This is a genomic window from Streptomyces atroolivaceus, from assembly GCF_000717025.1.
GTDB lineage: Bacteria > Actinomycetota > Actinomycetes > Streptomycetales > Streptomycetaceae > Streptomyces > Streptomyces atroolivaceus.
Genome location: NZ_JNXG01000005.1, coordinates 287,167 through 328,815 on the forward strand (window position 1 = coordinate 287,167; position 41,649 = coordinate 328,815).

The 41,649-nt window shown below is 70.8% G+C and carries 38 protein-coding genes and 1 pseudogene (1 of these 39 only partly in view); 24 read left to right on the top strand and 15 right to left on the bottom strand.

Annotated features, from left to right (window positions below):
• Nucleotides 1-1,195 carry the 3' portion of an alpha/beta hydrolase gene (locus tag OO67_RS14525; protein WP_157841669.1) on the top strand. 158 nt of this gene lie to the left of the window's left edge, so 1,195 of the gene's 1,353 nt are visible here — the last part of the coding sequence; its start codon lies off the left edge, out of view; its stop codon occupies nucleotides 1,193-1,195.
• A 194-nt stretch (nucleotides 1,196-1,389) separates the two neighbouring features.
• Here OO67_RS14525 and OO67_RS14530 read toward each other — a convergent pair whose 3' ends face one another.
• Together OO67_RS14530 and OO67_RS14535 are read right to left on the bottom strand one after the other, a co-directional pair.
• Nucleotides 1,390-2,052 (bottom strand): lysophospholipid acyltransferase family protein, encoded by a 663-nt coding sequence (locus OO67_RS14530; RefSeq protein WP_033300361.1) that lies wholly within the window; start codon nucleotides 2,050-2,052, stop codon nucleotides 1,390-1,392.
• Nucleotides 2,053-2,448: 396 nt separating this feature from the next.
• Nucleotides 2,449-3,207 carry a DeoR/GlpR family DNA-binding transcription regulator gene (locus OO67_RS14535; RefSeq protein ID WP_033300363.1) on the bottom strand — a complete coding sequence of 253 codons (759 nt, stop codon included), beginning with the start codon at nucleotides 3,205-3,207 and terminating at the stop codon, nucleotides 2,449-2,451.
• A 48-nt stretch (nucleotides 3,208-3,255) separates the two neighbouring features.
• Here OO67_RS14535 and OO67_RS14540 point away from each other — a divergent pair, with 48 nt between their 5' ends.
• Nucleotides 3,256-3,639 (top strand): NUDIX hydrolase, encoded by a 384-nt coding sequence (locus OO67_RS14540; RefSeq protein ID WP_033300364.1) that lies wholly within the window; start codon nucleotides 3,256-3,258, stop codon nucleotides 3,637-3,639.
• Nucleotides 3,636-4,313, top strand: coding sequence for an NUDIX domain-containing protein (locus tag OO67_RS14545; protein WP_033300365.1), 678 nt, complete (start codon nucleotides 3,636-3,638; stop codon nucleotides 4,311-4,313). The genes OO67_RS14540 and OO67_RS14545 overlap by 4 nt, the downstream gene beginning before the upstream one ends.
• A gap of 39 nt (nucleotides 4,314-4,352) precedes the next feature.
• On the opposite strand, the gene OO67_RS14550 is transcribed toward OO67_RS14545, so the two are convergent.
• Nucleotides 4,353-5,072, bottom strand: coding sequence for a DinB family protein (locus OO67_RS14550; protein WP_033300367.1), 720 nt, complete (start codon nucleotides 5,070-5,072; stop codon nucleotides 4,353-4,355).
• Nucleotides 5,073-5,293: 221 nt separating this feature from the next.
• Between OO67_RS14550 and OO67_RS14555 the strand changes: the two genes are divergently transcribed.
• On the top strand, nucleotides 5,294-5,647 hold the full coding sequence (locus OO67_RS14555; RefSeq protein ID WP_033300368.1) for a hypothetical protein: 354 nt from the start codon (nucleotides 5,294-5,296) through the stop codon (nucleotides 5,645-5,647).
• 211 nt (nucleotides 5,648-5,858) lie between these two features.
• Here OO67_RS14555 and OO67_RS14560 read toward each other — a convergent pair whose 3' ends face one another.
• The 3 genes from OO67_RS14560 to OO67_RS14570 all read right to left on the bottom strand — a co-directional run bounded on the left by OO67_RS14560 (nucleotide 5,859) and on the right by OO67_RS14570 (nucleotide 10,476).
• The gene (locus OO67_RS14560; RefSeq protein ID WP_033300370.1) at nucleotides 5,859-7,601 is read right to left on the bottom strand and encodes an endo-1,4-beta-xylanase; all 1,743 of its coding nucleotides are present in this window, start codon (nucleotides 7,599-7,601) and stop codon (nucleotides 5,859-5,861) included.
• 391 nt (nucleotides 7,602-7,992) lie between these two features.
• A complete protein-coding gene (gene aceB, locus OO67_RS14565) occupies nucleotides 7,993-9,612 on the bottom strand; it encodes a malate synthase A (RefSeq protein WP_033300372.1) in 1,620 nt (539 codons plus the stop codon).
• Between the two features lie 255 nt (nucleotides 9,613-9,867).
• The gene (locus OO67_RS14570) at nucleotides 9,868-10,476 is read right to left on the bottom strand and encodes a nucleotidyltransferase family protein (protein ID WP_051709381.1); all 609 of its coding nucleotides are present in this window, start codon (nucleotides 10,474-10,476) and stop codon (nucleotides 9,868-9,870) included.
• A 203-nt stretch (nucleotides 10,477-10,679) separates the two neighbouring features.
• Here OO67_RS14570 and OO67_RS14575 point away from each other — a divergent pair, with 203 nt between their 5' ends.
• Entirely contained in the window at nucleotides 10,680-10,982 is a 303-nt protein-coding gene (locus OO67_RS14575; RefSeq protein WP_208861017.1) for a DUF5955 family protein, read from the top strand.
• A gap of 55 nt (nucleotides 10,983-11,037) precedes the next feature.
• On the opposite strand, the gene OO67_RS40455 is transcribed toward OO67_RS14575, so the two are convergent.
• The gene (locus OO67_RS40455) at nucleotides 11,038-11,166 is read right to left on the bottom strand and encodes a hypothetical protein (RefSeq protein WP_279626896.1); all 129 of its coding nucleotides are present in this window, start codon (nucleotides 11,164-11,166) and stop codon (nucleotides 11,038-11,040) included.
• Nucleotides 11,167-11,283: 117 nt separating this feature from the next.
• The gene (locus tag OO67_RS14580; protein ID WP_033300377.1) at nucleotides 11,284-12,087 is read right to left on the bottom strand and encodes an IclR family transcriptional regulator; all 804 of its coding nucleotides are present in this window, start codon (nucleotides 12,085-12,087) and stop codon (nucleotides 11,284-11,286) included.
• A 332-nt stretch (nucleotides 12,088-12,419) separates the two neighbouring features.
• On the opposite strand from OO67_RS14580, the gene allB reads away from it, so the two are divergent.
• The 4 genes from allB (at nucleotide 12,420) to OO67_RS14600 (ending at nucleotide 16,057) form a co-directional block, all read left to right on the top strand.
• A complete protein-coding gene (gene allB / locus OO67_RS14585) occupies nucleotides 12,420-13,763 on the top strand; it encodes an allantoinase AllB (protein WP_033300378.1) in 1,344 nt (447 codons plus the stop codon).
• A gap of 2 nt (nucleotides 13,764-13,765) precedes the next feature.
• Nucleotides 13,766-14,884 carry an allantoicase gene (gene alc, locus OO67_RS14590; RefSeq protein ID WP_033300380.1) on the top strand — a complete coding sequence of 373 codons (1,119 nt, stop codon included), beginning with the start codon at nucleotides 13,766-13,768 and terminating at the stop codon, nucleotides 14,882-14,884.
• Nucleotides 14,885-14,979: 95 nt separating this feature from the next.
• The gene (locus OO67_RS14595) at nucleotides 14,980-15,507 is read left to right on the top strand and encodes a DinB family protein (RefSeq protein ID WP_033300447.1); all 528 of its coding nucleotides are present in this window, start codon (nucleotides 14,980-14,982) and stop codon (nucleotides 15,505-15,507) included.
• 220 nt (nucleotides 15,508-15,727) lie between these two features.
• Entirely contained in the window at nucleotides 15,728-16,057 is a 330-nt protein-coding gene (locus tag OO67_RS14600) for a putative quinol monooxygenase (protein ID WP_033300382.1), read from the top strand.
• A 24-nt stretch (nucleotides 16,058-16,081) separates the two neighbouring features.
• On the opposite strand, the gene OO67_RS14605 is transcribed toward OO67_RS14600, so the two are convergent.
• Complete coding sequence (locus OO67_RS14605) at nucleotides 16,082-16,918, bottom strand: aldo/keto reductase (protein WP_033300384.1); 837 nt, start codon at nucleotides 16,916-16,918, stop codon at nucleotides 16,082-16,084.
• Between the two features lie 192 nt (nucleotides 16,919-17,110).
• Between OO67_RS14605 and OO67_RS14610 the strand changes: the two genes are divergently transcribed.
• Together OO67_RS14610 and OO67_RS14615 are read left to right on the top strand one after the other, a co-directional pair.
• Nucleotides 17,111-17,734 (top strand): dihydrofolate reductase family protein, encoded by a 624-nt coding sequence (locus OO67_RS14610; RefSeq protein ID WP_033300386.1) that lies wholly within the window; start codon nucleotides 17,111-17,113, stop codon nucleotides 17,732-17,734.
• A gap of 91 nt (nucleotides 17,735-17,825) precedes the next feature.
• Entirely contained in the window at nucleotides 17,826-18,887 is a 1,062-nt protein-coding gene (locus OO67_RS14615; RefSeq protein ID WP_033300387.1) for a YihY/virulence factor BrkB family protein, read from the top strand.
• Between the two features lie 35 nt (nucleotides 18,888-18,922).
• Here OO67_RS14615 and OO67_RS14620 read toward each other — a convergent pair whose 3' ends face one another.
• Nucleotides 18,923-19,567: a TetR/AcrR family transcriptional regulator gene (locus OO67_RS14620; protein WP_033300388.1), complete on the bottom strand. Its 645-nt coding sequence runs from the start codon at nucleotides 19,565-19,567 to the stop codon at nucleotides 18,923-18,925.
• A gap of 219 nt (nucleotides 19,568-19,786) precedes the next feature.
• On the opposite strand from OO67_RS14620, the gene OO67_RS14625 reads away from it, so the two are divergent.
• The 5 genes and pseudogenes from OO67_RS14625 to OO67_RS14645 all read left to right on the top strand — a co-directional run bounded on the left by OO67_RS14625 (nucleotide 19,787) and on the right by OO67_RS14645 (nucleotide 24,116).
• Entirely contained in the window at nucleotides 19,787-20,707 is a 921-nt protein-coding gene (locus OO67_RS14625; protein WP_033300389.1) for a DMT family transporter, read from the top strand.
• A gap of 449 nt (nucleotides 20,708-21,156) precedes the next feature.
• Nucleotides 21,157-21,264 (top strand): annotated as a pseudogene (locus OO67_RS39700) (DNA-binding response regulator); the annotation flags it as partial.
• 36 nt (nucleotides 21,265-21,300) lie between these two features.
• Nucleotides 21,301-22,473, top strand: a complete 1,173-nt coding sequence (locus OO67_RS14635; RefSeq protein ID WP_033300390.1) for a cytochrome P450 family protein — start codon at nucleotides 21,301-21,303, stop codon at nucleotides 22,471-22,473.
• A gap of 15 nt (nucleotides 22,474-22,488) precedes the next feature.
• Nucleotides 22,489-22,908 (top strand): PaaI family thioesterase, encoded by a 420-nt coding sequence (locus OO67_RS14640; RefSeq protein ID WP_033300448.1) that lies wholly within the window; start codon nucleotides 22,489-22,491, stop codon nucleotides 22,906-22,908.
• Nucleotides 22,909-22,919: 11 nt separating this feature from the next.
• A complete protein-coding gene (locus tag OO67_RS14645; RefSeq protein ID WP_033300391.1) occupies nucleotides 22,920-24,116 on the top strand; it encodes a cytochrome P450 family protein in 1,197 nt (398 codons plus the stop codon).
• A 6-nt stretch (nucleotides 24,117-24,122) separates the two neighbouring features.
• Here the strand turns inward: OO67_RS14645 and OO67_RS14650 are convergent, their stop codons facing one another.
• Complete coding sequence (locus OO67_RS14650; protein WP_033300392.1) at nucleotides 24,123-25,127, bottom strand: Gfo/Idh/MocA family protein; 1,005 nt, start codon at nucleotides 25,125-25,127, stop codon at nucleotides 24,123-24,125.
• A 93-nt stretch (nucleotides 25,128-25,220) separates the two neighbouring features.
• Between OO67_RS14650 and OO67_RS14655 the strand changes: the two genes are divergently transcribed.
• The 8 genes from OO67_RS14655 (at nucleotide 25,221) to OO67_RS14690 (ending at nucleotide 34,271) form a co-directional block, all read left to right on the top strand.
• The gene (locus tag OO67_RS14655) at nucleotides 25,221-25,982 is read left to right on the top strand and encodes a GntR family transcriptional regulator (protein WP_033300394.1); all 762 of its coding nucleotides are present in this window, start codon (nucleotides 25,221-25,223) and stop codon (nucleotides 25,980-25,982) included.
• 212 nt (nucleotides 25,983-26,194) lie between these two features.
• Nucleotides 26,195-27,205 (top strand): substrate-binding domain-containing protein, encoded by a 1,011-nt coding sequence (locus OO67_RS14660; protein ID WP_449479676.1) that lies wholly within the window; start codon nucleotides 26,195-26,197, stop codon nucleotides 27,203-27,205.
• Nucleotides 27,202-28,251, top strand: a complete 1,050-nt coding sequence (locus OO67_RS14665) for an ABC transporter permease (protein WP_033300398.1) — start codon at nucleotides 27,202-27,204, stop codon at nucleotides 28,249-28,251. Before OO67_RS14660 ends, OO67_RS14665 begins: the two co-directional genes overlap by 4 nt.
• Nucleotides 28,248-29,108 (top strand): ATP-binding cassette domain-containing protein, encoded by an 861-nt coding sequence (locus OO67_RS14670; protein WP_033300400.1) that lies wholly within the window; start codon nucleotides 28,248-28,250, stop codon nucleotides 29,106-29,108. Before OO67_RS14665 ends, OO67_RS14670 begins: the two co-directional genes overlap by 4 nt.
• Before the next feature lie 132 nt (nucleotides 29,109-29,240).
• Entirely contained in the window at nucleotides 29,241-30,407 is a 1,167-nt protein-coding gene (locus OO67_RS14675; RefSeq protein WP_033300401.1) for an ROK family glucokinase, read from the top strand.
• Nucleotides 30,408-30,480: 73 nt separating this feature from the next.
• The gene (locus OO67_RS14680) at nucleotides 30,481-31,152 is read left to right on the top strand and encodes a hypothetical protein (protein ID WP_208861013.1); all 672 of its coding nucleotides are present in this window, start codon (nucleotides 30,481-30,483) and stop codon (nucleotides 31,150-31,152) included.
• A gap of 568 nt (nucleotides 31,153-31,720) precedes the next feature.
• Nucleotides 31,721-32,278 carry a hypothetical protein gene (locus OO67_RS14685; protein ID WP_157841670.1) on the top strand — a complete coding sequence of 186 codons (558 nt, stop codon included), beginning with the start codon at nucleotides 31,721-31,723 and terminating at the stop codon, nucleotides 32,276-32,278.
• A 316-nt stretch (nucleotides 32,279-32,594) separates the two neighbouring features.
• Nucleotides 32,595-34,271, top strand: coding sequence for a long-chain fatty acid--CoA ligase (locus OO67_RS14690; RefSeq protein WP_033300403.1), 1,677 nt, complete (start codon nucleotides 32,595-32,597; stop codon nucleotides 34,269-34,271).
• A 117-nt stretch (nucleotides 34,272-34,388) separates the two neighbouring features.
• Here the strand turns inward: OO67_RS14690 and OO67_RS14695 are convergent, their stop codons facing one another.
• From OO67_RS14695 to OO67_RS35670, 4 genes are all read right to left on the bottom strand, one after another.
• The gene (locus tag OO67_RS14695) at nucleotides 34,389-34,832 is read right to left on the bottom strand and encodes a hypothetical protein (protein WP_033300405.1); all 444 of its coding nucleotides are present in this window, start codon (nucleotides 34,830-34,832) and stop codon (nucleotides 34,389-34,391) included.
• Nucleotides 34,829-35,908, bottom strand: a complete 1,080-nt coding sequence (locus OO67_RS14700) for a flavin-containing monooxygenase (RefSeq protein ID WP_033300406.1) — start codon at nucleotides 35,906-35,908, stop codon at nucleotides 34,829-34,831. Before OO67_RS14700 ends, OO67_RS14695 begins: the two co-directional genes overlap by 4 nt.
• Nucleotides 35,905-36,027, bottom strand: coding sequence for a hypothetical protein (locus tag OO67_RS40460; protein WP_279626897.1), 123 nt, complete (start codon nucleotides 36,025-36,027; stop codon nucleotides 35,905-35,907). Before OO67_RS40460 ends, OO67_RS14700 begins: the two co-directional genes overlap by 4 nt.
• Before the next feature lie 107 nt (nucleotides 36,028-36,134).
• Nucleotides 36,135-41,649: non-ribosomal peptide synthetase (locus OO67_RS35670; protein WP_157841671.1), on the bottom strand; the 5,515-nt coding region annotated here is incomplete at its 5' end.

Genomic DNA, 41,649 nt, shown 5'->3' on the forward strand with positions numbered 1-41,649 from the left:
GGGATCGGCCCAGCAGTGGCAGTCCCAGGCCAAGCGGTTCTCCAGCAACGGCTACCGCGACGAACTGCTGTACGTCCACGAGTACGACACCTCCGTCGCGACCGACGACCACGCGATCGCCGGGCTGGAGCAACTGGTCGACTCCGTCCGCGCACGCACGGGTTCGGAGAAGGTCGACATCCTCGCCCACTCACGTGGCACGCGCGTGCTGCACGCGTACCTCGCCGTGCCGGAGCGTGCGGCGGAAGTCGCCAAGTACGTGAACCTGGACGGCCGTACGGCGACCGCGCCGCCCGGCGGGGTGCCCACCCTCGCCATCTGGAGCAGCCTGCAGCCGAACGGGGCGATCGGAGGTGCGCTCAACGTCCACGAGCCGCAGGCGGGACACACGGAGAGCGCGACGTCCGCCGAGAGCTTCGCCCACATCTACGCGTTCCTGCGCGGCAGGGCCCCGCTCACCACCCGGGTGCTGCCCGAGGCGTCCCTCTCCGTGGAGATCGCCGGCCGAGCCGTGCACTTCCCGCAGAACAGAGGGCTCGCGGGCCGCCTCGAGGTATGGAGACTGGACCCCGGCACCGGCGCCCGGGCCGGCCTGCTCCCGCAGCACGTCGTCCGGGTCGGCGCGGACGGTGCCTTCGGCCCGCTCGGGGTGAGCGGACGCGGCCACTACGAGCTGGCGTTCGTCCGCTCGGGAGAGCGAACCAACCACTTCTACTTCGAACCGTTCGAGCGCAGCGACCGCTTCGTGCGGCTGCTCGTCTCCCCTCCGGGAGGCGTGGCGGACTCCATAGACGCCTGCACCGGGCACACGGCGCTCACCATTGTCCGCGCACGCGAGTGGCGGGCCGGCACAGCGGACGACGACCGGCTCCGTATCGGCGGAACCGACGTCCTCAACCCTGCGGTCTCTCCTCAACTCCGGCAGATTCTCGGTCTGTTCGCCTTCGACAAGGGATGTGACGGAGTCAGCCACCTCGACGCGGCGCTACCACCCTTCGACCGTGTCCCGTTCCTGACGGCAACCGACCTCTCCCTCCCGGCCGGCGATCCGGCCCGCGGGACGATCCCCGTCACGCAGACGATGCGCGGGACCGGAGGGGTGGAAGAAACCATCGCGGTGGCGAACTGGCCCTCCGACCGCCACACCGTGTCCCTGCTCTTCAAGGACTACGTGGACATCCCGTCCGGAGGCTGAGCCGGAGGCCGTACGACGGTGCGCTGTTCCCGGACCGCACGGCCCGGGGACGGTGCACCGCACGGGGCTCGGACGCGTACCGTCGCGACCCATCGGGGATCCGCCGGGGCGAGGACCCGAAGAGGGCGGTCGCGAGCCGGCGCGGCGGGGCTCCCGCTGTGCCGCGGCTCTGCCCCTGCCAGGCGGAACGCTCCTCAGGCGGCGAGTGCGGCGGGTTCTCCGAGCTGTGCGGCGGCCGTACGCCAGGCGGCCGTCACCGCTGTGCGGGCCTGCTCGGTCAGTTCGGCACCGTCTGCTGTCGGCCGGAGTGGTTCTCCCACGTGCACGTGAAGTCCAGGGCGGCGCAGCGGTGCTGTGGCCAGGCCCGCGAGCTGCTTGGTCACGCTTCCCGAGGTGACCCGACGGGCGCCGGCCTGCCCGACGGGCACCACCGGAGCCCCGGTTCGCCGGACGAGCCGGGACAAGCCGCTGCGAAAGGCCCCGGGTGCTGCTTCTGCGGCGTCCGGCCGGTACGCAATGCCGCCCTCGGCGTATATGAGGACCAGGCGTCCGCACTCGAGCGCTTCGGCGGCCCGGTCCAGGGAGTCCGCCGCACGCCGGTCGCCCCGGTGGACGGGGATGTGCCCTTCGCGGGTGAGCGCGCGGCCGAGCACCGGGACGCGCCACAGCCCGGCGGCCGCCATGACGACCGGGTGAACTCCCAGGCGGTGCAGGGCGGCGAGCACGATGGCGGGGTCCGCGAGGGAGGTGTGGTTCGCGACGACGACGCTGCCGGGGGCGAGTTCGACGCCCGCGTCGGCCGTGACCGTGAGGCGGCCGACGGCGGGCACCAGGACGTCGGCGAAACGGCTGAGCATGTCCGGTCTCCTGAGCTCGAGGATGCTGATCCCCATCGTCGGCGGTGGGGAGACCCCGAGCCTGAGTAGGCGCACTCATCTTTCGTGGCCCGGTGCCCACGAGCGGACAGGGCCCGCCCACTCGGGCAGGGGCAAGGCCCTTGTCCGTACGCGAGGACGCGAGGGCGCGTCGGCGGACGCCGCTGCGGGAGGGTGGTGGACCCAGCCGACCCGGCATGCACCTCGCGCTCGTGGAACACCGCCGGGCAGCTGACGAAGAGGGCGTGCCCGAAGACCGTTCGTACGGATCATCAGGCTGTCCAGGGAGCCGGTGGGCCAGCCATGCCGTTCTGCGGGTGTCGGCGACGGCACGGACGAGGATGTCCGGCGGACACCCCCTTGGCCGTCAGACCGTCGTCAGCCCGCCGTAAGGACCTCCACGCCGATCGCGTTGATCTGCTCGACGACCGCGTCGTCGCGGGCGGCGTCGGTGATCAGTCCGCTGACCTTCTCCCAGGGCAGTACGCGGAACCGCGAAGCCGTGCCGAGCTTCTCGGAGGAGGCGAGGATGTAGGTGTCCGCGGCCCGCTCCGACAACGCGCGCTTCATCGCCGCCTCCTCGGAGTCGGCGGTGGTCAGTCCCGCCTCGGGGTGCACCCCGGTGACGCCGAGCAGGCAGAGGTCGGCGGAGACGTTCTGCGCGGCCTCGACCGCTGCGGCACCGCAGGCGACGGCCGAGTGCTTGAAGATGCGGCCCCCGAGCAGGAAGAGCTCCGCCTGCGGATGGTCGAGCAGGGCCGCCGCGACCGTAGGGCTGTGGGTGATCACCGTGCAGGCGAGATCCTGCGGGAGCGCGCGGGCGACCGCGAGGGCGGTGGTTCCGCCGTCGAGAATGAGCGCACCGCCCGGCCGCACCAGCCCGGCGGCCACCGAAGCGACCTTCCGTTTGCCGTCCGGGGCCACGGCCTGCCGGGCGGCATAGCCGGCCACCGCCGGCGAAACGGGCAGCGCGCCGCCGTACACCCGCTGGCACAGTCCCTCGGCGGCGAGATCGCGCAGATCGCGCCGCACGCTGTCCTCGGAGATCCCCAGTCCGGCGGCGACGTCCTTGGCGACGATCTTGCCCTCGCGGGCGAGCAGACCGAGCAGGTGGTCGCGCCGTTCAGCAGCCAGCATGCACATTATCTCCTGTTCTTGCGCGTTTTTGCATGTACGGTAGCGCACGTGAACGACAAGCCCAAGCTCATCCTGATCGCCGGCCCTTACCGCTCCGGCACCGACGGCGACCCGCAGGCGATGGCCGCCAACCTCGCCCGCCTCGAAGCCGCCGTCTGGCCGGTCTTCGCCGCCGGCCACCTCCCCGTGATCGGTGAGTGGATCGCCCTGCCCGTCCTGCGCTCAGCCGGCGCGGGCCCCACCGAACCCCTCGCCGACCAGGTGCTCTACCCGACCGCGGACCGTCTCCTCGCGCATTGCGACGCCGTACTGCGCCTTCCCGGCGATTCGGCCGGAGCCGACCAGGACGTCGCCACCGCCCGCGGTCGCGGCCTGCCCGTCTACTACGACACAGCCGAGATCCCCCGCCTCACCCCGCAGGAGAGCGTGTGACAGGCCGCCCCGGCATCGACACCCCCGACCATCGCGGCCGTACCGGCCTCGACCAGGCCGGACGCGGCCTGGACCGCAACCCCGATGTCGTGATCCGCGACGTCGAGCTCACCTCCCAGGGCTGGCACGTCCTGAGGCGCACCACCTTGGACTACCGCCGGCGCGACGGGCGCTGGGACACCCAGCAGCGTGAGACCTACGACCGCGGCAACGGCGCCGTGGTCCTGCCTTACGACGTCGAACGCGGCCTCGTCCTGCTCACCCGCCAGTTCCGGTACCCGGCCTACGTCAACGGCCACCCCGACGGCATGCTCATCGAAGCGGCGGCAGGGCTGCTCGACGCGGACGACCCGTCCGCCGCCGTCCGGCGTGAGAGCGCCGAGGAGCTCGGCGTCACCCTGGGCCCGCTCACACGCGTGCTCGATGCGTACATGAGCCCCGGTTCCGTCACCGAATGCCTCCACTTCTTCGCGGCCCCCTACACCCCGGCCGACCGGACCGGTGACGGCGGCGGACTGGAGGAGGAGGGTGAGGACATCGAGGTGATCGAACTGCCGTTCGCCGAGGCCCTCGCCATGACCCGTGACGGACGCATCGCCGATGGCAAGACCGTCCTGCTCCTGCAATGGGCGGCTCTGGACGGCCCTTTCGCCCGCGCGGCGCACGGCGGTTGACGACGCCGGTCCGGATGCGCCCTCTCCGGAGACGAGGCTTCAGGCGGGCGTGGTGAGACGCGCCCGCCGCAGGTCGCGGAGCAACGCGATCTCGGCCATGTGGTGGATGAATTCGAGGTTGGCCCCCGCCAGTACGGTGGCGAACGGGTCGCCGGGGTCCGAGCCGTACGGGTACTGCGAGAAGCCGACTGTGTCGAGCTGCTCGTCCGTGATGGCGGCGACGCCGTCGCGCCAGCGGTCGATCAGTGCCCAGAAACGGTCGAGCGCCAGGGCGGCGGAGGGGGTGAAGTCGACCAGGAGATTCGGATCCTGACGGCGCTCACCGAAGGTCCACTCCCATTGGCCGGCGAAGCAGGAGTGCAGGTGTCCCAGCCGCCACGCGATGGTGGTGACCGGCGTCGCGTCGGGCTCCGGCGTACCGGTGTGGGCGAGGACCTCTTCGACCCGCTCGGTGCTCACGCTCCAGTCCTCGGCGATCTTGGCGACCGTCATGCCGTCTGCGGCCTGCCGTGCGATCTCGGCGTACTCGTTCGCCGGGATGTCCGGGGCGCCCTTGTCGAGCACCCACTCGCCCGGCCCGTACGCCCGGGGCGTCACGGCCTCGCCCCGACGCCGTACGGACCAGCAACCAGCCACCGGCTCCCACAGGTACTCCTCGTCGCGGAGCCCCGTCAGTCGCACCTGGGCCATCTCTCGGGCCTGGTCGAACTGGCCGAGCAGCAGTCCCAGCCGGTCGGTCCGTACACCCTCGGTCTCCACGACTGGCTCCATTCGGTCGAGTCACGCACGTCACTGTGCTCAGCGGAAGGTAAGGGTTCGCCTCGTGGGGCGCCACCGATTTCGCCGCCCATGGGGCATCGCGGCACCGCAGGGCCGGTGCGTCAGTAGAAATGAACGTGTTCAATGATGGTCTTCATGGCCGGTCGCGCCGCAATGGCGGCTGACCGCACCGCAGATGCCATGCCGAGAGGACCGTAACGATGAGACGTACCCGCTGTCGCCGTGCCGCCCGGATCGGGGCCGTCGCGTACGTCGCCGCGACGGCGGTCGGCGGGCTCCTCGCCGGCGCCCACGGCCCCTCTCCCCTGGACGGGTTGTTGTTCGGGCTGTCCCAGCCCGGGTTGAACGTCCTGTACGTCTTCGTTCTCATGCCGCTCGCCGTCGTGTTCGACGGCGGCGGGGGAGCGGGCGACGGGGGTGCGGGCAGTCTCGCTCTCGCGTGCGGGCTGGGGGCGGCTGTGAACGTCCTGCTGCTGCGCACTGTTGTGTGCTTCGCCCGCGCGGTCCGCGCCGACCTCCCAGCATGCCGGAAGCGCCGCACCCCGGCGCGGTAACTTGATGCCCGAGGCCTGGAAGTAGTGCGTTCTGTCGAACGGGGCGATGTCCGCGTCAATCCAGTGAAGTCCCCGAGCTGACCTCGAGGTGGTCGGGCGTGCGGCAGGCTGGCCGGAGTGAATCGCGGCGACATCTCTTCGTCGCCGGACTCGGCAAGAACTGCACGGCGCCGACTGGACAGACTGTGGCCACGGCCGGATCCGTGATTCCTCACGCCTCGTCAAAGGCCTCGAGCAAACGCTCGTACGCCAGCTTCGGCCGCAGGGCCGCGTCCCACGGCAGGGAATCGGCCGTGCGCGGAGGATAGATCTTGGTGTCGGCGGTGGAACCGTACCGGTCGGTGAATCCCCATGTGGAGAATGATGTGCAGTTCGGCTCCTCCAGGCAGACCCGCAGCTTGCCCGCCATCTCATCAGCCTGGGTCTGCCGCCCGTCCTCCTCGTCCTCACCTATGGGGACGTCCATCTCCGACACCCGCGCCTGGACCCCGAGCTCCGCCAGATCCCGCACATGGCTGCGGAAGGTCTCCGGGTCGGTGCGGTCGCCGGCTGCGTACTCATGGTTCTGGAAACCCACGCCGTCGATCGGTACGCCGCGTTCCTTGAGCCGCTTGACCAGATCGTAAAGGGCGTCCCACCGCTCGCCTTCCTCCTCGACCCCGTACTCGTTGAGGAACAACCGTGCCTTCGGATCGGCCCGGTGGGCGGCCCTGAAGGCCTCGTCGATGTACTCCTCGCCCATGGCCTCGAACCACGGGCTCTGCTCGGAGCGCAGACCGAGATCCCCGTTGGTGTAGCTCTTCCCGTCGTCGGACATGGGCTCGTTGACCACATCCCATTCCGCGACTTCTCCCTTGAAGTGCCCGGCGACCATGGCGATGTGCCGGAGCATGGTCCGGCGCACCTCCTCGGGGTCGTCGTTCTCCCGCATCCAGTTGGGCAGAGCCTCGTGCCAGACGAGGGTGTGCGCGTGCACCTTCATGTCGTTTGCGCGGGCGAAGCGTACGAGTAGGTCCGCGTCGCGGAAGTCGTGGACGCCCCGGCGTGGGTGGAGGAACTGTGGCTTGAACGCGTTCTCCGGAGTGAGCATGGAGAACTGGCTCCCCGCGAGCGCCCGGTAGCGTGAGTCGGTGAGTAGCGGGTTCTCGGCCAGGGCGGTGCCGACGTCGAACGGCCGCCCCACGTCTGCGGCCCGCGCACGCAGCGAGTCGTCGGACTGCTCCTGGCGTAGCTGCGGCGCCTTGATCACGCGGAGCGAGTCACCGCTCTCTGCCCGCGCGATCAGCTGCGTCAGACGCCATCCCTCGCGGCGCTCGTCTTCGCCCGCGTCAGCCTCCAGACCGAACCAGACAGTGCCCTCGGCGAACACCCCCGGGTCCTGCACGGTTCCCAGCCGCCGCCCGTCGGCCTTCACGCGGAATGTGTCACCGATGCTCGAGACGGCGAGCGTCACCGTCCCGGAGCAGCCGCAGTCGAAATCCTCGGAGGTGGCCGGCTCATCGCCCTCGCCGTCCCATATCTGTACCTTCACTTGTCCGTCGGCGGTCACACCGACGCGGAGTGAGGGCCGCTCCTGCCGCCACTCGTCGTAGATGACCGGTACCCGTCCGTACAGCCGCAGCCATGAGTCGCCGTCATCGTCACCCACACCGGACATGCGCGCGGTGACGGTGAAGTCGCCATCGGACCTGAGATGCGGGCCGGCCAGGTTCAGCGGGGGGTTGGGCTGGCCGCCGGAGGAGTCCTGCTCCACGATGTGCCGATCCGATGCGCTGACCCGCAGGATGTCGTTCCGCGCGGTGGTGCCCGGCATCTGCGTCCAGTCGTGGTTCCGCAGCAGGTCTTCGTCGTTTCCGCCGCCCGCGCCTTCGCCCTGCCCCGTACACCCGGCCGCCACCGCCATGACGAGCACCACGGCGGTCAGTCGCTGCCACGTCCCCCCACCAAGGGCCACGGTCCCTCCCACTCTCTTGTTCGAGCGAGACCAACGTCTCGCGTCCCAGCTCGTGTGGCGGAGCGGGACCGGACCGTTGCGGCCTGCGCGGAAGGCGCATCAAACCCGCGTGTGTCAGCGAACTTCAGGGTATCAACGGAGACGGTACGCAGGTACGCTCACGGTTCGCCGACCGGCGGATGGTGGGACGGGCGGACGAGCCGCGGCCGCCGCCACACGTCAGAAGTGGTACGCCGGCGGCCAGGTTCGCCGACCTCGAGGGTGCTCAGGCAGTCCTGGAGGAGCGGGTCAGATCTGTCGGCCTGACGCCTTCCTGAAGCCGATCGCATCGCGGCATACGCAGCCCCCCGGTGCCGACGGCACCGGGGGGCGGTCGACCGCGCGAGAGGTGTCAGCCCAGCTGCTCGTACGCCGGCAGCGTCAGGAAGTCCGCGTAGTCCTGGTCGAGCGAGACCTGGAGCAGCAGGTCGTGGGCCTGCTGCCACTTGCCGGACTCGAAGGCATCGTCACCGATCTCCGCCCGGATCGCGGCCAGTTCCTCGGCGGCGACCTTGCGCGCCAGGTCCGCCGTGGCGTGCTCGCCGTTCTCGAACACGACGTCCGCGTTGATCCACTGCCAGATCTGCGAGCGCGAGATCTCGGCGGTGGCCGCGTCCTCCATCAGGTTGAAGATGGCGACCGCGCCCATGCCCCGCAGCCACGCCTCGATGTAGCGGATGCCGACCGCGACCGCGTTGCGCAGGCCGTCGTACGAAGGCTTCGCGTCCAGCGTGTCGATGGCGATCAGGTCACCCGCCGCCACCGAGACGTCCTCGCGGAGGCGGTCCTTCTGGTTCGGCCTGTCACCGAGGACGGCGTCGAAGGAGGCCATCGCGATCGGGACCAGGTCCGGGTGGGCCACCCAGGAGCCGTCGAAGCCGTCGCCGGCCTCACGGTCCTTGTCGGCCTTGACCTTCTCGAAGGCGACCTTGTTGACCTCGGCGTCGCGCCGCGAGGGGATGAAGGCCGCCATACCGCCGATGGCGTGCGCGCCGCGCTTGTGGCAGGTGCGGACCAGGAGTTCGGTGTACGCCCGCATGAACGGGGCGGTCATCGTGACCAGGTTGCGGTCCGGCAGGACGAACTTCGAGCCGCCGTCACGGAAGTTCTTGACGATGGAGAAGAGGTAGTCCCAGCGGCCCGCGTTCAGCCCGGAGGCGTGGTCGCGGAGCTCGTAGAGGATCTCCTCCATCTCGTACGCCGCGGTGATCGTCTCGATCAGGACCGTGGCGCGGACCGTTCCCTGCGGGATGCCGACGTAGTCCTGGGCGAAGACGAAGATGTCGTTCCAGAGGCGGGCCTCCAGGTGCGACTCCGTCTTCGGCAGGTAGAAGTACGGGCCCTTGCCGAGGTCGATCAGGCGCTGCGCGTTGTGGAAGAAGTAGAGGCCGAAGTCGACCAGCGCGCCGGGCACCGGGGTGCCGTCGAGCTGGAGGTGGCGCTCGTTCAGGTGCCAGCCGCGCGGGCGCGTGACGACCGTGGCGAGCTCCTCGGCGGGCTTGAGTGCGTACGACTTGCCCGACTTCGGGTCGGTGAAGTCGATGTTCCGGGTGTAGGCGTCGATCAGGTTGAGCTGGCCGGTGATCACGTTCTCCCACGTGGGGGCGGACGCGTCCTCGAAGTCGGCGAGCCAGACCTTGGCGCCCGAGTTCAGGGCGTTGATGGTCATCTTGCGGTCGGTCGGGCCGGTGATCTCCACCCGGCGGTCGTCCAGTGCGGCCGGAGCCGGGGCGACCTTCCACGTGTCGTCCGCGCGCACCGCTTCCGTCTCGGGCAGGAAGTCCAGCGTGGACGTGCGGGCGATCTCGGTGCGGCGCTCGCCCCGGCGGGCGAGCAGCTCGTCACGCCGGGGCGTGAACCGCCGGTGCAGCTCGGCCACGAACGCGAGGGCCGCATCGGTCAGGACCTCGTCCTGCCTCGGCAGGGGCTCGGCATCGACGATGGCCAGCGGGGACGGCGCTGGTGCGGACATGAGCTGTCACTCCTTCAGCGGGTGGTGCGGCGGCATCCCACGGCCGCCGGGTCGCCCAGGGCGGCACGGGGTGCCAGGGCTCCGAGATACGGCCATGGGTACCGCCGGGGACCGGAAGCGGAACCATGGGCTTCTGATCAGTGGATATTAGTTTCCTCATGGTGGAAGTTCAATGGTTTGTTGATGTCGAGATTCTCCGGGTCGACAGACGCGCCGTGCATGGTGGCTCGGCGTGCCAGGTCCGACACGGTCCGTTCACTCCAGGTGCGTCAGGTCCTCCGCCGTGTCGATGTCGTACGCCTGAGCCACATCGGAACACTCGACGAGCGTGATCGCACCGCGGTGCGCCCGCAGGTACGCGCGTGCCCCCTGGTCGCCGACCGCAACCGACGAGAAGACGTCCGTCCACCGGTCGGCCCCGAACAGCACGGGATGGCCTCGCTCCCCGTCGTACGCGGCGGCCGCCAGGGTCGTCCGGGAGCGGTACGCCGAGCGGACGCGGGCCACCGCCTCGGCCCCGATGCCCGGCTGATCGACCAGGAACACGAGAGCCGCGTCCGCGTCCGAACCGGCGAGGGCGCCCAGCCCCGCCCGGAGCGAGGAGCCCATCCCCTCCTCCCACGACGGGTTCTCGGTCACCGTGCACGCGGAGAGGTCTGCCAGGGCCCGCACCTCTTGTGCCGCCGCGCCCAGGACGACGTGGACAGGTCCGCACCCGCCGTTGCGCAGCGCCCGCACCGCGTGCTCGACCAGGGGGCGGCCGCGGTGTTCCAGGAGTGCCTTGGGCCTGCCACCGAGGCGCCGGCCGCCGCCGGCAGCGAGCAGTACCCCGGCGACCACGGGGATCCGTTGTGTGTGAGACATGCCCCCTGGATACCACTGCGTCGTGCGTACCGGCGGAAAGGGCGTCACCCCTCAGGAGTACCCTCATTCCTCGTCCGCACGGTGGCGCACGCGACCTTTTGTGGCGTTAACTTGACGATGTCCCCAGGCACTTGACCGCCCGCCGGGGACAGGCCGACACACGGGCACGACGACGTGCGAGGGGGAGTGCTTTGTTGCGAAGCGTGGGGCAGGAGCGGTTGACCGGGAGCGGCGAGGACCCGAGGGTGACGGAGCTGCGTACGGCGGTCTCCCGGCTCCGCCGTGAACTGGCGGGACACCCCGCCGAGTTTCCGGACCGGGGCATCGCCGAGGACGAGCTGGCCGCGCTCGACAGCATGGCCGTCAGCGGCAGGCCCGAGATCCCCCGGCTGCGCCGTTCGCTGTTGCTGGTCGCGGGGGCGATCGGCTCGGTCAGCGCGCTGGCGCCCGGGCTGCGGGAGGTGCGGATGGCGGTCGACCTGTTCGGGGAGCCGCCGCGCGGGTGAGGCCGGACGTGTGGGGCAGGGGGCGCCGCCCGGGGGAGCGGAAGCGACGGTCCGGTCAACGGCGGATCAGGCGGCGCGCGGTCGCCCCGGCCGCCGCCGACGTGCGTGAGTCCACGCGGCCCTCGATCTGCTGGCCGGTCTGACCGACCCCGGAGCGCTCGACGGCCCGGTCACGGTGACCCATGACCGGGCGCACCTCGACCGGGTGGCCGGGACGGTGAGCGTGGAGGACGGGCGGACGACGTCCGCCCCGGCCTGAGGGCGCGTCGGATCGAGGAGAGGCCCGTGGGCGCGCCCGGCGTCAGCCCGCCTGGCCGGTGCTGCTCGCCAGGGCTTCGGAGAGCTCCTTCGCGATCTGCTGCAGGATCGGCACGATCCGCTCGGTCGCCGTCTCCGTCACCCGGCCCGCGGGCCCGGAGATGGAGATGGCGGCCGAGGTGGGGGAGTCCGGTACCGAGACCGCGAGGCAGCGGACCCCGATCTCCTGCTCGTTGTCGTCCACCGCGTAACCCGCCCTCCGCACCTGTTCCAGCGCGTCGAGGAAGCCGTCCGGCGTGGTGATCGTCTTCTCGGTGGCCGCAGGCATTCCCGTACGGGCCAGCAGGGCGCGCACCTCGTCCGCCGGGGTGTGCGCGAGGAGGGCCTTGCCGACGCCGGTGGAGTGGGGAAGGACCCGCCGGCCGACCTCGGTGAACATCCGCATCGAGTGCTTCGAGGGCACCTGGGCGACGTACACGATCTCGTCCCCGTCGAGCAGTGCCATGTTCGCCGTCTCGCCGGTCTCCTCGACCAGCCGCTGGAGGTACGGCCGCGCCCAGGTGCCCAGCAGTCGGGACGCCGACTCGCCCAGGCGGATCAGGCGCGGGCCCAGTGCGTAACGCCGGTTGGGCTGCTGGCGTACGTAACCGCACACGACCAGGGTGCGCATCAGCCGGTGGATGGTGGGGAGGGGGAGCCCGCTGCTCGCGGAGAGCTCGCTGAGCCCGACCTCGCCCCCGGCGTCCGCCATGCGCTCCAGCAGATCGAAGGCGCGCTCGAGGGACTGCACGCCGCCCGTGGGACCGGCGGGTTTGGAGTCGGATGTGCTGGCGTGGGACGGCGGCACGTCAACGGTCCTTTCGAAGCGGAGGGCAAGGCAGCAGCCTACCGGGCTGTTCCCGATCGGCCCACTGCTCCCGGTGCGGCGTCCTTGCCGGTCAGGGCCTGTTTTGTCCCGGTGTCGGCGTTCCGGGCCGCCTTCGGCGCGGAACGCGGTGGTGCCGCTCCTGGCCCATTCTACGTTCCGCCTGTCGAAAATGAACTTTTACTTCGTGGAAATCTCCAAGGGGGGTCGTCGACGGTCCACTGGCCGCCGCGAGAGGGGGGCGGGTCTTGACGGGCCGCTCCCCCGAGTGAAGACTCCTTCAACAAATCGTTGAATCTGCATGAGGAGCACAGGTGTCCGGTGTGGACGTGAAGCTGGTACTCCGCTCGACGCGCGTCGTCACCCCCGAGGGCACTCGCGCCGCAGCGGTCCTCGTCGCCGGCGGGGAGATCGAGGCGGTCCTGCCGTACGACTCCGAGGTGCCCGGTGGTGCCCGCGTGGAGGACTTCGGTGACGACGTCCTGCTGCCGGGGCTCGTCGACACCCATGTCCACGTGAACGACCCCGGCCGCACCGAGTGGGAAGGCTTCTGGACCGCCACCCGCGCCGCGGCGGCCGGTGGCATCACGACCCTGCTCGACATGCCGCTCAACTCACTCCCGCCGACCACCACGGTCGAGCACCTTCGCGTGAAGCAGCGGGTGGCCGCCCCCAAGGCGCACATCGACACCGGCTTCTGGGGCGGTGCGATCCCCTCCAACACCAAGGACCTGCGCCCGCTGTACGAGGCCGGCGTCTTCGGCTTCAAGTGCTTCCTCTCGCCCTCCGGCGTCGAGGAGTTCCCCGAGCTGGACCAGGAGCAGCTGGCCCGCTCCATGGCCGAGATCGCGGGCCTCGGCGGCCTGCTGATCGTGCACGCCGAGGATCCCCACCACCTGGCCGACGCCCCGCAGCGGAGCGGGGAGAAGTACGCCGACTTCCTGGCCTCCCGCCCCCGCGACGCGGAGAACGCCGCCATCGAGGGCCTCATCGCGCACGCCAAGCGGCTGAACGCCCGCGTCCACGTCCTTCACCTCTCCTCCAGCGACGCCCTGCCGCTGATCGCCGCGGCCAAGCGCGAGGGCGTACGCGTCACCGTGGAGTCGTGCCCGCACTTCCTCACCCTGACCGCCGAGGAAGTCCCCGACGGAGCGACGGAGTTCAAGTGCTGTCCGCCCATCCGGGAGGCCGCCAACCAGGACGCGCTCTGGGCCGGGCTCGCCGACGGCACCATCGACTGCGTCGTCTCCGACCACTCGCCCTGCACCACGGACCTCAAGACCCCCGACTTCGCGTCCGCCTGGGGCGGGATCTCCTCGCTCCAGCTCGGACTGCCCGCCATCTGGACCGAGGCGCGCCGGCGTGGTCACACCCTCGACGACGTCGTCCGCTGGATGTCGGCCGCCCCCGCCGGACTCGCCGGCCTCACCCGCAAGGGCGCCATCGAAGCCGGACGGGACGCGGACTTCGCCGTACTCGCCCCCGACGAGACCTTCACCGTCGACCCGGCCGGGCTCTTCCACCGCAACCAGGTCACCGCCTATGCCGGGAAGACCCTGTACGGCGTCGTCAGGTCCACCTGGCTGCGCGGCACGCGGATCGCCGCCGACGGCGTACTCGCCGAACCCACCGGCCGGCTCCTCGAGAGGAACCAGTGACCATGACGGCCGTACCGCACTTCACCGGCGACGCGAGCCCGTACGGAGGAGGCGACCCGTACGCCGACTACCGGACCGCGGACTTCCCCTTCACCCACCTCGTGGACCTCGCCGACCGGCGTCTCGGCGCCGGTGTCATCGCCGCCAACGACGAGTTCTTCGCCGAGCGCGAGAACCTGCTGAAACCGGAGCCCGCCGAGTTCGACCCCGAGCGCTTCGGCCACAAGGGCAAGATCATGGACGGCTGGGAGACCCGCCGCCGGCGTGGCACGAGCGCCGCCGAACCGCACCCCGCCGACGAGGACCACGACTGGGCCCTCGTGCGCCTCGGCGCTGCTGGTGTGGTGCGCGGGCTGATCGTCGACACCGCGCACTTCCGTGGCAACTACCCGCAGTCGGTCTCCGTCGAGGCCACCTCGCTGCCCGGCTCCCCGTCGCCCGAGGACCTCCTCGCGCCCGACGTGAAGTGGACAACCCTCGTTCCCCGTACGGCCGTCGGCGGCCACGCGGCGAACGGCTTCACGGTCGACGCCGGGCAGCGCTTCACACATCTGAGGGTCAACCAGCACCCCGACGGCGGCATAGCCCGCCTGCGCGTCCACGGTGAGGTCGCGCCCGACCCGGCATGGCTGGCCGCACTCGGCACGTTCGACCTGGTCGCCCTGGAGAACGGCGGCGAGGTCGAGGACGCCTCCGACCGCTTCTACTCCCCGGCCACCAACACCATCGCGCCGGGCCGCTCCCGCAAGATGGACGACGGCTGGGAGACCCGCCGTCGGCGCGACAAGGGGAACGACTGGATCCGCTACCGGCTGGCCGAGCAGTCGGAGATCCGGGCGGTCGAGATCGACACCGCCTGTCTCAAGGGCAACGCGGCGGGCTGGGCAGCGATCTCGGTCAGCGACGGCGCGGACGGCGAACGGACGGAGATTCTGCCCCGCACCCGGCTCCAGCCCGACACCAACCACCGCTTCGTCCTGCCGGGGCCCGTGCGCGGCACGCACGTCCGGATCGACATCTTCCCGGACGGCGGGATCTCCCGGCTGCGGCTCTTCGGCTCGCTGACCGGCGAGGGCGCGGCGCGGCTGGCAGCCCGCCACGAGGAGCTCGGCGGACAGTGACCTGAGGCCGGGGGCCGCACGGTGTGCGTCAATCCTCCGGCCACGCCGGAGGATATACGGTGGCGAGGTGGCTCGCGGCAGTGCAGGGTCGATTCATGACATGGACAGCGCCATCGATCGAGCGCACCACGCAGTTGGGCGCCTTGGGTACCGTGACTGAACGTCAGATGCTGGAGGGCTGGCTGGGCTGGCACCGGGAAACGCTGCTGGCCAAGTGCGCCGGGCTCGAGCCCGCCCAACTGGCGCGGACGACCGTGGAACCGTCGCCCCTCACTCTCCTCGGACTGGTCCGGCACATGGCGGAGATGGAGCGATGGTGGTTCCGGCGGAGCCTCGCGGGTGAGGCTGTCGGTGATGTCTTCACCGGCCCGGCGGACGGCGACGAGGGATTCAAGGGAGTGGACGCAGCCGATGCGGAGCGGGACTTCGGACTCTTCAGGGCCGAGATCGGAGCGTGCGACCTGGTGGCCGCCGGGCGTGGCCTCGACGAGACCTTCGTGTCCGCTCCCGGGGTCTCCCTCAGTCTGCGCTTCGTCTACGTGTTGATGATCCAGGAGTACGCCCGTCACAACGGCCACGCCGACTTCCTTCGTGAGCGGACCGACGGGGTGACGGGTGACTGAGCTCCCTCCTCGGCCCGGCCCGGCAGCGATCCCCGGCAGCGGTGCCGGGAAACACCGCCGGCGGGGCGCGGGTCCGAATGATCACGGACCTCCCCACGCTCGGTGATCACGAAGCCCCCGCGCACCGTGTGGGGGCCGCGGGAGGGTGTGCCGGTTCATGCCCGGCCTGTAGGGATATGGGACCCTGGTCGGGATGTCGCCGCCCCGACCAGGAGTCGCCATGATCTTCATCGCCGTCAAGTTCACCGTGCGTACCGCAGAGCGGGACAACTGGCTGCCGGCTGTCGAGGACTTCACCCTCGCCACCCGCCAGGAGCCGGGCAACCTCTTCTTCGACTGGTCCTACAGCGTCGAGAACCCGGACCAGTTCATCCTGCTCGAGGCGTTCGCCTCGCAGGAGGCGGGCGTGGCGCACGTGAACTCCGAGCACTTCAAGGCCGCGATCGACACCATGTCGGAGCTCGTCAGCGAGGTCCCGGAGATCATCAACGTCGAGGTCCCCGGGGACGACTGGTCCCGGATGTCGGAGGTCACCCCGCGCAACCGGTGACCGCCGCCGTGATCCACGGCGCCGTCAGAACTCCTCGTGCGTGTCGGGGTCCCCTCCGAAGCGGTGCGACGGCCGGGCTCCGATACGGTCCAGCTCCTGCTGGGTCAGCTCGAAGCCGAACAGGCCGAGATTCTCCCGCTGCCGCCCGGGGTCGGCGGACTTCGGGATCGGCACCGCCCCCAGCTGGGTGTGCCACCGCAGCACGACCTGGCCCGGGGTCACCCCGTGGGCCTCGGCGGCGGCGATCACCTCCGGGGCCTCCAGCACCTGACGTCCCCGGGCCAGCGGACTCCAGCTCTCCGTGACGATGCCCTTCGCGTCGTGCACCGCCCGCAGGTCCTCCTGGGGGAGCAGGGGATGCATCTCGATCTGGTTCACCACGGGCAGCACCCCCGTCTCCCGCTCCAGCCGGTCCAAGTGCTCCGCCGTGAAATTGGAGACGCCGATGGAGCGCACGAGGCCGTCCTCGCGGAGCTTGATCATGGCCTTCCAGGTGTCGACGTACCTGTCCACCCGGGGCAGTGGCCAGTGGATGAGATACAGGTCGACGTACTCCAGCCCCAGCTTGCTCCGGGACTCCTCGAAGGAGGCCAGTGTCTCCTCGTACCCGTGGTGGCGGCCGGGCACCTTGGTGGTCACGAGGATTTCCCGCCGCGGCACTCCGGAGCGGGCGATCCCGCGGCCGGTGCCGGTCTCGTTCCGGTAGTTCAGCGCGGTGTCCACGAGCCGGTAACCGAGCTGCAGCGCACCGGCGACAGCCTTCTCGGCAGCCTCGTCGTCGAGCGGCCAGGTACCGAGGCCCACCGCGGGGATGGTGCTGCCGTCGTGGAGGTTGCGGACCGGAGGCGGTGTCTGGCTCATGGTCTCCCGTTTCGTTCGCTGACCGTCCTTGCCAGCGTAGAACGGGTTCTCGGCGTCCGTCGTGCAGCACGGCGGAGGGCGGTCACCGGGCGCACCGGTGAATCCGGGGCGAAAGTGGGGTCGCAACAGGTGGAAGCACCACGACTGCCGGGGTCCCTCACCCGAGGCGCCGGGGCAGGAAGGAGCAGGACCATGGCGAAGCTGACTCTCACCACGTTCGTGTCCCTCGACGGCGTGATGCAGGCACCCGGAGGCCCCGACGAGGACACCACGGGCGGGTTCGAGTACGGCGGATGGCTGGTGCCCTTCGCGGACGAAGGCATGGGGAACTTCATGGACGAGGTCTTCGACCGATCGGGCGCCTTTCTCCTCGGACGGCGTACCTACGACATCTTCTCCGCCTACTGGCCCCAGGTCACCGACCCGCAGGACCCCATCGCCTCACGCCTCAACACCCTGCCCAAGCACGTCGTCTCCACCACCCTCACCGACCCGGTGTGGGAGAACACCACGGTGGTCGCGGGCGATGTGCCCGCCGAGGTCGCCGGGCTCAAGGAGCGGACGGCCGAGGGTGAGCTGCAGATCCACGGAAGCGGCACACTCGCGCAGTCCCTCATGGCCCATGACCTGATCGACGAGGTCAACCTCCTGGTGTACCCGGTCTACCTGGGCAGCGGCAGGCGGCTGTTCCCGGACGGAGGGCAGCCGACGGCCTTCGAGCTGACCGGTGCCCGGACCACCGGGAGCGGCATCGCGATCCACACCTACCGGCCCGCGGGACGTGCGCGGTTCGGGACGTTCGACCCCGAGGTGTGACAGGAGCCGGGCAGCGGGGGGTTCGCCCATCCAGATGTGCGAACCGGTCGTAAGGTCGCGTATCGGGCGTTCCTGCGGTTGTCTTCTCCTCATGTCGCATGAACATCGGAATCAGGACGGCCCGGACGCCGGTGGGGGCAGGGCGGGTGCCGGTCCGGACCCGCAGGTGGAGCGGGACGCACCCGACACGCCCACGAAGGTCGGCAGGGCGTCGTGGGGGGCGGTGCTGAGACGCACGCTGAAGGAGTTCAAGCGGGATGAGCTCGCCGACCGGGCGGCAGCGCTGACCTACTACGGAATCCTGGCCCTGTTCCCGGCCCTGCTGGTCCTCGTCTCGCTGCTCGGTATCGCGGGCGAGTCGGCCACGCAGACCGTCCTGGACAACATCCGGAAACTGGCCCCGGGCGCGGCGCGTGACGTCCTCGGCAACGCGGTGAAGCAGCTGCAGTCCAGCAGTGGGACCGGCTGGGTGATGGCGATCGTGGGTCTGGCGGCGGCCCTGTGGTCGGCCTCGGGCTACGTGGCCGCGTTCATGCGGACCTCCAACGTCGTGTACGACCTGCCCGAGGGCCGCCCGGCCTGGAAGGTGCTCCCGGTCCGCGTCGGACTGACTCTGGTGCTGATGGTGCTGGCCTGTGTGAGCGCGCTGATCGTCGTGCTGTCGGGCGGACTCGCCAGCCGGCTCGGCACCGCGCTGGGTGTCGGCGACACGGCCATGACCGTCTGGTCGATCGCGAAATGGCCCGTCCTGGTCGTGCTGGTGACCGTCATGCTGGCGATCCTGTACTGGGCGGCGCCCAACGCCAAGGGCCGGGGCTTCAAGTTCGTGTCGCTGGGAAGTCTGCTGGCGCTGCTCATCTGGATGGCCGTCTCGGCCGTGTTCGCCGTCTACGTCGCCAACTTCAGCTCGTACAACAAGACCTACGGCGCTCTGGCAGGAGTGATCATCTTTCTGGTCTGGCTGTGGATCACGAACCTGGCGGTCCTGCTCGGGCTCGAATTCGATGCGGAGACGGCCCGGGAGCGGGCCGTCATCGGCGGTCATCCGCACCTGGAGGAGCCGTACGTCACTCCCCGGGACACCAGCAAGTGGACCGACCAGGACCGCCGGGCCATGGGCGACACCGGACCTTCGGACCCGCGCTCCGACTGAGGGGCGGGCCGCCTGTCTCCGGGGCGGCGCCTCTCTCAGGGGACGGCCGGCAGTACGGCAGGGTCGGGCGCCGCGGCGTGCAGCCGGCCGAGGATGGCCCGCGCCGCCTTGGTGTAGCCGGGGTTGTTGTTGTGCAGGACCGACTCGGCGTTGGCCAGTTCCATGAACGCGATGAGCTCGAAGGCCAGTTGCGAGACGTCCGTGTCCGCGGCGAGTTCACCCCGCGCCCTGGCCTCCTCGACGGTCTCCTCCACGAAGGTGACCCAGCCCGTCTGCGTGGAGGCCAGCGCGTCGTGCACCTTGCCCTCCCTGGAGTCGAACTCGGCGATGGTCGCGTAGAAGAAACAGCCACCGCTGAACACCCGGCGCTGCGAGTAGGAGAGCCAGCTCTCGCACATCCGCCAGACGCGTCCCAGACCGGGCGGTGCCGCCCGGGTCGGTGTCAGCACGTGTTCCACGAAGATGGCCACGGCGGCGCGGACGGTGGCGAGCTGCAGCTCCTCCTTCGAGCCGAACAGTGCGAACACACCGCTCTTGCTCAGCTTCAGCTCCGTGGCCAGCCGGCCGAGCGACAGGCCCTCCAGCCCCTCGGTCGAGGCGACGTGGACCGCGCGCCCCAGCACCAGCTGCCTGGTCTGGTTCCCCCGCTCGACCCGTCCGTCCAGCCGCGCTCCACCCATGTGCCAACTCCGTGTGTCCGAGCGTCCCAAGACCGACATTCTAGGAGGAGCCGGTACCGGCGGGAGACCGCTTCGTCCCGTGACGACCCCTGCGAACAGGTGGCCGAGTCGCCCTGTGGACAGAGGTTCCCGAAGGGCCCGGCCGTTCGGTACGGTGACCGCTCCCGTGTGAGCCGGCGAGGTCTCCACATCGCTTCTGTGGAGAACCAGGAGAGCCACGTGTCCTCTGCCGTCCTGCCCGCCCTCGCACCGCCCCGCCGTGCGTGGGTCACCGACCTGCCGCTCCTGCTGGTCGCCGCCGTCTGGGGTGCCAGCTACCTCGCGGCCAAGGGCATCACCACGACGCACACCGTGATCGCCGTCCTGGTGCTCCGCTTCGCGATCGTCCTGCCGGCCCTGGCCGTCGCCGGGTGGCGCGGACTGCGGGCGCTGAGCGGCCCCCAGTGGCGGGGCGCCGGCCTGCTGGGGCTCGTGCTCAGCGGGATCTTCCTGCTGGAGACGTACGGCGTCGTGCACACCTCGGCGACCAACGCGGGGCTCATCATCAGCCTCACGATGATCTTCACCCCGCTGGCCGAGGCGGCCGTGAGCCGGGTCCGGCCACCTGCGGGCTTCCTCGCGGCCGCCGGCCTCTCCGTCGCCGGTGTGGTGCTGCTGACGCAGGGCGGTGGCTTCACCAGCCCCTCGACGGGCGATCTCCTGATGCTGCTCGCGGCTCTCGCGCGTACGGTCCACGTCCTGGCCATGGCCCGCATCAAGGCGGTCCAGGACGCCGACTCGCTCTCCCTGACCACGGTGCAGCTGGGCAGCGCGGTCGCCGTCTTCGCCGTCCTGGCCGCCGTCCCCGGGACCGGGGCGGCGCCGTGGACGGTGGCGGCGGACTTCGGCGCGGGCGAGTGGGCCGGGCTGCTCTTCCTGTCCGTCTTCTGCACGCTGTTCGCGTTCTTCGTGCAGATGTGGTCGGTACGCCGTACCTCGCCGTCCCGGGTCAGCCTGCTGCTCGGCACGGAGCCGCTCTGGGCCGCCGCGGTGGGCATCGCCCTCGGGGGCGAGCGCCTGGGCGTGACGGGCGTGCTGGGCGCGGTGCTCGTCCTGACGGGCACCGCGTGGGGGCGCCGCCGCGCCGACGTCACGTCCTGATCGAGTCCGCCGCGACCCTCACGGCACCGCCCGTCACGACCAGCACGAGGTTCACGAAGAGCCCGTGGTCGTCGAGGAAGTCCAGCTTCGCCACCACGGCCCACAGCCTGAACCAGCCCGTCCACTCACAGCAGCCCCGCGGCGCCCTGCGCGAACACGACGAACCCGCCCGTCTCCACGCATTTCTTCATGCGCCGAGCCTGGCGCGGACCGGCTCGCGCTCGCGTCGGCCACCGGTCTGCGGGGCGACTACGGAAGTCGTGGATCGTGAGACTCTGGCATCCCTCTTCCCGCGCAAGGCCAGGCAGCGCCTTCCCGCTGCGTAGATCTGTCGATATGACCCGCACGGAGTACCCCTGGCTGCTGCCCTCGGTGCTGCACGGCCACGAGGTGCCCGGCCACCGGGGGAGACCGCGCCGGACCGTACGGGACCGGGTCGTCGACATCACCGGATCCTCGCCGGACCCGGGCTCAACAACCGTGTCCAGATCGCCCTGTTGGTGCATGACGCGGGTCTCCTCCATGAGGACGAGGACGGGACACGAGGCGCCACCTAGGCTGAACCGGTCAGACCGGAGAATGGGGGCGGGACGATGTCCGTGGTCGATCTGCGCGGGGCGCGGGACTTCAGTGCGAATCCTTATCCGTACTACGCGGAGCTGCGCGCCGAGGGGCCGGTGCACCCGGTCCGTACCGACGAGTTCGAGCGGGTCTGGATGATCGTCGGGTACGAGGAGGCCCGATCGGCCCTCGCGGACCAGCGGTTCAGCAAGGACTGGCGGACGACGGAGGCCTGGTCGGCGTCGAGCAACCCGATCAACGCCAACATGCTGGAGATGGACGCCCCCCACCACACCCGGCTGCGCGGACTCGTCGCGCGCGAGTTCACCGCCCGGCGGATCGAGGCGCTGCGCCCGCGGGTCGAGCAGATCACCGCCGACCTGCTCGACGCGATGGTTCCGGCCGGGAGCGCCGACCTCATCGACGCGTTCGCCTTCCCGTTGCCCATGACCGTGATCTGCGAACTCCTGGGCGTACCCGACATCGACCGGGACGCCTTCCGTCTCCTCTCCAACGCCATCGTGGCGCCCGTCTCGTCCGAGAAGGAGGGCGAGGCGGTCCGCGCGATGGGCGCCTACCTGGAGGAACTGACCGAGGACAAGCGGTGCGCCCCCGGCGACGACCTGATGAGCGCCCTGATCCAGGCACGTGACGACGAGGGCGGCCGGCTGTCGCCCGACGAGCTGATCGGCATGGCCTTCCTGCTCCTGGTGGCGGGGCACGAGACGACGGTGAACCTCATCGCCAACGGCGTACGCGCCCTGCTCGACCACCCGGATCAGCTGGCCCTGCTCCGCGCCCGGCCGGAGCTGACCGACGGCGCGGTCGAGGAGATGCTCCGCTACGACGGGCCGGTCGGGACGGCCACCTTCCGCTTCACCCGTGAGCCCGTCGCGATCGGCCGGGTGGTCATCCCGCAGGGCGAGGCGGTCCTGGTCGCCCTCGGCTCCGGGGACCGCGACCCCGGCCGCTATCCGGATCCGGACACCTTCGACATCCGGCGCGAGGCGCAGGGTCACCTGGCCTTCGGGCACGGCGTCCACTTCTGCCTGGGCGCTCCGCTGGCCAGGATGGAGGGCCGCATCGCCATCCGGGCACTGCTGGACCGCTGCCCCGGCCTGGTGCGCGACCCGGACGGCGGGGAGCCCGACTGGCTGCCCGGGATGCTGCTCCGGGGAGTCCGCCGTCTGCCGGTGCGCTGGTGATGTGGGATGACGTCCATGACCGAACTCTCCTTCCACATGGCCCAGCAGGTCCTCGACAGCCAGCCGTTCAGCGCTCTCGTCGGCGCGCGGATCACGGAGTTCGGGGACGGCGCGGCCGTCCTCGAAGTCGACGTGCGCGAGGAGCTCACCCAGCAGAACGGGTTCCTGCACGGCGGAGTGCTGTCCTACGCGGCCGACAACGCGCTGACCTTCGCCGCGGGGACGACTCTCGGCGCCGCCGTCCTGACCGGCGGCTTCTCCATCCAGTACGTCCGTCCGGCGGGCGGACGTACGCTGATCGCCCGCGCCGCCGTCGTCCACACGGGCCGCAGACAGGCCGTCGTACGCTGCGATCTGTACACCGCGGACGACGAGAGGGCCGAGAGACTCTGCGCGGTGGCCCAGGGGACCGTTCTCTCGGCACTGCCGACCTGAAGGGAACCACGGTGACCACGGAAGCCCTGCTCGACCTCGGTGCACTCGGCGACGACTTCATCCGCGACCCGTATCCCGTCTACGCGCGCTTACGCGCACGCGGGCCGGTGCACCGGGTCCGCATCCCGGAGGGCGCGCAGGCCTGGCTCGTCGTCGGGTACGAGGCGGGGAGGGCGCTCCTCGCCGACCAGCGGCTCTCCAAGGACTGGCGCAGGGCGTCGCCCGCGCTGGGGGTCCGCAAGGTCTCCGTGGGGACGTCCATGCTGGGCTCGGACGCCCCGGACCACACCCGGCTGCGCAGGCTCGTGACCCGGGAGTTCACCCCACGCCGCATGGAACGGCTCGCCCCGCGTGTCCAGGAGATGACGGACGCACTCCTCGACTCGATGACCGGCGGTCCCGGCCGGAGCGCCGACCTGGTCCAGGCGCTGTCGTCACCTCTGCCGATGGCCGTCATCTGCGAACTGCTGGGTGTACCGTCCCTGGACCGGCAGGTGTTCCGCGCATGGTCCGAGACCGCTGTGTCGTCCCTGGACGCAGAGGCGCGCGCCCGGGCCACCGCCGCCATGACGGGGTACCTGGCGGAGCTGGTCGCGGAGAAGCGCGCGGCCCCGGGGGACGACCTGATGAGCGCGTTGATCCACACGTCGGACGACGACGGTGATCAGCTCTCCGCCGACGAACTCCTGGGAATGGCCTGGCTGCTGCTCGTCGCCGGACACGAGACCACGGTCAACCTCATCTCCAACGGCGTCCTGAGCCTGCTGACCCATCCCGGTCAACTGGCGGCTCTGCGCTCCGACTTCGGGCTCATCGACAACGCGGTCGAGGAGACGCTCCGTTACGAGGGCCCCGTCGAGACCCCTACGTACCGTTTCACCACCGAGCCGCTCGACGTCTCGGGCACGGTGATCCCCGGCGGCGGCGAGCTCGTCCTGGTCGCGATGGCCGACTGCGACCGTGACCCCGCCCGTTACCCGGACGCCGACCGGTTCGACATCACGCGGGACGCCCGCGGGCACGTCGCCTTCGGGCACGGCATCCACTACTGCCTGGGGGCGCCACTGGCCCGAATCGAGGCCCGCATCGCTGTCCGGTCGCTCCTGGAGCGCTGCCCGGGGCTGCGGCTCGACACGGATCCGGCTCGGCTGTCCTGGCGCACCGGCATGCTGATCCGGGGGCCGCAGAGCTTGCCGGTGGCCTGGTAGCGGGCTTCAGGCCTCGGCGATCTCCGTCATCCGCACGGGACGGCGAAGGGCGCGCGACAGCTCGCACGCCTCGGCGATGCGCAGCGCGTGCAGGGCCTCCCGGCCGTCGCAGGGGTTCACCAGCTCGCCGCGCACGACACCGAGGAACACGTCCAGTTCGGCCTCGTACGCCGGGGCGAACCGCTCCAGGAAACCCGGCCAGGGCTTGGCCGGCGCGGGCGGGCCCTGCGGCTCGGCCGAGGCCAGCGGCGTACGGTCGTCGAGGCCGACCGCGATCTGCCCCAGCTCGCCCGCCAGCTCCATGCGCACGTCGTAACCGGCTCCGTTGCACCGGGTGGCCGTCGCCGTCACCAGGGTGCCGTCGTCCAGGGTCAGCAGCGCCGCAGCCGTGTCCACGTCACCCGCTTCGCGGAACATCGCTGGGCCCGCGTCCGACCCCGTGGCGTACACCTCCGTCACCTCACGGCCCGTGACCCAGCGCAGGATGTCGAAGTCGTGCACCAGGCAGTCCCTGAACAGCCCTCCGGAGAGCGGCAGATACGCGGCGGGCGGGGGAGCGGGGTCGGAGGTCGTCGCCCGTACGGTGTGCAGCCGGCCCAGTGTGCCGCCGCGCACGGCGGCGCGCGCCGCGGCGTATCCCGCGTCGAACCGGCGCATGAAACCGAGCTGGAGCACAGTGCCCGCCCGGTCGACCTCGCGCAGCGCGCCCAGGGTCCCCGCCAGGTCCAGCGCGATCGGCTTCTCGCAGAAGGCGGGCACACCGGCCCGTGCCGCCCGGCCGATGAGATCCGCGTGTGCGGAGGTGACCGAGGCGATCACCACCGCGTCCACCCCGGCACCGAGAACCTCGTCGGCGGATGCGACGGGGGTGGCCCCCGTGAGCGCCGCCACTTCTGCGGCGCGAGCGGCGTCCGGATCCGTCACGACCAGGGCGGCGACCGCGGGATGGCGTGCCAGGACGCCCGCGTGGAAGGAACCGATCCTGCCCGTGCCGATGAGTCCGATGCGCATGGACCCAACGTGCCGCCCCGCAGGGGCACTGTCAACTATATGTCCTGACAAAGAGCAGGGTGCGGCGCGGCGGTACGGGGTACGCTCCGTGCCGTGCCCAAACCCGCCGCCGACTCCGCCGCCCTGGGGCTCGGTGTGGACCGCACCAGCCCGGTCCCGCTCTACCACCAGCTGGCCCTGCAGCTGGAGGCGGCCATCGAACAGGGGCGCCTCGCACCCGGCAGCCTCCTCGGCAACGAACTGGAGCTCGCCGGCCGGCTCGGACTGTCCCGGCCCACCGTCCGTCAGGCCATCCAGTCGCTGGTCGACAAGGGCCTGATGGTGCGCCGGCGCGGCGTGGGCACCCAGGTCGTGCACAGCCGCATCAGGCGCCCGCTCGAACTGAGCAGCCTCTACGACGACCTGGAGACGGCCGGCCGGAGTCCGGCGACCCGGGTCCTGCGCAACACGGTCGAGCCGGCGACGCCCGAGGTCGCCGCCGCACTCGGTGTGGAGGAGGGCAGCGACGTCCACCTCGTCGAACGGGTGCGGTACGCGGATGACGAGCCCGTGGCCCTCCTGCGCAACCACCTGCCGCCGCGCCTGCTCGACCTCGGCACGGAGCGGCTGGAGTCGACCGGGCTGTACCGGATGATGCGCGCCTCGGGGATCACCCTCCACAGCGCCAGGCAGTCCGTGGGTGCCCGCGCCGCGACGGCGCAGGAAGGTGAACTGCTCGCGGAGCCCGCCGGGGCGCCCCTGCTGACGATGGAGCGCACCACCTTCGACGACGGCGGCCGCGCGGTCGAATTCGGCTCGCACGTCTACCGGGCGTCGCGGTACGCCTTCGAGTTCCAGCTGCTGGTCAGGCCCTGAACCATCCGGCCGGCAGACGCCCGGTGAGGATGTTCGGACGAAAATATTGACGCGGTCATGCTAGGTGGTTAGAACGGCGGGAGGGCGCGGCCCGCGCCCCTGCCGGGCGAGGCCGGTCCGGGCTCGGGGATACTTGGCCCGCCGGGCGGCGAGTCCGCTCTCCCCGGCTTCACCAGGCAGCACTGCGAGCAGCACTAGAAGGGCACGGCGTCGTGGCAAGGGTTCGGACAGGGGTACGCGCGATGGGCGCCGTTCTGGCAGCGGTACTGGCGGCCTCCCTCGCGGGATGCAGCAGCACCGGTGGCAAGCGGGCGGAGGAGCGCGCCGCAGCGGCCGCCGAAGGCCGGTCCGCGGTGAACACGCCCCGATGGACGTTCGCCATGGTCACCCACTCGGGCGACGGCGACACCTTCTGGGACATCGTCCAGAAGGGCGCCGAGCAGGCGGCCGTCAAGGACAACATCAACTTCCTCTACTCGCACAGCGACGAGGGCCAGCAGCAGGCCGAGCTCGTGCAGACCGCGATCGACAAGAAGGTCGACGGCCTGATCGTCTCGCTGGCGAAGCCCGACTCGATGAAGACCGTCGTGGCCAAGGCCGTCAAGGCCGGTATCCCCGTGATCACGGTGAACTCGGGCTCCGCCGAGTCCAAGGCCTTCGGCGCGCTCACCCACATCGGCCAGGACGAGTCCATCGCGGGCGAGGCCGTCGGCGACGAGCTGGACAAGCGCGGCCGCAAGAAGGCGCTGTGCGTCCTGCACGAGCAGGGCAACGTCGGCCACGAGCAGCGTTGCGGCGGGGCGAAGAAGACCTTCGACGGGACGATGCAGAACCTCTACGTCGACGGCACCAACATGCCCGACGTCCAGGCATCCATCGAGGCGAAGCTCGACTCCGACCGGAGCATCGACGCGGTCGTCACCCTCGGCGCCCCGTTCGCCGCGGCGGCCGTCAAGGCGAAGCAGACCGCGGGCAGCAAGGCCGAGATCGACACCTTCGACCTCAACGCGAGCGTCGCCACCGGCCTCCAGGACGAATCCCTCGGCTTCGCCGTCGACCAGCAGCCCTACCTCCAGGGGTACGAAGCCGTCGACCTGCTCTGGCTCCACCGCTACAACCAGAACGCGCTCGGCGGCGGCCTGCCCGTCCTGACCGGCCCGCAGATCATCACCGCCGAGGACGCCGACGCGCTCGCGGAGTACACGAATCGGGGCACGCGATGACAGCGACCGGGCAACCGGCGGCGTCCCCCACCGACGAACGGCTGCTGCGCACCTCACCGCTGCGCAAGCTGCTCGGCCGGCCCGAGCTCGGCTCGGTCGTCGGGGCGGTGGCCGTGTTCCTCTTCTTCGCGATCGTCGCCGACAGCTTCCTGCAGGCCTCCAGCCTCGGCACGGTGCTCTACGCGGCCTCCACCATCGGGATCATGGCGGCGCCGGTGGCGCTGCTGATGATCGGCGGAGAGTTCGATCTCTCCGCCGGTGTGATGGTGACCAGCTCCGCGCTCATCTCCTCGATGTTCAGCTACCAGATGACCGCGAACGTCTGGGTGGGCGTCTTCGTGTCGCTGCTGGTCACCCTCGGCTTCGGCGCGTTCAACGGCTTCATGCTGACCCGCACGAAACTCCCGAGCTTCATCATCACGCTCGGCACGTTCCTGATGCTGACCGGCCTGAACCTCGGCTTCACCAAACTGATCAGCGGCACCGTGTCGACCAAGGCCATCGGGAACATGGAGGGCTTCGACTCCGCCCGTAAGGTCTTCGCGTCCCACCTCACCATCGGCGACGTCGAGCTGAAGGTCACCATCCTGTGGTGGGCGGCCCTCGTCGCGATCGCCACCTGGATCCTGCTCCGTACCCGCTTCGGCAACTGGATCTTCGCCGTCGGCGGTGAGTCCGACGCCGCACGCGCGGTCGGCGTGCCGGTGATCCGTACGCGGATCGGGCTCTACCTCGGTGTCGCCTTCGCCGCCTGGGTCTCCGGACAGCACCTGCTGTTCTCCTACGACGTGGTGCAGTCCGGCGAGGGTGTCGGCAACGAGCTGATCTACATCATCGCGGCCGTCATCGGCGGTTGCCTGATCACCGGCGGCTACGGCTCCGCCATCGGTTCCGCGGTCGGCGCGATCATCTTCGGCATGACCAGCAAGGGCATCGTGTACGCGGAGTGGAACCCCGACTGGTTCAAGTTCTTCCTGGGAGCGATGCTGCTCCTGGCCACCCTGCTCAACGCATGGGTACGCAAGCGCGCGGAGGCGACGAAATGACGGCCACCCAGGCTCCGGCTCCCCGGGACACGGCCGGTCCGGCGCTCGTCCGGCTCGACGACGTCAGCAAGTACTACGGCAACATCAAGGCCCTGGAGAACGTGTCGCTGGAGGTCCACGCGGGGGAGATCTCCTGCGTCCTCGGCGACAACGGCGCCGGCAAGTCCACCCTCATCAAGATCATCGCGGGGCTGCACCGGCACGACGCGGGAACCTTGCTGATCGAGGGCGAGGAGACCACACTCGTCAACCCGCGCGACGCCCTGGACCGGGGCATCGCCACCGTCTACCAGGACCTGGCCGTCGTCCCGCTCATGCCGGTCTGGCGCAACTTCTTCCTCGGCTCGGAGCCGACGAAGGGCTCCGGCCCGTTCAAGCGGCTCGACGTGCGGCGGATGCGTGAGACGACCCGCGCGGAGCTGCTCCGCATGGGCATCGACCTCCGCGATGTCGACCAGCCCATCGGCACCCTGTCCGGCGGCGAGCGTCAGTGCGTCGCCATCGCCCGTGCCGTCTACTTCGGTGCCAAGGTCCTCGTCCTCGACGAGCCGACCGCGGCGCTCGGCGTCAAGCAGTCGGGAGTCGTACTCAAATACGTCGCGGCCGCCAGGGACGCCGGGCTCGGCGTGGTTCTCATCACGCACAACCCCCACCACGCCTACCTCGTGGGCGACCGCTTCGTGCTCCTCAAGCGCGGCGCGATGTCCGGAAGCCACACCAAGGACGACGTCACACTGGACGAACTGACCCGTCAGATGGCCGGTGGGAGCGAGCTCGACCAGCTCAGCCACGAGCTGGAACGGGCTCCGTCACCCGGCCACCTCGGCGGGCACCCGGTCGATGACGACACCCCGTAAATCACCTTCCGCACCCCCCGCCCCCGGCCCGGAGACCGGTTCCGGGGGCGCGGGAATGGCAGAATCGTGCATGGCGGGCGCCGTCCGCCGCCGGACGGACGACCGACCGGCCCCCCGACCTGCGCAGGGACGATGAGCACGTACCGCGACTTCACACACCGCGGCTCCGCCCGCGCGACCGTCCTGCGGACCGTCGGCACCCGGGAGCGGCGCTCGCACCTCACGGCGCCGAGGGTTCCCACCGTCGGCATCGACATCGGCGGGACGAAGGTGATGGCCGGCGTCGTAGACGCCGACGGCAACATCCTGGAGACCCTGCGTACCGAGACGCCGGACAAGTCCAAGAGCCCCAAGGTCGTCGAGGACACCATCGTCGAACTGGTCCTGGACCTCTCCGACCGGCACGACGTGCACGCTGTCGGGATCGGCGCGGCGGGCTGGGTCGACGCGGACCGCTCCAAGGTGCTGTTCGCCCCGCACCTCGCGTGGCGTGACGAGCCCCTCCGCGACGCCATCGCCTCCCGGCTGGTGGTCCCGGTGATGGTGGACAACGACGCCAACACGGCGGCCTGGGCGGAATGGCGCTTCGGCGCCGGCCGTGGCGAGGACCATCTCGTCATGATCACGCTGGGCACCGGCATCGGCGGCGCGATCCTGGAGGACGGGCACGTCAAGCGCGGCAAGTACGGCGTCGCCGGTGAGTTCGGGCACATGCAGGTGGTGCCGGGCGGGCACCGCTGCCCGTGCGGCAACCGCGGCTGCTGGGAGCAGTACAGCTCGGGCAACGCGCTCGTACGCGAGGCCAGGGAGCTCGCCGCGGCGGACTCCCCGGTGGCCCACGGCATCATCGAACGGGTCAAGGGCAACATCCCCGACATCACCGGGCCGCTCATCACCGAGCTGGCCCGTGAGGGTGACGCGATGTGCGTCGAGCTCCTCCAGGACATCGGCCAGTGGCTCGGTGTCGGCATCGCCAACCTCGCGGCCGCGCTGGACCCGTCCTGCTTCGTGATCGGCGGCGGCGTCAGCGCTGCCGACGACCTGCTGATCGGTCCTGCCAGGGACGCCTTCAAGCGTCACCTCACCGGCCGCGGCTACCGACCCGAGGCGCGGATCGCGAAGGCTCAGCTCGGCCCCGAGGCGGGTATGGTCGGCGCCGCCGATCTCGCCCGTCTGGTCGCCCGGAGGTTCCGGCGGACCAACCGCCGCCGGGTCGAGCGCTACGAGCGGTACGCGCAGTTCTACGACCAGGCAGCGAGCACCATCCGGAACACGCGCAGCACCCGCACCGCCGACTGATCCGCGCGCCGCGCGCCGCGGCACCCGGCCACCCGCACCCGCTCCGTACCGCAGCTTCGAGGGATCACCGACCATGACCGCAGCCGAGCACCACATCGTGCCGCGCCAGCCCCCTTCGTCCGGCTCTTCGGGGTCGTCCGGCTCGTCCGGTTCCTCGGGTTCCTCCGGCTCGTCGGGTTCCACGGGGCCCGCCGGCTCCTCCGGGGACGGCGGGCCTCCGCAGGACCGGCGGAGGGTGATCCGGCGGCGCCTGATCACGCTGACGATCATCGTCCTGCTCATCGGCATCCCGGCCGGCTACCTGGTGATCTCCGCGGGACAGAGCCGCCGATCCGGCAAGGACAAGGAGGCGGAGGCCGCCGCCCAGGGGCTGCGCGAGGACTGGCCGTCAGGCATGCAGCGCCGGATCTTCGAACTGCCCATCCCGGGCAATGCGGTCGGCGTTCAGTACTACGAGACGAACAACTGGAAAGCCAGCCGGATGTACGTGAAGTTCCGTACGACCTCCGCCGGGCTCGACCGCTTCCTGAGTGGTGTCGGTACCGGCCGCGCCGCGCTGGAGACCGGGAAGATCACCATCGGCGAACGGGACATGAAGATCACCGGGTGGTACTTCGGCCCCGGCGTCCACTGGGCGGGAACGGTCCACAAGAACAAGGACCCGCGACCCACGCAGAACATCACCGTCAACATGACCGATCCGGCGGCGCCGGTCGTCTACGTGGTCTCCGCGGCGACCCCCTGAGCGGGCGGGGAACGGGCGGGCCGCCCGTTCTCCCGGGTGGGTGGATGTTCGACGGGCCCCCTGCTGGCTGAATTTTTGCCCTCTCGGCGCCACGCGAATGCAAAAGCGTGCGGGCCGTGCTCTCCGGTGAGAAAGCCCCTGCCGCACGGTCGTCACTCTCTCCGCCGCCCTTCGGCCGGCCGAGTCGGCAATGCTCGGAGCCCGGCCGTCCTCCGGTCCGTGGTGACTCGGTAGGACGGGACCGGGGCACGCGGTGCTGACCACACCCCCGCCTGCCCGGGGTGCTTCCTTCCGCCGCGTACGGCCTCCTCCCTCCTCCCCGGCCTGCGGTCTGCCACCGCGTCGGCTCCCGGAGCATCCGGAAGGAAACCCTCCCCGCTGGGCTGTCCGCCGTCATGCCTGCAACGGTGCATTCCCGCGAGCGAAGAGCGAATCGTAGAACCCAAACCGAAAGTACGAAAAAAGGCTTAATGCCTCGACGGGAGGGCTGTCGATCGGGGAGACTTGCCTCAACGGGCCTGCATGCAGGCCTAGTTGGAAAACTCATCGCACATACACGGGGGGAAACATGACAGGACTTGCCCATCGCTGGTTGGTGCGCACGGCGAGTACGGCGGCCGCAGCAGCTCTGATCGTCGGCGGTACGACCGGCGTCACATTTGCTGCTGAGACGGACCGTGCGGCCGCTCCGTCCATCGCCTGGCTTCCCACGGTCAACATCACCGCGAGCTACGCGGTGGTCGCGACCACGCATCCGGACACCGAGGGCTGTCATGGCTTCGAGGTGCTCGGGACGGGGACCGCGACCGGTGCGCCGATCCAGAACGGCGGCACCTGGACACAGGTCGAGGAGGCGTGCACCGTGACCATACCCGGCAAGTACGACATCAGGGGGACGGCGACGATCGAGGAGAGCGACGGTGACCAGCTCCGGGTCAGCTACCAGCTCTCCGCGCCTCTGACGGAGGACAACCTCGTCTACCCGTCCGGCACCTTCAAGATCACCGGTGGGGTCGGTGATTACCAGTTCGCGACCGGCAGCGGCAAGATGAACGCCCGGGTCAACCTGCTGGACCACTCCAGCGTCTCCTGCACGCTGCTGGGCACCATCCAGTACGAGGGCTGATCCACCGCACGTCCAGGCAGCGGTGGGTGACGGTGTGGCGCCGTCACCCACCACCGGAGCCGGCTCCGCCGACGGGGGGCCGGCTCCCTGCGTGGGCGGGCTCCGGGTGGACCGGCTCCGTGCGTGGGCGGGCTCCGTGCGTGGGCGGGCCCACTCCCTCTTGACCCGGTGTTCCGGCCCTCGTAGGTTCGGCCCGGAACGGGGGGAGCGGGTTCGCCGCTTCCGGGACTTCCGAAGGCTGCGCTCCTGCACGCGTGGCAGCCGCCGTTCGACGTCGGGGGCACCTTCTGACTGCGCACCTCTAAGGGGCCGCACCATGAAGAGCACGATGCAGGACCGTGAGCTGCTGGTCCGGGACATCCTCGCGCACGGGCAACGCGTCTACGGGGACAGCAGGGTGGTGCGCTGCGCCGACGGTCCGGCCGCACGCTCCGTGCAGTCGTTCGCCGAGATCGCCGGCCAGGCCGAGCGACTGGCCGCGGCGCTGACCCGGCTGGGGGTGCGGCCGGGGGAGCGGGTCGCCACCCTGGCCTGGAACACACCCGAGCACCTGGTGGCGTATCTCGCCGTACCGAGCATGGGCGCCGTCCTGCACACCCTCAACCTGCGCCTGCATCATGACCAGTTGGGTTACGTCGTCGAGCACGCCGAGGACGCCGTCCTCCTGGTCGACTCGACCCTGCTGGACATGCTCGCGCCCGTGCGGGACCGGCTGGGCAGCGTGCGCCATCTGGTCGTCATAGGCGGCGCGCCGGATGTGGACGTGCCCGGGCACATCGCCGTCCACCGCTGGGACGGGCTGCTGGCGGCCGAGCAGCCAGGCTTCGTCTGGCCCGACCTGGACGAGCGGGACGCGGCGGCTCTCTGCTACACGACCGGCACCACCGGAGACCCCAAGGGCGTGGCCTACAGCCACCGCTCCATCTCCCTGCACACCCTCGGCGTCTCGGCCAGCGCCGGTTTCGCGATGAACGACGGCGACAGGATCCTGCCGATCGTGCCGATGTTCCACGCCAACGCCTGGGGCTGGCCGTACGCCGCCTGGCTGGCGGGCTCCGACCTGATCATGAACGGCCGGCTGCTGCACACTCCGGACGTGGCCCGGATCATCAACGAGGAGCGGCCCACGGCGGTTGCGGCGATCTGCACGATCTGGAACAGCCTGGTGCACCACGGCGAACAGCACCCGCTGGACCTGAGCAGCGTTCGTCTCGCGGGCTGCGGCGGCGCGACCCCGCCGCGCGCCCTGCTCCAGCAACTGAAGGACCGCTACGGGGTACGTCTGATGCAGGGCTGGGGGCTGACCGAGACCAGCCCCCTGGCCACTTTCGCGGTCCCCCCGCACGGCACCCCGGACGAGGACGAGGTCGGCTGGCTGGCCAAGAGCGGCCGGGTGATGCCCTACGTCGAGGTGCGGCTGATCGCGGAGGACGGCAGCGAGCAGCCGTGGGACGGGACCTCGGTGGGTGAACTGGAGCTGCGCGGGCCGTGGGTCACCGGTTCCTACTTCAACACCCAGGAATCTCCGGAGAAGTTCCACGACGGCTGGTTGCGCACCGGTGACCTGGGAGTGATCGAGCCGGGTGGCTGGGTGGTGGTCAGCGACCGGCTCAAGGACGGCATCAAGAGCGGCGGTGAGTGGATCTCCACCATCGAGCTGGAGAACGCGATCATCGAGCACCCCGCGGTGCTGGAGGCGATCGTGGTCGGTGTGCCCGACCCGCGCTGGGAGGAACGCCCGCTGGCTTGCGTGTCGTTGGTGCCCGGCGCCGAGACGGACGGGGACGAACTGCGGGAGTTCCTGACCGGGCGGGTGGCGCGGTGGTGGATACCGGAGCGGTGGTCGTTCGTCGAGGCGGTGCCCAAGACCAGTGTCGGCAAGTACGACAAGCGGGCGGTACGGACGCTGTACGCGGAAGGCGCCCTGGACGTCCGGGGCCCGCGTGATCCCGGCGCACAGGTCCCCACGGAGCCCGGGCCGCCTCAGGGGTGAACGGCGGTACGGCGCTCCGGATCACCCGGAGCGCCGTGCCGTACGTCTCAGGCCGACGTCCCAAGCGCCGCCCTCCGACGTCTCAGGCCGACGTCCCAAGCGCCGCCCTCCGACGTCTCAGGCCGACGTCCCAAGCGCCGCCTCGGCCAGCAGTTCCCGCTGTTCGTCAGGGCCGTAGCCCAGCTCCCGCACCAGCCGTAGTGTCAGCACCAGCCGGGCCTGGATCGCCGTCTCGGGGTCCAGGTGCTCGACGCCGGGTGCCGTGCCCCCGTGCAGGCCCTCGGCGACGAGGCGCTCCAGGAACGCCGGGTCGAAATCCTCCGCGCAGGCCTCCAGCGAGCCGAGGAAGCCGTCGACGTATCCGCTGATCTCCTGCGGGGTCGCACCCTGCGGGAAGCGGCGGCGGGCCGCGAGCCCGAAGGCCGCGGCGACCGCCTGCCCGTAGTGCGGCCCGTGGGGGTCGAGGGCGGTGGACTTCTGTGCGAACCCGATGAAGTCGAACGCCAACAGCGCGCCCAGTACGTCGAGTTCGGCGGAGGTAGCACTGGTCGCGCCGGTCATGACGGCTCGCCTTCTGCCGTGGGAGAGGTGGTCGTGGTGCGGTGGGCGGTGGTGATAGCCGCCGCGACGCGTTCGGCGTCGTGGCCGACGAAGCCGATCAGCGCCGAGCCGCGGGTACGCATCCGGTACAGCCCCAGGTAGTAGCTGCCCGGCAGCGCTCCCAGGCCTTCGGTGTGACGTGGCTGCCCGGCGTCGTCGAGCATCTCCGGGTCGAGCCAGCTCCAGTCGGTGCGGTAGCCGGTCGCCCAGATCACGGTGGACGGCTTGATGCGCTCGCCGTCCGCGACCAGCAGTTCGGCGCCCTCGGCCGCGGTGATCCGGCCCACCGTCCGGATCCGGCCCGCCTCGGCCAGCTCGGGCACCCGGTCGCCCACGACCGGGTCGGGTGCCTGCATGTTCACCGGGAGGCTCATCACGCCGAGGACGCTCATCCACCAGAACATGTCCCGGCCGACGACGGTCTGCGGCAGAGGGGGAGAGACGGTGTCGCTGCAGCTGAGCACCACGCTGTGGCTCCCGGCCAGTTCCCCGGCTATCTGCCTGCCGGAGTTGCCGTCGCCGACTATCACCACGGTGCCCGGCGGCACCTGGGAGGGGCCCTGGTAGTCGCTGGTGTGCAGGGTGCGTACGTCCGGACTCAGCCCGGCGGCGAACTCCGGGACCTGGGCGGCGCCGAACGCTCCGGTCGCGATCACGACCTGGTCCGCCCGGCAGTCGCCGTGCGTGGTGGACAGCAGATAGCCGTCACCGTCCCTGCGCAGCGACAGCACCCGGTGGTCGGTCAGCACCGGGAGGTCGAACCGCTCGGCGTAGTCGCGCAGGTAGCTGACGACCTCGTCCTTGCCGGGGTAGTGCGCACCGTCGCCCGGGAAGGGCAGGCCAGGCAGACCCGAGAACTGGGCGGACGTGAACAGCGTCAGCGAGTCCCAGCGCCGCCGCCAGGTCTCGCCGACCTCGCTCCCCGCGTCGAGCAGCACACACCGTACGCCGGCCTGCCGCAGGTGGTACCCGGCAGCGAGACCGGACTGGCCCGCTCCGATGACGGCGACCGGCACGGTGGCCGGCAACGCGCTCATCGGCTCGCTCCGGCACCGGCGCCGGCCGACGCCGGTGAGTGGCCGACGGCCCGGCCCCGCTCCTCGACGGGGCCGACACCGGTCGGCCGCCGCTTGCGGTCGGCCTGATCAATTCGCATATCGAATGTCCTCACTTCTTGGACCTGGACCCCGCCGGACGCACAGGACCGGTCCGGGGGTTGATCGGCCGGGCCGCCGGAGAGGCGACCCGGCCGGTTCGGGTCGGTCAGGCGTCGAGGGCCCGGCGCAGCTCACCGGCCAGGACGCGCAGCCGCTCGCCGCGCATGACCGTGTAGTGGTCGCCGGGTACGTCGACGAGGGTGGCGTCGCCGGGGAAGTACTCCATCCAGCGGGACGCCGTCTCCACCGTCGCGCCCCCGTCGGCGGCCCGCAGCGACACCACCCGCCCGGCGAAGCTGCTGGGCGCGTAGCGCAGGAGGGCCCGGTAGTTGTTCTGGAACCGGCCGACGATACGGCTCAGAGTGTCGAGGCCGATGTCCTCGGACAGCGCCCCGGCGGCACGGGCCTCCGTGTGCAGCACCTGCACCGGCGGGCGGCCGTCGAACGCCTCGGGCGGCAGCTCCCAGTCCACTCCGGCAAGACCCGCCAGGTCCCGGGCGAACCAGGACAGCAGCACCTCGTCGGAGACGGGTGCGCCCTCGGCCGGTCCCGGCTGTTCGATCAGGTCGATCACGGTCAGCAGATCCACCTCGGCGCCCTCCGCGGTGAGCTGGGCCGCCATCTCCAGGGCGATGACCCCGCCCATCGACCAGCCACCGAGCCGGTACGGGCCGTCGGGCAGCGCCTCGCGGAGCGCCGCGGCGTAGTGGGTGGCCATGTCCTCGACGGTGAGGAGTGCCGTGTCCGGCAGCTGAAGCGCGTAGAACGGCTGCTCTTCGCCGAGGAGTTCGGCGAGTTCGGCGTAGCAGAGCACGTCGCCGCCGACGGGGTGCACGAAGACCAGCGGAGTCCGCGAGCCGGTCGTGCGTACCGGTACCAGAGCCCCGCTGCCGGTGTCGCCGCTGCCGGCCTCCCGGACCGCCTGGGCGAGCAGCTCGATGGTCGGCCGGGCGAAGAGGGTGGACAGCGGCAGGCTCCGGCCCAGACCACGGGCGATCCTGGCCATCAGCCGCACCGCGAGCAGCGAGTCCCCGCCGAGTTCGAAGAAGCTCGCGGTCACCCCGATCTCCGTCACCCCGAAGAACTCCTCCCAGATCTCCGCGAGCCGGCGTTCCACGTCGTCGCGGGGTGCGACGAAGCCCGCGCCCTCGACCGCGACCCCGTCGGGTGCGGGCAGCACCGTCCGGTTGACCTTCCCGTTGTCGCTGAGCGGCAGCTTGTCCAGGACGAGGACGCGCTGCGGCACCAGATGCTGCGGGACCACCTGACGCAGCGCCCCGATGATCTGCTGCTCGGTGTCGTCGCGCCCCTCGTCGAGGACGACGTAGGCGATCAGCCGCTTCGGCCCGTGCTGTTCGCCCGCCGCGACGACCGCGGCGGCCCGTACCCCCTCGCACTGGGTGAGAGCGGCTTCCACCTCGCCCAGTTCGATGCGGTAACCCTGGATCTTGACCTGGGAGTCCTGCCGGCCGAGGAACTCGATGGTGCCGTCCGGCAGGACGCGTCCCAGGTCGCCGGTGCGGTAGAGGCGTTCACCGGTGACCGGGTGGTGAAGGAACGCGGCGCGGGTCTTGGCCTCGTCGTTCAGGTAACCGCGGGCCAGACCGACACCGGCGATGTAGAGATCGCCCGGCACCCACACGGGGCAGGGCCGCAGCGCGCCGTCCAGCACGTGGAAGCGCTGGTTACGCATCGCCTTGCCGTACGGAATGCTCACCGAGTCGTCCGGGAGCTCCCCTATGGGATGCAGGATCGACCAGATCGACGCCTCGGTGGCGCCGCCGAGACTCCACAGCTCGGCCTCAGGCAGCAGCAGCCGGATCCGGCCGGGCAGTGTCACCGGGATCCAGTCCCCGCTCATCATGACCAGCCGCAGCGGCAGACCCGTGAGCTGGTTGGCGAGTGCGTGTTCGGTGAACATCTCCATCAGCGCGGGCACGCTGTTCCAGATGGTCACCCCGTGCTCCTGGACGAGCTCCGCCCAGCGTGCGGGCTCGCGGTGCGCGGACGGTTCGGGCAGGACGAGGGCGCCGCCCACCGACAGCAGTCCGAAGACGTCGTAGACCGACAGGTCGAAGTGCATCGCGGACAGTCCGAGAGCCCGGTCCGCGGCGGTGACGCCGTAGCGCTCGTTGACGTCGACCACCGTGTTCAGGGCCGCGCCGTGCTCGATCATCACGCCCTTGGGCAGCCCGGTGGAGCCGGAGGTGAAGATCACGTAGGCGAGGTCACCGGGCTTGGCGCCGGACGGGCCGAGCGGGCGCTCCTCGCCCTCGTCGTCGGCCCGCACCACGGTCCTGACCACGTCCTGCGGCCAGTCGGCCGTGTCGTCCACCCACGGCTGGGTGACGACCCGGCTGATCCCGGCGCTCTCCAGCAGCACGTGCAGCCGCTCGGAGGGCACACGGGCGTCGATCGGGACGTAGGCCGCCCCGGCCCGCAGGATGCCGAGGGCCGCGACGACCTGCTCCCAGCCCTTGTCCATGACGATCGCCACCAGGTCGCCGGGGCCGGCTCCCTGAGCGTGCAGCCGGTGCCCCACCTGGCCGGACCTGCGATCGAGGTCCCCGTACGTCAGGGTCAGCGCCTGCGAGACGACCGCGGGCGCGTCGGGTGTGGCAGCGGCCTGGGCGAGGACCGCGTCGTGCAGCAGCCCGTCGGGTACCGGCCCGTCGGTGGCGTTGGCCGCGGCACGTACGTCCAGGTCGGCGGCCGGTGTGAGGGCGGGCCTGGGCCGCTGCCAGGCCGCCGGGTCGTGGGACAGGTCGTGCAGCGTCCGCAGATAGGCGGCGAACATGGCGTCGATGCAGCCCGCCGGGAACAGCTCCTCGATCACGTCCCAGTTGAGGACGAGTTCACCGGCCTCCTCGACCGCCTGGTGGTCCAGCCATACCTGCGGGGTGCGGACCGAGCTGCTCACCTGGCGGCCGTTCTCACCGATTCCGGCCAGGTACTGCACGACTCCGCGCTCCTCGGTGTCCTGCTGACCCGCGAAGTTGACCAGGCTGGTGAAGACGACCGGCGCGGCGGCCCGCACCGAGGCGCCACGGGCCCGGTTCAGCTCCCTGAGCACCTGTACACCGCTGACCTGGCTGTGTTCCAGGTCGCTCCACAGCTGGCGCTGGACGTCGGCGGCGCGGGCGGCGAACGCCTCGCCGGCCGAGTCGCGGATCTCCAGCATCAGGGTGGTGGAGAAGTTGCCGATGACGTCGCCGACCTGCGGATGCAGGGGCAGCCGGTTGAAGAACAGCAGGTTCAGCGAGAAGTCGGGAGTGGCGCTCCACTCCGCGATGACCTGCGAGTACGCGGTGCACAGGGCCGCTGAGGGACTGACCCCGGCACTCGCCGCGTGCTCCTTGAACCGGGCCCAGTCCTCCTTCGACAGGGTCGCCCCACGGTGGTTGAACACCGGCCGGTCCAGGCTGGACGGGCTGACGGCCAGCGGAAGCTGGGGAGCGGGCGGAAGAGTGTCGAGCCGGTCCCGCCAGTAGGCGAGTGCCCGGTCGTGCTCCGGTCCGCACTCCAGGGCGCGGGCCTGCCGGACGTAGTCCCGGTAGCGCAGACGCAGCTCGGGCAGCGTCTCACCGCGGTAGTGCGCGGCCCACTCCTTGAACAGGATGGACGTGCTGAAGCCGTCGATGACCAGGGCGTCGAAGCCGGCGTGCAGCCGTATCAGCCGGTCGTCGATCCGGGTCACCCGCACGTCGAACAGCGGCCAGCGGGTGGTGTCGAAGACCTGGTGCCGCATTTCCTCGTGAACGGCGTCCAGGGCGGCTTCGCGCTCGGCCGGAGCAAGGCCCGAAACGTCGGTCTCACGGATCACATAGGCCGGGACATCGCGCTGTACGCGCTGCTCGCCCTCGGGGGTGAAGACCGCCCGCAGCATGTCGTGGCGTTCGATCATCGCCCGGAAGGACGCGCCGAGCCGGCCCAGATCCACGTTCTCCAGGTCGATCTCGATCTGGAAGTAGGTGGAGGTGTTGCCGAGTTCGAACGCCTCGCCGCGGCCCACGAGGTACGCCTGCTGGAGGTCGGTCAGGCCGAACGGCTCGTAGCGCTCCGCGTCGTCACCGTCCGCCGCGGTGGCTCCGCCCTCGGCCTGCGAGGTGTCCGCCTCGGTTCCGGTGCCGAGCGCGGTGAGCACGTCCTCGGTGATGTCGTCCGTGCTGCGGCCGCTGAGGAAAGCCGTCATCGGCAGCAGGACGTCGAACTCCCGGTCCAGTGTCGTCCGGATCTTCATCGCGATCAGGGAGTCGAGGCCCAGCGCCTGCAGCGACTGCCGGGCGTCGAGCCGGGCCGCAGCGGTGCCCAGCGCCTGGGCCACGGTCCGGATCACGAAGGCACGCGCCGCCTCGGGTGTCACGGCGGGCGTCGCTTCGGGCACGTCGGCCGGTGCCGGGGCCGCCGCAACCGCGGCTCGCCGGCGCGGCTCGGACCCAGCTGCGGGTGCCTGTTCGGCCGCGGGTTCCCGCGTGGTCGGGGGTTCCGTCGCCGGCCGGGTCAGGGCGGGGGCGAAGCGTACGCCGTCGGCCTCGGCGACCAGCCGGCCGTGCGCGGTGATGAGCCGGATGCGCGCCCGTGTGCCGTCGTCGAACAGTTCGGCGTGACATCGCAGTTCGTCCTCGCGGCCTACCCGGTGGTAGTGGACGAAGCGGTCGAGACCGACCGGCACGAGGGCCGGGCCGTCCATGGGGAAGCAGACCAGCGCGGTCTGGAACATCGCGTCCACCAGCCCGGGGTGGATCACGTAGGCCTCTGCCTCACCGGGCACAGCGGGCCGGATCTCGGCGGTGGCCTCACCACGGCCGAGCCTGACACGCTCCACCCGGCGTGCGGCGGAGCCCAGATACATCGCGCGCTGCCACAGCAGCCGGTACAGCTCGTCTCCGGTCAGCTCACGGCCCGACCCGACCGGTGCGAGCGTCACCGTGGGGGCGGCCGACGCTCCGGGCCGGACCCGCCCCTGCGCGTGCAGTTGCCAACCGCCGGCCGAGTCCTGAGCGAAGTACTGGAACCGGCCCGCGTCCAGGACGAGTTGCGCGGCGCGCACGGGTACCGCCGTCGACCGGCCGGCATCGACCGGTTCGAGCACCAGGTCGACCGGAAGCTCCAGGTCCCTGACGGACACCGCTCCCGGCCCGTCGAGTTCGGTGACCGCTTCGACCAACGACTCCACGAACACCCCGGCGCTGACCACCGGCCGCCCGCCGACGACGAAGTCGCCGAGGCAGGGGTGTGCCACGGGATCGAGCCGTGGCGCGAACTGCGCCTGCGCGAGCGGGGACGACGGCAGTCGGACACCCAACAGGGCCACCTGCTCCATCGGTTGCTCGGACGGTCGCGGATCGCTGTTCGAGGCGACGGCGGGTTCGGGCTGGAGCCAGTAGTGCTGGCGTTGGAAGGGGTAGGGGGGCAGTTCGACGGTGTGTGCGTGGTAGGGCTCGAGGAGGGTGGGCCAGTCGACGGTGACTCCGTGGGACCATGCGTCGGCGGCGGATTCCGCGAAGCGTTCGAGGCTGCCTTTGTCGCGGTGGAGGGTGCCGACGGCCGCTCCGGTGTCACCGAGGGTCTCGGTGATGCTGGAGACCAGGACGGGGTGGGCGCTGACCTCGACGAACACG

Excerpts from the sequence above, each read along its gene's own strand:
- OO67_RS14530 (WP_033300361.1), bottom strand. The coding sequence starts at position 2,052 with ATGCTCAGCCGTTTCGCCGACGTCCTGGTGCCCGCCGTCGGCCGCCTC.
- OO67_RS14535 (WP_033300363.1), bottom strand. The coding sequence starts at position 3,207 with ATGCTGGCTGCTGAACGGCGCGACCACCTGCTCGGTCTGCTCGCCCGC.
- OO67_RS14555 (WP_033300368.1), top strand. The coding sequence starts at position 5,294 with ATGAGACGTACCCGCTGTCGCCGTGCCGCCCGGATCGGGGCCGTCGCG.
- aceB (WP_033300372.1), bottom strand. The coding sequence starts at position 9,612 with ATGTCCGCACCAGCGCCGTCCCCGCTGGCCATCGTCGATGCCGAGCCC.
- OO67_RS14570 (WP_051709381.1), bottom strand. The coding sequence starts at position 10,476 with ATGTCTCACACACAACGGATCCCCGTGGTCGCCGGGGTACTGCTCGCT.
- OO67_RS40455 (WP_279626896.1), bottom strand. The coding sequence starts at position 11,166 with ATGGGTCACCGTGACCGGGCCGTCGAGCGCTCCGGGGTCGGTCAGACC.
- alc (WP_033300380.1), top strand. The coding sequence starts at position 13,766 with ATGACGGCCGTACCGCACTTCACCGGCGACGCGAGCCCGTACGGAGGA.
- OO67_RS14595 (WP_033300447.1), top strand. The coding sequence starts at position 14,980 with ATGACATGGACAGCGCCATCGATCGAGCGCACCACGCAGTTGGGCGCC.
- OO67_RS14600 (WP_033300382.1), top strand. The coding sequence starts at position 15,728 with ATGATCTTCATCGCCGTCAAGTTCACCGTGCGTACCGCAGAGCGGGAC.
- OO67_RS14605 (WP_033300384.1), bottom strand. The coding sequence starts at position 16,918 with ATGAGCCAGACACCGCCTCCGGTCCGCAACCTCCACGACGGCAGCACC.
- OO67_RS14610 (WP_033300386.1), top strand. The coding sequence starts at position 17,111 with ATGGCGAAGCTGACTCTCACCACGTTCGTGTCCCTCGACGGCGTGATG.
- OO67_RS14615 (WP_033300387.1), top strand. The coding sequence starts at position 17,826 with ATGTCGCATGAACATCGGAATCAGGACGGCCCGGACGCCGGTGGGGGC.
- OO67_RS14620 (WP_033300388.1), bottom strand. The coding sequence starts at position 19,567 with ATGGGTGGAGCGCGGCTGGACGGACGGGTCGAGCGGGGGAACCAGACC.
- OO67_RS14635 (WP_033300390.1), top strand. The coding sequence starts at position 21,301 with ATGTCCGTGGTCGATCTGCGCGGGGCGCGGGACTTCAGTGCGAATCCT.
- OO67_RS14640 (WP_033300448.1), top strand. The coding sequence starts at position 22,489 with ATGACCGAACTCTCCTTCCACATGGCCCAGCAGGTCCTCGACAGCCAG.
- OO67_RS14650 (WP_033300392.1), bottom strand. The coding sequence starts at position 25,127 with ATGCGCATCGGACTCATCGGCACGGGCAGGATCGGTTCCTTCCACGCG.
- OO67_RS14665 (WP_033300398.1), top strand. The coding sequence starts at position 27,202 with ATGACAGCGACCGGGCAACCGGCGGCGTCCCCCACCGACGAACGGCTG.
- OO67_RS14670 (WP_033300400.1), top strand. The coding sequence starts at position 28,248 with ATGACGGCCACCCAGGCTCCGGCTCCCCGGGACACGGCCGGTCCGGCG.
- OO67_RS14675 (WP_033300401.1), top strand. The coding sequence starts at position 29,241 with ATGAGCACGTACCGCGACTTCACACACCGCGGCTCCGCCCGCGCGACC.
- OO67_RS14680 (WP_208861013.1), top strand. The coding sequence starts at position 30,481 with ATGACCGCAGCCGAGCACCACATCGTGCCGCGCCAGCCCCCTTCGTCC.
- OO67_RS14685 (WP_157841670.1), top strand. The coding sequence starts at position 31,721 with ATGACAGGACTTGCCCATCGCTGGTTGGTGCGCACGGCGAGTACGGCG.
- OO67_RS14690 (WP_033300403.1), top strand. The coding sequence starts at position 32,595 with ATGAAGAGCACGATGCAGGACCGTGAGCTGCTGGTCCGGGACATCCTC.
- OO67_RS14695 (WP_033300405.1), bottom strand. The coding sequence starts at position 34,832 with ATGACCGGCGCGACCAGTGCTACCTCCGCCGAACTCGACGTACTGGGC.
- OO67_RS14700 (WP_033300406.1), bottom strand. The coding sequence starts at position 35,908 with ATGAGCGCGTTGCCGGCCACCGTGCCGGTCGCCGTCATCGGAGCGGGC.
- OO67_RS40460 (WP_279626897.1), bottom strand. The coding sequence starts at position 36,027 with ATGCGAATTGATCAGGCCGACCGCAAGCGGCGGCCGACCGGTGTCGGC.